The sequence below is a fragment of the Erwinia sp. E602 genome, from assembly GCF_018141005.1.
Taxonomy (GTDB): domain Bacteria; phylum Pseudomonadota; class Gammaproteobacteria; order Enterobacterales; family Enterobacteriaceae; genus Erwinia.
In genome coordinates this window covers 3434777-3491678 of sequence record NZ_CP046582.1, presented here as the reverse complement: position 1 = coordinate 3491678, position 56902 = coordinate 3434777, and the positions used below count along the sequence as shown (strand labels likewise).

The window sequence follows — 56902 nt, the reverse complement described above, 5'->3', positions numbered from 1 at the left end:
GCTTGGCACCGGGAACAGTTCTTCGAAGATTTCACGGTACAGGTAGCCTTCTTTTGACGTCGGCGTGTTGTACGCGAAACGGAAGTGGGCGGTATGCAACTGCTGGTCGCTGACCTGCGCCGCGGCCACTTCTTTCAGGGTATCGATCCAGCTGTAGCCTACGCCGTCAGAGAACTGCTCTTTCTGACGCCAGGCGACGCTGGCCGGCAGATAGGATTCGAAGCACTCGCGCAGGATGTGTTTTTCCATTTTGCCGTTGCTGCCGCACAGTTTATCAGCCGGGTTGATGCGCATCGCCACGTCGAGGAACTTCTTGTCCAGGAAGGGTACGCGGGCTTCCACGCCCCAGGCAGACATCGCCTTGTTGGCACGGGCGCAGTCGAACATATGCAGCGCCTGCAGCTTACGCACGTTCTCCTCGTGGAATTCACGGGCGTTCGGCGCTTTATGGAAGTACAGGTAGCCACCAAACACTTCATCGGCACCCTCACCGGACAGCACCATCTTGATGCCCATCGCCTTAATCTTGCGGGACATCAGGTACATCGGCGTTGACGCACGGATGGTGGTCACATCATAGGTTTCGATGTGGTAGATCACATCGCGGATCGCATCGAGGCCTTCCTGCACGGTGAAGTGAATTTCATGGTGCACGGTGCCCAGGTGCTCTGCCACGGCTTTTGCCGCTTTAAGGTCCGGGGAACCTTCCAGGCCCACCGCGAAGGAGTGCAGCTGTGGCCACCAGGCCTCGCTCTTGTCATGGTCTTCTACGCGCTTCGCCGCATACTTTTTAGTGATGGCGGAGATGATCGAAGAGTCGAGACCGCCGGACAGCAGCACGCCGTAAGGCACGTCTGACATCAGGTGGCTTTTCACCGACTCTTCCAGCGCGGCTTTCAGGCCTGCTGCATCGGTGGTGTTGTTCTCTACCGCCGCATAGTCAAACCAGTCACGCTGCCAGTACTGGCGGATTTCGCCGTCGGTGCTGGAAAGGTAGCTGCCCGCCGGGAACTCTTTAATGGTACGGCAAACCGGCACCAGCGCTTTCATTTCAGAGGCGACAAACAGGTTGCCGTGCTCGTCGTTACCGGTGTACAGCGGGATAATACCGATATGGTCGCGGCCAATAAGGTACGTCTGCTTTTCAGTGTCATACAGGATAAAGGCGAACATGCCCTGCAGCTCGTCCAGGAAGTCGACGCCTTTTTCCTGGTACAGCGCCAGGATCACTTCACAGTCAGAGTCGGTCTGGAACTCATAACGATCGCTCAGCTCTGCACGCAGCGCCTGATGGTTGTAGATCTCACCGTTTACCGCCAGGACATGGGTACGGGCTGCGTTGTACAGCGGCTGTGCACCGTTGTTGACGTCGACGATCGACAGACGCTCGTGGGCGAGGATCGCGTGGTCATCGGCGTAGACGCCGGACCAGTCCGGGCCACGGTGGCGCATCAGACGGGAAAGCTCCAGCGCTTTCTTACGCAGTTCAGTGGGGTCAGTTTTCAGATCCAGTACACCAAAAATAGAACACATATACAGCTCCCTAACGACATACCTTGCGGTGGTGATGTTGTAAACATTATTGGTTTGCAGCGACGTGTATCGCCTGATGTATAAGAAAATGCGCTAACAGAGCAGGGGATGCAAGTGATTTAAGGTTTAGCTGGGAAATTGCAGGCTGGTGCGGTGGATTTATTGATGAATTGACATTTTTACAGGGTTTTTATTGTTGATTCACTAATAAACCAATAAAACGGGACAAAAACCGACCACCCGGCGATAAAAAATGCCCGCAAGGGGCGGGCATTCGAAAGGCCATGAGGGGCTAACGCGGGATTAACGCGGTTCCGCTTCCAGCAGGCGCTGCAGCAGAATGCCGTTAAGCATTGCCCGTTTAACCAGCGCAAATGCGCCAATGGCCGAACGGTGGTCGATCTCGGATCGGACGATCGGCAGATTTTTGCGGAAGTCTTTCAGCGCCTGGGTATTGATACAGCCTTCGATCGCCGGCAGCAGCACCTTCTGCGCTTCGGTTATCTCACCGGCTACCACCACCTTCTGCGGGTTAAACAGGTTAATGGCGATGGCGATAGCTTTGCCGAGGTGACGGCCGACGTGCTCGATCACTTCGGTGGCCAGCGCGTCACCCTGGCTGGCTGCCCGACAGATCGGCTGGATCTGGCAGTCATCCAGCGTCAGGCTGCTGGGATAGCCCTGGGTCAGGAGGTGGCGCACGCGATTTTCAATCGCGCCGTTGGCGGCGATGGTCTCCAGACAGCCGAAGTTACCGCAGTGACAGCGTTCGCCCAGCGGGTCAACCTGGATATGTCCCAGTTCGCCAACGTTACCGTTGCTGCCGAGAAAAATATGGCCGTTGGCAATAATGCCGGCACCCGTTCCGCGATGCACGCGCACCAGGATGGAGTCGGCGCAATCGCGGGATGCGCCAAAATAGTGCTCTGCCAGCGCCAGGCTGCGAATATCGTGGCCGACAAAGCTGGTGACGTTAAAGCGTTTTTCCAGGCTGGCCACCAGCGGCCACGGGCCGACGTTGATGTGCGGCATATAGCGAATGATGCCGTTGTTCGGGTCGACGAGGCCGGGCAGGGTGACGGAGATGGCGATCAGCTCGCGCAGCTTGCGCTGATGCTGCTCGCAGAAGTCGGCGATGGCGGTAAACAGGGCGTTTTCCAGCGTCTCCTGGGTGCGCTGCGGCAGCGGGTGGTGCGCCTCTGCCAGGCTTTTACCGCTGAGGTCAAACAGGGTCAGGGTGGCGTCGTTACGGCCGAGGCGCACGCCGATGGTGTTAAAGCCGCGCGGTTCGGTGACGATGGAGATGGCGCGGCGACCGCCGGTGGAGGCCTGCTGATCCACCTCTTTAATCAGCCCGCGCTCGATCAGCTGACGGGTGATTTTGGTGACGCTGGCGGGCGCGAGCTGGCTGATTTCGGCAATCTGAATCCGTGAGATTGGCCCCTGCTGATCGATAAGCCGATAGACGGCCGCACTGTTTAATTGTTTAACAAGGTCAACATTTCCTATCTGTGCCAGGCCGCCAGTGCTCATTAACGCTCTACTCGCTATAGACCTCGTGACCATTCACGATGGTACGGGTGATTTTATAATCGCGGGTGAACACGGTCAGGTTGGCCACTTTTCCGGCCTCAATTGAACCCAACTGTGCATCCACCCCCATTGCCCGGGCCGGGTAGAGTGACGCCATACGCAGCGACTCATCCAGTGAGATGCCGACGTGTTCAACGCTGTTCGCCACGGCTTCAATCATAGTTAAGGCCGACCCGCTCAGCGTGCCATTTTCATCCACGCACAACCCGTCGCGATAGTATATTGTTTTACCGGCAAAAATGAACCGATCAATACAGGCACCCGCCGGCGCGGTGGCATCGGTCACCAGCACCAGCTTGTCGCCTTTGATGCGTTTGGCGTTGCGGATGTTGGCATAATTGACGTGCAGGCCGTCGGCGATAATGCCGCACCAGACATCAGGTGAGTCGAACAGCGCGCCGATCAGCCCCGGCTCCCGGCCGGTGGTGGCGGGCATGGCGTTATACAGATGGGTAGCAAAGCTCACCCCGGCGCGAATACCTTCTCGCGCCTCGTCACAGGTGGCGTGCGAGTGCCCGGCGGAGATGACGATGCCAGCGTCACGCAGACGGCGGATCACTGCCGGTGCCACCTTCTCCGGTGCCAGGGTAATTTTGCTAATCACATCCGCGTTATCGCAGAGGAAATCCACCAGCTGCGGGGAGGGGGCGCGGATCAGCGCCGGATCGTGGGTGCCCTTTTTCAGCGGGTTTAACCACGGTCCCTCAAGATGCAGGCCCAGCGCCTGGCCGTGATTCTGCGCCAGATACGCCCGCATCACTTCAACGGCGCGGATCATCAGCTCATCGCTGCTGGTAATCAGGGTCGGCAGAAAGCTGGTGCAGCCGGATTTTTCATTGGCCCGCTGCATAATGTTCAGTGTTTCAACGCTGATAGCCGCCAGGTCATCATTAAACTGTACGCCACCGCAGCCGTTCAGCTGTAGGTCGATGAAACCCGGCGCAATCAGCGCGCCGCCAACGTCACGGGTTTCGATCCCTTCAGGCAGGGCATCCACGGCGCAGACGCGTTCAATCAGGCCGTCAGCGATCACTACCGCGTGGTTGTCGAGAATTTCGTGGCCGGTATAAATGCGGCCGTGGGTTAAAGCGTACATGATGTTCTCCTGGCTTAGCATAATCGACTGCGCCGGGCCGGTAGTGGCCCGGCGCAGTCCGCGCTGTGAGCGGGCGTTACGCCCTGATTCTCACAGGTCGGTAATATTGGCCGCTTCCATTTCGCGGAAATATTTAACCGTTTTGACTTTTAATTCCATGGTGGCGGGTTCATCACACACCACCACGGCCTTAGGATGCAGCTGCAGGCAGCTGATGGTCCACATATGGTTGACGTTACCCTCAACGGCGGCCTGCAGCGCCTGCGCCTTCACATGGCCGGTCACCAGAATCATCACCTCTTCCGCATCCAGCAACGTACCGACGCCAACGGTCAGCGCATATTTCGGCACCTGATCGACATCGCCGCTGAAGAAGCGTGAGTTGGCGATACGCGTATCCTGGGTCAGCGTTTTGATGCGCGTGCGTGAAGCCAGTGAAGAGGCCGGTTCGTTGAAGGCGATATGTCCGTCGTTGCCGACGCCGCCCATAAACAGGTTGATTTTACCGTAAGCGCGGATTTTCTCCTCATACTGGCGGCATTCTGCGTCAATATCCGCGGCATTGCCATTGAGGAGGTTGATGTTTTCAGTTGAAATATCAACATGATCGAAAAAGTTCCGGTACATAAAGCTGTGGTAACTCTCCGGGTGTTCCTTCGGCAGGCCGACGTATTCGTCCATGTTGAAGGTTACCACATGTTTAAAACTAACCTGGCCCGCTTTGTGCATCTCAATCAGGTGCTTGTAGGCTTCCAGCGGAGTACCGCCGGTCGGCAGGCCCAGAACAAACGGGCGGTCGGCGGTCGGGTTGAAGGCGTTGATCCGGCTAACGATATGGCGCGCCGCCCACTTACCGGTCTGTGATGACGTTGCCAGGGGAATCAGTCTCATGAGGAACCTCGTAATAAGCGTAATTGAAAACAGGGTAAACGAAGCTTTGTCCAGCTTAGCCTAAGCCCGCGCTGCCTGGGAGAGCGGCCGGTAAAAGAGGCATTTTCACGTTTAGATTTTTTTAATCATAAAATAAGTTGGCTTCACTGACCAGATAAAAGCGCTGTTTATGATTATTTTTGGTGATTTTAGTCACAATATAGTGCATATAATTTGCGGAGCGAATTAATTTTTTTTTACACTTCGTCATACGGTGTTTGATGTCATAATGACGACGAATAGCCAATAAAAACGGTACATCTGACGCCTGAACGGCTCATCAAGGGGGTAGCAGGGTGAATATTTTAGGGTTCTTTCAACGCTTAGGGCGCTCATTGCAGCTGCCAATAGCCGTACTGCCGGTCGCGGCGCTGATGCTGCGCTTCGGTCAGCCCGACTTGCTTAACATGGCGTTTATTGCCCAGGCGGGCGGGGCGATTTTTGATAACCTCGCGCTGATCTTCGCAATCGGGGTGGCGTCGACCTGGTCGAAAGACAACGCCGGTGCCGCGGCACTCGCCGGTGCGGTGGGCTACTTTATTCTGACCAAGGCGATGGTAACCATTAACCCGGCAATCAACATGGGCGTGCTGGCGGGGATCATCACCGGTCTGATCGCCGGTATGACCTACAACCGCTGGTCGGATATCAAGCTGCCTGACTTCCTGAGCTTCTTCGGCGGCAAGCGCTTTGTACCGATTGCCACCGGTTTCTTCTGTCTGGTGCTCTCTGCGGTGTTTGGTTACGTCTGGCCTCCGGTGCAGAACGCCATTCACGCCGGTGGTGAGTGGATCGTGGCGGAAGGCGCGCTGGGCGCCGGTATCTTCGGTTTCGTTAACCGTCTGCTGATCCCAACCGGCCTGCATCAGGTGCTGAACACCATTGCCTGGTTCCAGATCGGTGAGTTCACCAACGCCGCCGGCACCGTGTTCCACGGCGACATCAACCGCTTCTACGCCGGTGATGGCACGGCGGGGATGTTTATGGCGGGCTTCTTCCCGATCATGATGTTTGGTCTGCCGGGTGCGGCGCTGGCCATGTACCTGGCCGCGCCGAAAGCGCGCCGTCCGATGGTCGGCGGCATGCTGATCTCCGTGGCGGTGACCGCGTTCCTGACCGGTGTTACTGAACCGCTGGAATTCCTGTTTATGTTCCTGGCTCCGGTGCTCTATCTGATTCACGCGCTGTTAACCGGGATCAGCCTGTTTGTGGCGACGCTGCTGGGCGTGCATGCCGGCTTCTCTTTCTCCGCAGGCGCCATTGACTATGTGCTGATGTACAAACTGCCTGCGGCCAGCCACAACGTCTGGGTGCTGCTGGTGATGGGCGCGATCGCTTTTGTGGTTTACTTCGTGCTGTTCAGCGCGGTCATCCGCCTGTTTAACCTGAAAACGCCGGGTCGTGAAGATCAGACAGACATTGTTGCTCCTGAAGCCAACAGCAATACCGAAGAGGGGCTGGATCAGCTTTCCCGTCAGTACATTGTGGCGGTCGGCGGTTCCGATAACCTGAACGTGATTGATGCATGTATTACCCGCCTGCGCCTGTCGGTGAAAGATTCAGCCCGCGTGGATGATGCGGCCTGTAAGCGTCTGGGCGCTTCAGGGATTGTGAAACTGAACAAACAGACCATTCAGGTGATCGTCGGCGCGAAAGCCGAATCGCTTGCCGAAGGGATGAAAAAACTGATCGCTAAGGGCCCGATCGCGGCGGCCAGCGCAGCGTCAGCGACAACAGCCCCTGTCGCCCCGGCGGCTCCGCTGCAGGCGGTGCCGAACCCGGCCAAAGGCGTTATCGCCACGCTGGTGGCCCCGGTCAGCGGTAGCGTGGTGGCTATCGAGCAGGTGCCGGACGAAGCCTTTGCCAGCAAAGCGGTGGGCGAAGGTCTGGCGATCAAACCGACCAGCAGCACCGTAGTCGCACCAGCTAACGGCACGCTGGTCAAAATCTTCAACACCAACCACGCTTTCTGCCTGGAAACCGAAAACGGAGCCGAAATCGTCGTGCACATGGGGCTGGATACCGTGGCGCTGGAAGGCAAAGGCTTCACCCGCCTGGCGGAAGAGGGCAGCGTGGTGACGGCCGGTCAGCCGGTATTGGAGATGGACCTGGTCTGGCTCGAGGCCAACGCCCGCTCGATGGTAAGCCCGGTGGTGGTCAGCAATAGTGAAGAGTACAGTGCGGTAACGCTGCTGGCCGGTGACAGCGTGGTGGCAGGCGAGACCCGTATCCTCGAGATTCGCGGCTAACCATAACGATTATCAGTGCGCAGGGCGGGAGCGATCCCGCCCTTTTTTATCTGCGTTTTTAGCCCGGCAATCCGCCGGTCTGCAGGCCTTATACACCGCTACGCCTCATTTTTACCCGCTTTACGCCGCTGCGCCCCTTTTTTATCCGTTTCCCGCAACTAACGGTTGTTTCAGCCGCTCGCTTTGTGGATCATACTCCGTTAATTCATAGTGGATTTATGCTAAGCATTAACTGAGGAAATTGAGATGAGTGAGGCTGAAGCCCGCCCAACTAACTTTATTCGTCAGATCATCGACGAAGATCTGGCGACAGGTAAGCACCACAGCGTGCAGACCCGCTTTCCGCCTGAGCCAAACGGCTACCTGCACATCGGTCACGCCAAGTCGATCTGCCTGAATTTTGGTATCGCGCAAGATTACCAGGGGCAGTGCAACCTGCGTTTCGACGATACCAACCCGGTGAAAGAAGATCTGGAGTTTGTTGAGTCGATCAAACGTGACGTGCAATGGCTGGGCTTTGCGTGGAGCGGTGAGGTGCGTTACTCATCTGACTATTTTGAACAGCTGCATAACTACGCCGTTGAACTGATTAATAAAGGCCTCGCCTACGTGGATGAGCTCACGCCTGAGCAGATCCGCGAATACCGTGGCAGCCTGACCGCACCGGGTAAAAACAGCCCGTACCGCGATCGCAGCGTGGAAGAGAACCTGGCGCTGTTTGCGAAGATGCGCAGCGGTGGTTTCGCCGAAGGTACCGCCTGCCTGCGAGCCAAAATCGATATGGCCTCCAGCTTTATCGTGCTGCGCGACCCGGTGCTGTACCGCATCAAGTTTGCCGAACATCACCAGACGGGCAACGCCTGGTGCATCTACCCGATGTACGACTTCACCCACTGCATCTCCGATGCGCTGGAGGGCATTACCCACTCGCTCTGTACGCTGGAGTTCCAGGACAACCGCCGCCTGTATGACTGGGTGCTGGACAACATCACCATTCCGGTGCATCCGCGTCAGTACGAATTCTCACGCCTGAACCTCGAATACGCCATCATGTCCAAGCGCAAGCTGAGCCTGCTGGTGAGCGAGAAGGTGGTGGAAGGCTGGGATGACCCGCGTATGCTGACCGTTTCCGGCCTGCGCCGCCGCGGCTACAGCGCCGAGTCGATCCGCGAGTTCTGCCGCCGCATCGGCGTGACCAAACAGGACAATATCGTCGAGATGGCCGCGCTGGAGTCCTGCATCCGCGACGACCTGAACGAAAACGCTCCGCGCGCGATGGCGGTGCTGGATCCGGTTAAGGTGGTCATTGAGAACCTGCCTGCGCATCACGATGAAACTATCGTCATGCCAAATCATCCTAACAAGCCGGAGATGGGCACGCGTGACGTGCCGTTCAGCCGCGAGATCTGGATCGACCGCGCCGACTTCCGCGAAGAGGCGAATAAGCAGTACAAGCGTCTGGTGCTGGGGAAAGAGGTGCGTCTGCGCAACGCCTACGTGATCCGTGCGGAGCGCGTGGCGAAAGACGAAGACGGCAATATCACCTGCCTGTTCTGTACCTGTGATGTGGATACTCTGAGCAAAGATCCTGCCGATGGCCGTAAGGTTAAAGGTGTGATCCACTGGGTGTCTGCGGTGCATGCGCTGCCGGCAGAATTCCGTCTGTACGATCGCCTGTTCAGCGTGCCTAACCCGGCCGCCGCCGACGACTTCCTGACCACTATCAATCCGGACTCGCTGATTATCCGTAACGGCTTTGTCGAACCGGGGCTGCAGCAGGCAGAGGCATCCGCGCCATATCAGTTCGAGCGTGAAGGCTACTTCTGCGCCGACAGCGTTTACTCCAGCGCCAGCCAGTTGGTGTTTAACCGCACCGTTGGCCTGCGTGATACCTGGGCGAAAAGCGGCGAATAACGTCGCTTTTACGCGGTAATGATAAAAGGAGCGAGCAATCGCTCCTTTTTTTTGCTTAGCGATCGCAGCCGTCAGAATAGCCTGACTGTCTGACTGTCTGACTGTCTGACTGTCTGACTGTCTGACTGTCTGACTGTCTGACTGTCTGACTGTCTGCCACCTGCCACCTGCCACCTGCCACCTGCCACCTGCCACCTCGATTTTCCACCTGCTCTCCGCCGCAGTGGTACGTCCGTCTGTCTCTTTACGTTTCTGTAAATAAGAGTTTCCGATCGGAAGCTCTGCCATTTGCAGCTTAGTGGGTTAGTGTACTAGTTCGTGAGTATTTAACTCTGTAGACTGTGCCGCTTTAGCGTCGTTGCGCCAGATGTTGTCAGGCCTTTCAACGGCGCGGATTGTTTATCAGGGAGTTATTATGGTTTCACCCGTTTCTGCCACGCCGCTGCCCGCCACGCTGTGGGGCACGCTGATCATTAGCGGCACCATTATCGGTGCCGGGATGTTCTCACTGCCGGTGGTGATGGCCGGTGCCTGGTTTAGCTGGTCGACCGCGCTGCTGCTGGTGAGCTGGTTGTGTATGCTGCTCTCCGGGCTGCTGTTTCTGGAGGCCAGCCAGCACTATCCGGCCGGGGCCAGCTTTGACACCATCACCCGCGATTTACTCGGCAGGGGCTGGAACCAGATTAACGGCCTGTCGGTGGCCTTCGTGCTGGGCATTCTTACCTACGCCTATATCTCTGCCAGCGGAGCGATTATCCAGCGCACGCTGGGGCTGCTGGATATCCCGCTCTCCGCGCGCAGCGCCGGGCTGCTGTTTACCCTGCTGGTGGCGCTGTTTATCTGGCTCGGCACCGGCGTGGTCAGCCGCATGACGCTGATTGTTCTCGGGGCTAAGCTTGTCACTTTCCTGACCATTTTTGGCGGCCTGCTGTGGCACGTACAGCCCGCCACGCTGCTGGATAGCGCGGCTGAAGGCGGCCACTATCTGCCTTACCTGTGGATGGTGGTGCCGTTTTGCCTCGCCTCGTTTGGCTATCATGGCAACATTGCCGGGCTGAACCGCTACTACGGCCACCATGCTCAGCGCGTCGGCCGCTGCCTGATTTACGGCACGCTGCTGGCGCTGGCGATCTACTTTATCTGGATCCTCGGCACCATGGGGAACATTCCCCGCCAGGATTTCCGTGCGATAGCCGCGCAGGGCGGCAATATTGATGTGCTGGTCGCGGCGCTGTCCGGCGTGCTGCACAGTCCTTACCTCAACCTGCTGCTGAATATCTTCTCCAACTTCGCGGTCGCCAGTTCGTTTCTCGGCGTCAGCCTCGGCTTTTTTGACTACCTGGCCGATCGGTTTAACATCGATGGCACGCACGGCGGGCGGCTGAAAACCGCACTGCTGACCTTCAGCCTGCCGCTGGCGGCGGCGATGCTGTGGCCGGACGGCTTCCTGGTGGCGATCGGCTACGCCGGTCTGGCCGCCACCATCTGGGCGGTCATCACTCCGGCCCTGCTGGCCTGGAAGGCGCGGCAGCGCTTTGCCACGCCTGCCTGGCGGGTAAGGGGCGGAGCCATTCCGCTTGCGCTGGTGCTGGCCTTCGGCGCGCTTAACGTGGTGGTCTCGCTGCTCTCCTACGGCAACTGGCTGCCGGTGTGGAGCGGCTAACACCCCGTTCATCTGCGGGGATGATGCATCTGGCGGCATTGAGCAGCGCCGATCGGCGGCAGCTCCACGGTGCATTACCGGTGGTGATGTTTCATCAGGGTGTCGGCAACGGGAATAGCTGGCAGCTGTGGCAGCCGCAGCATCCGCCGGCGGTGAGCGGCAGCGTGCAGATCCGTAGCGTCAGCGGAAAACGGTTCAGCCGGGTTGAGAGTCTGTAATCGGAGATGTGCAGTAGGGAAGAGAACCGGTGGCAGGCCACCGGTTTTACAACAGGGGGGATTACTTGTCGTGCAGAGTTTCGTCTTCGCGGCAGTCGCCGAGAGCGCAATGGCCGTACAGGTACAGGCTATGGTTGCTCAGTTTGATACCGTGACGCGTGGCGATATCACGCTGACGGGTTTCAATCGATTCATCACTAAACTCAATTACTTTGCCGCAGTCCAGGCAGATCAGGTGGTCATGATGCTGCTGCTGGGTCAGTTCGAAGACAGATTTACCGCCCTCGAAATTATGACGGGTCACGATGCCCGCATCGTCGAACTGGTTAAGTACGCGATATACGGTCGCCAGACCAATCTCTTCGCCCATATCAATCAGGCGCTTATACAAGTCTTCCGCACTGACGTGATGGCCCTCAGGTTCCTGAAGCACTTCCAGAATTTTCAGTCGTGGAAGCGTGACTTTCAGGCCGGCCTTCTTTAATGCGGTGTTGTTGTCAGTCATGCGGATATTGTCCTGTTACTTAGCTGGTCACTTAGAGGCTGAAAGCCCTGAACATCGGTTGACGCTAAAGTTAGATGCGTCCCAGTATAGAACTGATACTTTAAAATGAAAACCGTCAGGGGGAAGTAAGCCACTACCGGATGTAAGGGATTGTACCATGACATCCGGTGTAGCCCGAACCCAAAATTAATTCGTTAACATTTCGGCCTTCCTCTGCCTGAGGCGCTGATTGCGACAATCGTCACAGCAAGGCGGCAGGGGGAGGAGAAAGCAGGTAACCGATGGGGTTATTGTACAGTTTTGGTGGTTAAAATTTCAAATATCTATCGATTACTTCTATAGGAAAAACCACTGGCCGGGTGTGAGGCAGCCCTCACTCCGGCCGACTGGCTTAAGCTTCGATGATCTCTTTTAACTGAAGTTCATCAAAAATTTGTTTTACCCACTTCTCAACGCGATCGTTGGTCAGCTCAGGCTGGCGATCTTCATCAATGGCGAGGCCGAGGAAGTGGTTATCATCGGCGAGACCTTTAGAGGCTTCAAAATGGTAGCCTTCGGTTGGCCAGAAGCCTACCAGCACCGCGCCGTTTGGCTCGATAATGTCGCGCAGGGTACCCATCGCGTCACAGAAGTACTCTGAGTAGTCTTCCTGATCGCCACAGCCAAACAGGGCAACCAGTTTACCATTGAAATCAACCTCTTCCAGCGTCGGGAAGAAGTCGTCCCAGTCACACTGGGCTTCACCATAATACCAGGTCGGAATGCCCAGCAGCAGAATATCGAAGGCTTCCAGGTCTTCTTTGCTGCTTTTGGCAATATCACGAACCTCTGCAACGTCTTTACCCAGTTGCTTCTGGATCATCTTTGCAATGTTTTCCGTATTGCCCGTATCGCTGCCAAAGAAAATGCCTACGATTGCCATGAGTTTGATAACCTCTTGAATCTTAATGGTATGGTGACTGCAAAATGGTTTGCATATAGCGCTAATAATAGCAGACTGCACTCAACGGATAAATGCGAAATGCCGCTGGTTTTGTCGCTTTGTGCGTAGCACTGCGGCCAGCGGCTCAGGATGGCAGGTGCTGTAACTGAGCCAGCAGCATCTCTTCAATCAGCTCGCTGCGGCTCATATTGCGCGCTTCCGCCAGCTGATTCAGCGCGTCAACCGCCTCGCTGTTCATTTTCAACTCAACGCGCTTAAGTCCGCGAACCTTGTCGCGCTTGAGCTGGTTGCGTTTGTTGATCCGCAGTTGCTCATCACGCGTAAGCGGATTGGTTTTCGGTCGTCCCGGGCGACGTTCGTCTGCAAACAGATCGATCGTGGTGCGGTCCGTGTTTTCTTTTGCCATAGGTCGGTGATTACTGAAAAGGCTGGGTTCTGATGAATTGGGCCGTCATGCCGCCTGAAAAACCATCAGCGGCAAAATTTTTGCGCGCCATCATACCCCACGCAAACTCATGACGACAATGATTTAACAACCCGGCTGAAGCATTTGTTTTTACAGCGCAAAAAAACGACGAATTGTGCGTAAAACCGCATCAGGCTTCTCGGCATGCACCCAGTGACCGGCCCCGGCCACCACGTGTGCCCGCGCCTGCGGGAACTGCGCCAGGATGGCTCCCCGGTAGTCATCACGGATATACGGCGACAGCTCACCGCGAATAAACAGTGCCGGGTGGGGCCACGCTGGCTGCGGCTGCCAGCCGATAATTTGCCCGTAGCAGGCTTCGATCGCCGGCACGTTAAAACGCCACTCACCGTTGTGAAACGATTTTAGCAGGAACTGAATCACGCCCTCTTCCGCCAGCCGTTCCCGCATCAGGGTAGCCGCTTCCGTGCGCGAGGTGATGCCAGCGGCAGTCACCGCCTTTAGCGCGGCAATGATCTCGTCGTGGTGGCGGGTCGGGTAAGCCACCGGCGCGATATCGATCACCACAATTTCTGCGACCCGCTCAGGTGCCAGTGCGGTCAGCGCCATGGTGATTTTTCCGCCCATCGAGTGGCCAATGGCGCTGAAACGGTCGATGCCCAGATCGTCCAGTGAATCGAGAACATCCTGCGCCATCTGCCGATAGTCCATCTCGCTGGCGCGCGGCGACAGGCCGTGGTTGCGTACGTCAAACTGAACGATCTGGCGGTGGCTCTTCAGCTCACGTGCCAGGATCCCGAGATTATCCAGGCTGCCAAACAGGCCGTGGATCAGCACCAGCGGGCAGTCACCGCTGGCGGATTGTTCAGATTGCAGGCGGACATTCAAATTCATGGCAAAGTTCTTACAGGTGGACGGAAGGCTTAGGGTATCATGGATCCCACAATTTCTGTCGCGTGCGGCACAGACTGCAAAGAGCATTTTTTGCGGTAAAGTCTGAGTTTTACCGCGAAGTGGCGTTGTGGCTACACCCTGGCAGAATTTAACTTTATAATCCTGATGTTAGAACGGCAAAAAATGGGCATTCCCGCCACCGCGCTGGCAATAGCCGCTACATTGATTGTGTTCTGATACAAGCCATTACCGTACTGGATAAAGATGAAAACGATCGAAGTCGACGAAGAGCTGTACCGCTATATCGCCAGCCACACTCAGCATATTGGTGAAAGCGCATCGGACATTTTACGCCGCATGCTGAAGTTTACCGCCGGTCAGAGCGCCCCCGCGGCGGCTGCCCCGGCACGGATTTCAGCCGTCGCTACTCAGCCTGCTGTCGCTGTCGCTGAGGCACGGCCACAGGATCGCGTGCGCGCGGTGCGTGAACTGCTGCTGTCCGATGAGTACGCCGAGCAGAAGAAAGCGGTAAACCGTTTTATGCTGATTCTGTCGACGTTATACGGTCTGGATGCTCAGGCATTCGGCGCAGCAACGGAGTCGCTGCACGGCCGCACGCGCGTCTATTTCGCCGGCAATCAGCAAACCCTGGTTCAGAACGGCACCCATACCAAGCCGCAGCACATTCCCGGCACGCCGTACTGGGTGATCACCAATACCAATACCGAGCGCAAACGCAGCATGGTGGAACACATCATGCAGTCCATGCAGTTCCCTGCGGAACTGACCGACAAAGTTTGCGGAACCCTCTAACTGAAGCGTCAGGGAGAAGCGCCAATGGCCAGACACCCCCGTGCCGGACAACCCGCCCGGCAGAGCGATTTGATAAACGTTGCACAATTAACCTCACAGTATTATGTGCTGCAGCCTGAAGCAGGCAATGCAGAGCACGCGGTGAAGTTTGGTACTTCCGGCCACCGCGGCAGCGCGGGGCGTCACAGCTTTAACGAGACGCATATCCTGGCGATTGCCCAGGCGATTGCCGAAGAGCGTAAAAAAAATGGCATCACGGGGCCGTGCTATGTGGGGAAAGATACCCATGCGCTGTCTGAACCGGCGCTGATCTCGGTACTGGAAGTGCTGACGGCCAACGGCGTGGATGTAATAGTGCAGCTGGATAACGGCTATACGCCTACGCCCGCCATCTCCAATGCGATTCTCGAACACAATAAAACGGCGACCGCGCAGGCCGACGGCATTGTAATTACCCCGTCGCACAACCCACCGGAAGATGGCGGCATCAAGTACAACCCGCCAAACGGCGGTCCGGCCGATACCAACGTCACCAAAGTGGTTGAAGACAGGGCTAACGCGCTGATCAAAGCCGGACTGAAAGAGGTGCGCCGCATCAGCCTCGATCAGGCGTGGGCCAGCGGCCATCTGCAGGAGAAAGATCTGATCCAACCGTACGTTGAAGGTCTGGCACAGATCGTTGATATCGCGGCGATTCAGAAGGCCGGCCTGAAGATCGGCGTCGACCCGCTTGGCGGTTCCGGTATCGCTTACTGGCAGCGCATTGCGGAGCATTACAATCTGGATCTGACCATCGTTAACGATGCCGTCGACCAGACTTTCCGCTTTATGCACCTCGATCATGACGGCATTATCCGCATGGACTGCTCGTCCGAGTCGGCGATGGCCGGCCTGCTGGCGCTGCGTGATAAGTTCGATCTGGCCTTCGCCAACGATCCGGATTACGACCGTCACGGCATTGTGACCCCGGCCGGCCTGATGAACCCGAACCACTACCTGGCGGTAGCGATTCAGTACCTGTTCCAGCATCGCCCGCAGTGGGGCAAAGAGGTAGCGGTTGGCAAAACGCTGGTCTCCAGCGCGATGATTGACCGGGTGGTGGCGGACATTGGCCGTAAGCTGGTGGAAGTGCCGGTGGGCTTTAAATGGTTTGTTGATGGCCTGTTCGACGGCAGCTTCGGTTTCGGCGGTGAAGAGAGCGCGGGGGCCTCGTTCCTGCGCTTCGACGGCACACCGTGGTCCACCGATAAAGACGGCATCATCATGTGCCTGCTGGCTGCAGAGATCACTGCGGTAACCGGTAAGAATCCACAGCAGCACTACGATGAGCTGGCGGCCCGCTTCGGCGCACCAAGCTATAACCGTATCCAGGCACCGGCAACGTCCGCGCAGAAAGCCGCGCTGTCTAAGCTCTCGCCGGAAATGGTCAGCGCCGCGACGCTGGCCGGTGATCCGATCACCGCCCGCCTGACCGCCGCGCCGGGCAACGGTGCCTCGATCGGTGGTCTGAAGGTGATGACGGAAAACGGCTGGTTTGCCGCGCGTCCGTCCGGTACCGAAGACGCCTATAAGATCTACTGCGAAAGTTTCCTCGGCGCTGAGCATCGTGAGCAGATCGAGAAAGAAGCGGTTGAGATCGTCAGTGCGGTGCTGAAAAACGCCTGATCGTCGGCACTCTGAACAGGCAGCTCAGCGATGAGCTGCCTTTTTTTTGCCAGAATCAGGGCAGGAACCGGTAGCCAACGCCGGTTTCGGTCAGCAGATGCGCGGGGCGCGCCGGATCCTGCTCCAGCTTTTGCCGCAGGTGGCCCATATAGATGCGCAGGTAGTGGCTGTGCTCAACGGCGTTTGGTCCCCAGACCTGCACCAGCAGCTGGCGCTGGGTCATCACCTTGCCGGGATGGTTCAGCAGGCTGACCAGCAGACGAAACTCAATCGGGGTCAGGTGCAGTTCGCTGCCGGCGCGGGTCACGCGGCGTGCGGCAATATCCACCGTGATATCGGCGAAGGTCACCACCGGCGTTACGCTGTTTTCTCCTGCCGGGCGGTGGCGCAGCGCCACCCGCACCCGGGCCAGCAGTTCACCGACGCTGAAGGGTTTGGTCAGGAAATCATCGGCACCGGCATCCAGCGCGGCGATCTTATCCTGCTCATCGCTGCGGGCGGAGAGCACGATCACCGGCAGGCTGCTCCACTGGCGGACCTCACGAATAAATTCCCCGCCGTCGCCGTCCGGCAGTCCCAGGTCGAGGATCGCCAGCGCCGGTTTACGGGTGGCGGCCTCAATCAGCCCGCGGCTCAGCGTGTCGGCATCCACCACGTGGAAGCCTTCTCCCTCCAGCGCTTTGCGTAAAAAGCGGCGGATCTCTTTTTCATCTTCGACGATCAGGATAGTGGTCACAGCACCTCACGACAGGCTGAAAGGCGATATATACCGCCCGTATTGCGCTTAATCTAGCAAAAAGAGCGGATGGCGTCTGTGTTGCCAGGCAGTAGTCGCCAGCAGATGAGGTCTGCACGCCTGAAAATCCATCGGCGCGATCTAACGCCCGCTTTCACCAAAAGGCACCGCGGCACAGCAGCGTTACCACTGAACCTGACCGTTGCTGCAGCGGGGGGCAGTCTTGAGTCGAAAATGCGAAACTTAAATTTAACCTTGGTGTAACAAAATTACGGCCACAACGGTTAAATTCCGTTCTTTACACGTTAAAGTGGTCGGATCAGTAGTAAAATTACACCAGACGCGATACACTTTTGCTCAGATAACCATCAATCTTAAATTCCCTTAACGGAGGACGTATGAGTCACTATCATCACTATTCATCAACGCGGGTCTGTGTACGTCGCTGCGCCGCACTGCTTATTGGCGTGCTGGCGCTGCCGGTGATGCTGTTCCGCTCCGACCGCGCGCGTTTCTACAGCTATCTGCACCGTTTCTGGCTGAAGACCAGCGATCAGCCGGTCTGGCTGAGCCAGGCAGAAGCGGCAGGCATCGATTTCTATTAAGCCTGCCGTTTCCTGTCATACCGATCCCGCCGCCGGCGGGATTTTTTTTACCCGTAGTCCGGTGAGGCGGTAAGAAACAGGTGAGCGCACGGCAATTCTGCGCTACACTTAAATCTGTACAAGAATTTTGAGGTTGTATAACTATGAGCGAAAAAATTCCTGTTGGCATCAGCGCCTGCCTGCTGGGTGAAAAAGTCCGTTTTGATGGCGGCCACAAGCGCAACGAATTTGCCACCGAGCAGCTGGCACCCTTTCTGCGCTTTGAACCAGTGTGCCCGGAGATGGCTATCGGCCTGCCCACCCCTCGCCCGGCGTTGCGCCTGACCGAGGAGCCGGGCGGCGAAACGGCGCTAAGCTTCAGCAACGGCCAGGCTGCGCCGGTGACGCAGCAGATGCAGCATTTTTCAGCTGAGAAAGTCAGCCAGCTGCAGCACCTCTGCGGCTATATCGTCTGCGCAAAATCCCCCAGCTGCGGCATGGAGCGGGTGCGCGTCTATCAGCCTGATAACAACAACAACCGTAAAGCCGGTACCGGCATCTTCACCCGCGAACTGATGGCGCAGATGCCGTGGCTGCCGGTGGAGGAGGACGGCCGCCTGCACGATCCGTTGCTGCGCGAGAATTTCGTGACGCGCGTCTATGCGTTACATGAATTTAATCAGCTGTGGCAGAGCGGTCTGACCCGCGCCGGGCTGATGGCGTTCCATACCCGCTACAAACTGCTGTTGCTGGCGCATTCGCAGCCGCTGTACCGGGAAATTGGGCCGTTTGTGGCGGCGATGGGCCAGTGGGACTCGCTGGACGCCTTTGCCGTGGCCTATCGTCAGCGGCTGATGGATCTGCTGAAAACCGAAGCCACGCGCAGCAACCATACCAACGTGCTGATGCACGTTCAGGGCTACTTCCGCCGCCAGCTGAAGTCATCCCAGCGTCAGGAGCTGGCCGGGCTGATCGACTGTTACCGCCGCGGGGTGCAGCCGCTGCTGGCGCCGATTACCCTGCTTAAACACTACATGAATGAGTATCCGCACCCGTGGCTGACCGAACAGCGCTACTTCGCGCCTTACCCTGACCAGCTGTGCCTGCGCTACGGACACTAAATTAAGGATGTTTTATGCTGACCCATCTGGTCTGGCTGCGTAACGACCTGCGCATTCACGACAACTCTGCCCTTTATGCTGCCTGCCGCTCAGAGGGCGCGCGGGTGCTGGCGCTGTTTATCGCCACGCCTGGCCAGTGGCAGTCCCATGATATGGCCCCGAAACAGGCGGAATACATCTGGCAGAACCTGCAGTCCTTGCAGCAATCGCTGGCGGAGAAGGGCATCCCGCTGTTTCTGCAGCAGTGCGACGATTTCGACGCTTCCGTGACGCTACTGCAGGATTTCTGCCGCGAACACCGTGTGGACCGCCTGTTCTATAACTATCAGTACGAGGTAAATGAGCGTCAGCGCGATGCCGCCGTCGAACGCACGCTGTTTGACGACGAAGTGATGGTGCAGGGCTTTGACGACAGCCTGCTGCTGCCGCCGGGCAGCGTGCTGACCGGCAGCCGCGAGATGTATAAGGTGTTTACCCCGTTCAGCAAAGCCTTCGTTAAACGCCTGAAAGAGGGCCTGCCGGAGTGCGTGCCCGCGCCCGCCGTGCGCCCGGATGGACCGCTGTCCACGCCTGATGCGCTGCAGCCGTTTGATTACCCGCGTGAGGCGTTCGACGATCGATTGTTCCCGGTGGGGGAGAAAGCGGCGATTGCCCGGCTGCGGGAGTTCTGCCAGCAGCCGGTCACCGAGTACCCGGATAAACGCGATCTGCCGGCGCTGGACGGCACCAGCCGCCTGTCCGCGTGCCTGGCGACGGGGGTGCTGTCGCCGCGTCAGTGTCTGCATCGTCTGCTGAAGCAGCATCCGCACGGGCTGGACGATACCCGGGTGTTTGTCTGGCTGAATGAGCTGATCTGGCGCGAGTTTTACCGCCACCTGATGGTGGCCTTCCCGGCGCTATGCCGTCATCAGCCGTTCATTAAATGGACGCGCAACGTGCGCTGGCGCGAGGATGCCGCACTGCTGCAGGCCTGGCAGCAGGGAAAAACAGGCTACCCGATCGTTGACGCCGCCATGCGTCAGCTTAATGCGCTGGGCTGGATGCACAACCGGCTGCGGATGATCACCGCCAGTTTCCTGGTCAAAGACCTGCTGATCGACTGGCGCCAGGGTGAGCGCTACTTTATCTCGCAGCTGATCGATGGCGACCTCGCGGCCAACAACGGCGGCTGGCAGTGGGCGGCGTCCACCGGGACCGACTCGGCCCCCTATTTCCGCATCTTTAACCCGACCACCCAGGGCGAACGCTTTGACCTTAGCGGTGAGTTTATCCGCCGCTGGGTGCCGGAGCTGAGCCGGGTGCCGGAAAAATATATCCATCAGCCTCACGAGTGGGCAAAGAAAAATCAGCAAAAACTCGATTATCCTGCGCCGATCGTGGAACATAAACAGGCACGCCAGCAGACGCTGGACGCCTTTGAGGCCGCACGCAAACAGATGGATTGATTATGCTGAATACTGAACTCGAAACGCTGGTAAACCAGTTCCTGAACGCTTCCGCTTTTGACGACTACGGCCCGAACGGCCTGCAGGTGGAAGGGCGCGGTGAGATTAAAAAGGTGGTGACCGGCGTGACCGCCTGCCAGGCGCTGCTCGATGAAGCGGTGCGGCTGCAGGCCGATGCGGTGCTGGTGCACCACGGTTATTTCTGGAAAAACGAGCCGTCGGTGATCAAGGGCATGAAGCGCCGCCGGCTGAAAACCCTGCTGGCTAACGACATCAATATGTTTGGCTGGCACCTGCCGCTGGATGCGCATCCGCAGCTTGGCAATAACGCGCTGCTGGCAAAGATGTTTGGCATTGAGGTGAAGGGAGAAGTGAAGCTGCTGTTACCCTGGGGCGAGCTGACCACACCGCTGAGCGGCGAACAGCTCGGGCAGCGCATCGCTGAGGTGCTGGGCAGAACGCCGCTGCACTGCGGCGATAATGCACCGGCGCTGATCAGACGCGTGGCCTGGTGCAGCGGCGGCGGTCAGGGCTTTATCGATGCGGCGGCCGCCTTTGGTGTTGATGCCTTTATCAGCGGTGAAGCTTCTGAGCAGACCATCCACAGCGCCCGCGAGCAGGGCATCCACTTCTTTGCCGCCGGACACCACGCCACCGAACGCTGCGGCATTCAGGCACTCGGTGAGTGGCTGGCCGGGCAGCACGGGCTGGACGTGACCTTTATAGATATTGATAACCCGGTCTGATCGGTTCCCGGTTCGCTTTGTCTGCCGGGCGTCCCTCGATCCTGCCCGGCAGATCGACACCAGCGCGAAGTCTTCGCCACGCTCGCTCACTGCCTGAAAAACCTTTTTTGCGGAGGTTGCCTGTGCAACACGCGCGATATTATCTGTTAGGAGAACGTACGGCGGTGCTGGAGCTGGAGCCGCCGTTTTCACTCACCGCGCAGCAGCGGGTCTGGAGCCTGGCGCAGCAGCTGCAGCCGCTCCCGCAGGTGCTGGACGTGGTGCCGGGCATGAATAACCTTAGCGTGATCCTGCGCGAAGCGCCGCATAACGCCGCGGAAGTGCTGGCGTGGCTGCAGCAGGCGTGGCAGCAGAGCGGGTCGCAGGAGGCGGAATTCCGCCGCGTCGACATCCCGGTGATTTACGGCGGCAGCGGCGGAGCCGATCTGCAGCACGTGGCGCGCCATCACGGCCTGAACGCTCGCCAGGTGGTGGAGATGCATGCCGCCGCTGAGTACGTAGTGTGCTTTATCGGCTTCCAGCCGGGGTTTCCCTACCTGGCCGGGCTGGACCCGCGCCTGCACACCCCACGCCGCGACACCCCAAGGGTGCGGGTGCCCGCCGGGTCGGTCGCCATCGGCGGCAGCCAGACCGGCATCTATCCCCTTGAATCCCCTGGCGGCTGGCAGCTGATTGGCCACACCGCTACCGCGCTGTTTCTGCCCGATCGCCAGCCGCCGGTGCTGCTGCGCCCGGGCGATCGGCTGCGTTTTGTACCGCAAAAGGAGGGCGTATGTTAACCCTGATCCGCGCCGGTCTGAGCAGCTCGCTGCAGGATGCCGGCCGTCCCGGCTGGCGACAGTACGGCATCAGCCTCGGTGGGGCGCTGGATCGGCCAGCGATGCACACCGCCAATCTGCTGGTGGGCAACGCGCCCGACAGCGCGGTGGTGGAAATCACCCTGGGCCAGTTCTGCGTTGAGTTTGGTCGCGACGGCTGGTTTGCCTTAACCGGGGCAGGGTGCCATGCGCGGCTTGACGGGCGTGAGGTGTGGACCGGCTGGCGCACCGCGGTCAGAAAGGGCCAGCGGCTGACGCTGGGTCTGCCCAGCCGCGGCATGCGCAGCTATCTGGCCGTTGACGGCGGCTTTGCGCTGGAGCCGGTGCTGGGCTCTTCCGGCACCGATCTGCAGGCCGGTTTCGGCGGTTTTTCCGGGCGCAGGCTGGCCGACGGTGACCGTCTGCCGCTGCAGCCTGCGCGGCGCTTCAAACGCCCGGTCGGCGTGCGTCAGCTGCTGTGGGGCAACCGGGTGCGGGCGCTGCCCGGACCGGAGTATCAGGAGTTCAGCGAGGAGAGTCAGCATGCGTTCTGGCGCTCCGCCTGGCGGCTCGATCCGCAAAGCAACCGCATGGGTTACCGGCTGCAGGGGAACCGCCTGGAGCGGGAGAATAGCCGCGATCTGCTCTCCCACGGGCTGGTTCCCGGCGTGGTGCAGGTGCCGCCGGCCGGGCAACCGATCGTGCTGCTGGGCGATGCGCAAACCACCGGTGGTTACCCGCGTATCGCCTGCGTGATCGAAGCCGATCTTTACCATCTGGCCCAGCTGCGGCTGGGGGAACCGCTGCACTTTGTGCACTGTACGCTGGAAGAGGCGCAGCGGGCCAGAGCTGAACAGCAGCGCGCGCTGCAACGCATGATCTGGGGGCTGAACCATGAAGATTGATCTTAACGCGGATCTCGGTGAAGGGGCGGGAAGCGACGCTGAGCTGCTGCAGCTGGTCTCATCGGCCAATATTGCCTGCGGCTTTCACGCCGGTGATGCCGGCACCATGCTGCAGTCGGTGCGGCTGGCGCTGGCGGCGGGAGTCGCGATTGGCGCACATCCTTCGTTCCCCGATCGTGAGAACTTTGGCCGCAGTGCTATGCAGCTGCCGCCGGAGACGGTGTATGCCCAGCTGCTCTATCAGGTCGGGGCGCTGCAAACAATCGTCCGCAGCGAAGGCGGGCGGCTGGTTCACGTGAAGCCGCACGGCATGCTCTACAACCAGGCGGCGGGCGATGCCGCGCTGGCTGACGCCATTGCCCTCGCGGTGCGGGCGGTCGATCCGGCGCTGATGCTGGTGGGGCTGGCCAACAGCGAACTGATCCGCGCCGGCCAGCGCCACGGCCTGGTAACGCGTCAGGAGGTGTTTGCCGATCGTGGCTATCGGGCAGACGGCACGCTGGTGCCGCGCGGCCAGCCGGGGGCGCTGGTGGAGAGTGATGCCCAGGCGATTACGCAGACGCTGAGCATGGTGCAGCAGGGGCGGGTACAGTCTCTCAGCGGCGAGTGGGTTAACGTGCGGGCAGAGACGGTTTGCCTGCACGGCGACGGGGCGCATGCGCTTGAGTTTGCCCACCGGCTGCGTGGGGCATTCCGTCAGCAGCAGATCCGCGTCAGCGCAGCAGATTAACTTACGGAGGCAGGACGATGCCTGAAGGACCGGAGATCCGCCGCGCGGCGGACCAGCTGGAAAAAGCGGTGCGCGGCAAAGAGCTGACCGACGTCTGGTTCGCCTTTCCCGCGCTGCAGACCTATCAACAGGCGCTGATCGGCGAGCGGGTGACCGCGCTGGAAACCCGTGGCAAAGCGCTGCTCACCCACTTCTCTAACGGCCTGACGCTCTACAGCCATAACCAGTTGTACGGCGTCTGGCGGGTAGTCGCTACCGGTAGTGAACCGCAGACTCAACGCCAGCTGCGGGTGCGGCTGGCGACGGCGGACAAAACGCTGCTGCTCTACAGCGCCTCGGATATCCAGCTGCTGAACGCCGACGGGCTGGCCAGCCATCCGTTTCTGCAGCGGGTGGGGCCGGACGTGCTGGATATGACGCTGACCGAGGCGCAGGTGCGCGAGCGGCTGCTGTCCAAACGCTTTCGCGGGCGGCAGTTCAGCGGACTGTTGTTGGATCAGGCGTTTCTTGCCGGGCTGGGAAACTATCTGCGCGCCGAGATCCTCTGGCAGGCGAGGCTGGCGCCGCAGCATAAGGCACAAACGCTGAACGATGCGCAGCTGACGGACCTGTGCCACGCGCTGCTGGCGATACCCAGGCTCTCTTACCACACGCGCGGGCAGGCCGACGAGCGGCACCATCACGGCGCGCTGTTCCGCTTTAACGTATTTCACCGGGCCGGTAAGCCCTGCCCGCGCTGTGGCATCATGATTGAGAAAAGCACGCTGGCATCGCGGCCGTTCTACCGTTGCCCTGTTTGTCAGCCATAAAAAAATGGCCGGAGGATCTCCGGCCATTTCGTTGACGTTGCTCAGCCAGAGCGGGGGAGGCCCCGCTCTGCGATTACTTCTTCAGCTGTGAGGTAAAATCACGCTGTTCGTAACCGGTGTAGAGCTGACGCGGACGGGCGATCTTGACGCCTTCGTCATGCATCTCTTTCCAGTGGGCGATCCAGCCAACGGTACGCGCCATGGCGAAGATCACCGTAAACATGGATGACGGGATGCCCATCGCCTTAAGGATGATGCCGGAGTAGAAGTCGACGTTTGGATACAGCTTACGCTCGATGAAGTACGGGTCATTAAGCGCAATGTGTTCCAGCTCCATCGCCACTTCCAGCAGGTCATCTTTCATGCCCAGCTCGTTGAGCACTTCATGGCAGGTCTCACGCATTACGGTGGCACGCGGGTCGTAGTTTTTGTAAACGCGGTGACCGAAGCCCATCAGACGGAACGAATCGTTTTTGTCTTTGGCGCGGCGCAGGAACTCAGGAATGTGCTCAACGGTGCTGATCTCTTCCAGCATACGCAGGCAGGCTTCGTTGGCACCGCCGTGTGCAGGCCCCCACAGTGACGCGATACCGGCCGCGATGCAGGCAAACGGGTTAGCACCGGATGAACCGGCGGTACGCACGGTGGAGGTCGACGCGTTCTGCTCGTGATCGGCGTGCAGGATTAAGATCCGGTCCATCGCACGTTCCAGCACCGGGTTCACCACGTAGTCTTCGCACGGTGTGGAGAACATCATATGCAGGAAGTTGCCGGCATAGGAGAGATCGTTACGCGGATAAGCAAACGGCTGGCCGATTGAATATTTGTAACACATCGCTGCCATGGTCGGCATTTTCGACAGCAGGCGGAACGCGGCGATTTCGCGGTGACGCTCAATGTTTACGTCCATCGCATCGTGATAGAACGCCGCCAGTGCGCCGGTCACGCCGCACATCACCGCCATCGGGTGCGAGTCACGGCGGAAGCCGCGGAACAGATGGTGGATCTGCTCATGCAACATGGTGTGGCGGGTCACGGTGACTTTGAATTCGTTGAACTGTTCCGGGGTAGGAGCTTCACCGTTCAGCAGGATGTAGCATACTTCCAGATAGTTGGAGTGCAGGGCCAGCTGGTCGATCGGGAAACCACGGTGCAGCAGAATGCCTTCATCACCGTCGATAAAGGTGATTTTGGATTCGCACGACGCGGTAGAGGTGAAGCCAGGGTCAAAAGTGAAATACCCTTTAGAGCCCAGAGCTCGTACGTCGATCTCTTCCGGGCCCAGCGTACCTTTCAGTACGTTCAGCTCAATAGGGGCTTCGCCGTCGAGGGTTAGCGTCGCTTTTTTATCAGCCATTTATAGTCTCCTTAGCGCCTTATACAGGGATCATTTACCACCGGGAAAACCACAACCTCCCAGCCTTATTGCCAGGCGCTATAAGGATATCAACTCTGTGGCATCTTATAATGTGCAGGGTACAGAGTGACGGGCGCGTTGGCCTGGGTGGCACATTCCTGATGCGTATCATGGTTTAAGACCCGGTTTGGCCATATCCTACATCATAACCAAAACCCGATACTTTATAGATAATCATCATCAATGTTACATAACTTGTGCTTAGGGGAAAGTGTATCCCCATAACTTTTGTGCATCATAGTCCTTTTGAGGCATCGTTTGTAACAAAGTTGTTTAAGTATTGTCAAATCAGATAATTAAATTTGTGTAGAATGTAAAATCCGTGAGGGTGATCACTGTTCCACTTTAAATTCCCCAAAGTGTTTGTAGGGGAATTGTAATAAGAATGTGATCCCCCTATACTGCGGCCAGGTCTCCGGAAAACCCTGCTGTAGGAGCCACCCAGCGTTTCATGCGCGCTATTATCTGACACTGGACGTTTGTAGTTTTAGTGCCTGCGCAAAGTTTCACGTGTGACGCTGTCTGAGCCCCCCTTCAGGACCGGAGGAAGCAAAATAAGAAAGGCTGTGTGGGCAAAACCGTGAAAAAACAAAGACCTGTCAACTTGGATCTCTCTACGATCCGGTTTCCCGTAACTGCAATAGCGTCCATTCTCCACCGCGTATCCGGGGTGATCACCTTTGTGTCGATCGGGATATTGCTCTGGTTACTGGGTCTCTCGCTCTCTTCTCCCGAAGGTTTCGATCAGGCATCCGCCGTGATGACCAGCTTCTTCGCCAAATTCATTATGTGGGGCATTCTCACTGCGCTCGCTTATCACATTGTGGTCGGTATTCGCCACATGCTGATGGATTTCGGCTACCTGGAAGAAACCTTAGAGGCGGGTAAACGTTCCGCGCATATTGCTTTCGCTATCACTGTCGTGCTGTCTGTTCTTGCAGGAGTCCTCGTATGGTAAGTAACGCTTCTGCACTGGGTCGCAACGGAATCCATGACTGGCTGCTGCTGCGAGCTGCCGCCATGGTAATGACCCTTTATGTGCTTTATATCCTCGGCTTCCTGATCATGTCAGGGCCACTGACTTATGACATCTGGCATGGCTTCTTTGCCTCCCCGGTAACCAAAGTTTTCACGTTGCTGACGCTGTTGTGCATTCTGGTTCATGGCTGGATTGGCATGTGGCAGGTACTGACCGACTACATTAAACCGCTGGCGCTGCGTATGGTGCTGCAGCTGGTGATTGTGGTCGCGCTGTTCGTCTATGCAATTTACGGAACTGTTGTCGTGTGGGGTGCGTAATGAAGTTGCCAGTAAGAGAATTTGATGCCGTGGTGATCGGCGCGGGTGGTGCAGGTATGCGCGCCGCCTTACAGATCTCCCAGTCGGGCCAGAGCTGTGCCCTGCTGTCTAAAGTATTTCCAACCCGTTCCCATACCGTGTCTGCGCAGGGCGGTATCACCGTTGCGCTGGGTAACACCCATGAAGATGACTGGGAATGGCACATGTACGACACCGTTAAAGGCTCCGACTATATCGGTGACCAGGACGCGATTGAATATATGTGTAAAACCGGTCCGGAAGCGATTCTGGAACTGGAACATATGGGCCTGCCGTTCTCCCGCCTGGACGATGGCCGTATCTATCAGCGCCCGTTTGGTGGCCAGTCGAAAAACTTCGGCGGCGAGCAGGCGGCACGCACCGCGGCGGCGGCAGACCGTACCGGTCACGCCCTGCTGCACACCCTCTACCAGCAAAACCTGAAAAACCACACCACTATCTTCTCTGAATGGTATGCGCTGGATCTGGTGAAGAATGCTGACGGTGCGGTGGTCGGTTGCACCGCGATGAATATCGAAGACGGTGAAGTGGTTTACTTCAAGGCCAAGGCAACGGTGCTGGCCACCGGCGGTGCCGGACGCATCTACCAGTCCACCACCAACGCCCATATCTGTACCGGTGACGGCGTCGGCATGGCGCTGCGCGCCGGCGTGCCGTTGCAGGATATGGAAATGTGGCAGTTCCACCCGACCGGCATCGCCGGCGCGGGCGTGCTGGTGACCGAAGGCTGCCGTGGGGAAGGCGGTTACCTGCTGAACAAACACGGCGAGCGCTTTATGGAGCGTTACGCACCGAATGCCAAAGATCTCGCCGGTCGTGACGTGGTCGCGCGTTCCATCATGATCGAAATCCGCGAAGGCCGCGGCTGCGATGGCCCGTGGGGCCCGCACGCCAAGCTGAAACTGGACCACCTCGGTAAGGATGTGCTGGAAGCTCGCCTGCCGGGCATCCTTGAACTGTCGCGCACCTTTGCCCACGTCGACCCTGTCAAAGAGCCGATTCCGGTGATCCCAACCTGCCACTATATGATGGGCGGTATTCCTACCCGCGTCAGCGGCCAGGCACTGACGGTCAACGAGCAGGGTGAAGACGTGCTGATCCCGGGCCTGTTTGCGGTCGGTGAGATCGCCTGCGTTTCGGTGCACGGTGCTAACCGTCTTGGCGGCAACTCGCTGCTGGACCTGGTGGTATTTGGCCGCGCGGCAGGCCTGCATCTGGCGGAATCGATCGCCGAGCAGGGAACCCTGCGTGACGCCACCGAAGATGAAGTTAACGCTGCGATGGCGCGCTACAACCGCTGGGACAACAACACCACCGGTGAAGACCCGGCCGAGCTGCGTAAAGCGCTGCAGTCCTGCATGCAGAACAACTTCTCGGTGTTCCGTGAAGGTGATGCGATGGCGAAAGGGCTGGAGGAGCTGAAAGTGCTGCGTGAACGTCTGCACAACGCCCGCCTGGACGATCGTTCCAGTGACTTCAACACCCAGCGTGTGGAGTGCCTGGAGCTGGATAACCTGATGGAAACGGCTTATGCCACCGCGCTGTCGGCCAACTTCCGCACCGAAAGCCGTGGCGCGCACAGCCGCTTCGATTACCCTGAGCGTGACGATGCGAACTGGTTATGCCATACCCTGTATCTGCCGCAAAACGACAGCATGACGCGCCGTGAAGTGAACATGCAACCGAAACTGCGTGCGGCCTTCCCGCCGAAAGCGCGTACCTACTAGTTTGCGGAGAGAGACATGAAACTCGAATTTTCCATCTATCGCTACAACCCGGATGTCGATGATGCGCCGCGCATGCAGGATTATACGCTGGAGTCGGAAGACGGCCGTGACATGATGCTGCTGGACGCGCTGATGCGTCTGAAAGAGCAGGATCCGACGCTGGCCTTCCGTCGCTCCTGCCGTGAAGGCGTCTGTGGCTCAGACGGCATCAACATGAATGGTAAAAATGGCCTCGCCTGCATTACCCCGGTGTCCGCGCTGGGGAACGGCAAGCAGAAAATTGTTATCCGCCCGCTGCCCGGCCTGCCGGTGATCCGCGATTTGGTGGTGGACATGGGGCAATTCTATGCTCAGTATGAGAAGATTAAGCCTTACCTGTTGAATAATGGGAAAAATCCACCGTCCAGGGAGCATTTACAGGCCCCTGAGCAGCGTGAAAAACTGGATGGCCTGTACGAGTGTATACTTTGTGCCTGTTGTTCAACTTCGTGCCCGTCGTTCTGGTGGAACCCCGACAAGTTCGTCGGTCCGGCTGGCCTGCTGGCGGCGTACCGTTTCCTGATTGACAGCCGTGATACCGAAACGGATGCCCGTCTGGATAATCTGAACGATGCTTTCAGCGTATTCCGCTGTCACAGCATCATGAACTGTGTGAGCGTGTGTCCGAAAGGGCTCAACCCGACCAAAGCCATCGGCCATATCAAGTCGATGCTGCTGCAACGGGGCGCATAACGACAAAAATATGCACAAAATCATTCAGGGTGCATCAAGGCGGCAAACGAGTGAATCCCCGGGAGCATAGGCCGCTATGTGACTGGGGTTAATGAGAGCAGCCAACGCAGAGGCAGCGTGAAGGATGACGTGCATATCCGGGAACCTCAGGTTCCCGGTCTTTTAACAGGCGATCTTTGGAAGGTGTTTTGGGCTGATTTGCCGCCTGAGACGTCTCGCAAAGGTTCCCTTACGGGCCGCTGCTCGTATCGAAGAACCGTATATGGTAAGCCGTTAACGCGGCACGGGACTTGCAAAGGTTCCTTCAATAACCACGGCGAAAAAAAGCATAATGCTTAAGGGATCACAATGCAGAACAGCGCGATGAAACCCTGGCTGGACTCATCCTGGCTGGCCGGCGCGAACCAGTCCTACATAGAGCAGCTCTATGAGGACTTCCTGACCGATCCTGACTCTGTTGACGATGCCTGGAAATCGCTTTTCCAGCAGCTTCCGGGGACGGGAGTTAAACCAGAGCAGTTTCATTCCACCACGCGTGAATACTTCCGCCGTCTGGCGAAAGATGCTACGCGCTACACGGCCTCCGTCAGCGATCCGGAAACCAATGCCAAACAGGTAAAGGTCCTGCAGCTGATAAATGCCTTCCGTTTCCGCGGCCATCAGCAGGCCAATCTCGATCCGTTAGGCCTGTGGAAGCAGGATACGGTGCCGGATCTCGATCCGGCCTGGCACGGCCTGACCGATGCCGACCTGCAGGAAAGCTTCAACGTAGGCTCGTTTGCGATCGGCAAAGAGACGCTGAAGCTGGCCGATCTGTACGCCGCGCTGAAACAGACCTACTGCGGCTCGATCGGGGCCGAGTACATGCATATGACCAACACGGAAGAGAAACGCTGGATCCAGCAGCGTATCGAATCGGTGGTGGGGCAGGCTTCCTTCTCCTCTGAAGAGAAGAAGGGCTTCCTGCAACAGCTGACGGCAGCTGAAGGCCTGGAGCGCTATCTGGGCGCGAAATTCCCCGGGGCGAAGCGTTTCTCCCTGGAAGGCGGCGATGCGCTGGTGCCGATGCTCAACGACATGATCCATCATGCCGGCAAGAGCGGTACGCGTGAAGTGGTGCTGGGTATGGCGCACCGCGGCCGTCTGAACGTGCTGATCAACGTGCTGGGCAAAAGGCCCCAGGATCTGTTCGACGAGTTCTCCGGCAAGCATAAAGAACACCTCGGCACCGGTGACGTGAAGTACCATATGGGCTTCTCGTCCGACGTGGAAACCCCCGGCGGCATGGTACACCTGGCGCTGGCGTTTAACCCGTCTCACCTTGAGATCGTCAGCCCGGTAGTGATGGGCTCGGTGCGTGCGCGTCTTGACCGCATGGATGAACCGGGTTCCAACAAAGTGCTGCCGATTACCATCCACGGTGATGCGGCGGTGATCGGCCAGGGCGTGGTGCAGGAAACGCTGAACATGTCGGCGGCCCGCGGTTATGAAGTTGGCGGTACCGTGCGTATCGTGATCAACAACCAGGTTGGTTTCACCACCTCTAACCCGAAAGACGCCCGTTCAAGTCAGTACTGTACCGACATCGGTAAAATGGTGCTGGCTCCGATCTTCCACGTTAACGCGGACGATCCGGAAGCGGTGGCCTTTGTCACCCGCCTGGCGTTGGATTTCCGTAACACCTTTAAACGCGACGTGTTTATCGATCTGGTGTGTTACCGCCGTCATGGTCACAACGAAGCGGATGAGCCTAGCGCCACCCAGCCGGTGATGTACCAGAAGATCAAGAAACACCCGACTCCGCGTAAGATTTACGCGGACAAGCTGGAATCTGAACAGGTTGCCAGCCTGGAAGATGCCACGGAAATGGTCAACCTGTACCGTGACGCGCTGGATGCCGGCGAATGTGTGGTGCCGGCATGGCGTCCGATGAGCCTGCACTCCTTTACCTGGTCACCGTATCTGAATCACGACTGGGATGAAGGCTATCCGGAGAAACTGGACCCGCAGCGTCTGCAGTCGCTGGCGAAACGCATCAGTACGGTGCCGGACGCGGTTGAGATGCAGTCCCGCGTGGCGAAGATCTACAACGATCGCGCTGAAATGGCCGCCGGCAACAAGCCGTTCGACTGGGGCGCAGCAGAAAACCTGGCCTACGCCACGCTGGTTGATGAAGGTATTCCGTGCCGCCTCTCAGGTGAAGACATGGGCCGTGGCACCTTCTTCCACCGTCATGCGGTGATCCATAACCAGTCCAACGGCTCGACTTACACCCCGCTGCAGCACGTGCACAACGGCCAGGGCGTGTTTAAGGTCTGGGACTCCGTGCTGTCGGAAGAAGCGGTACTGGCGTTCGAGTACGGCTATGCAACGGCAGAGCCGCGTACCCTGACCATCTGGGAAGCGCAGTTCGGTGACTTCGCCAACGGTGCGCAGGTGGTGATCGACCAGTTCATCAGCTCCGGCGAGCAGAAGTGGGGCCGTATGTGTGGCCTGGTGATGCTGCTGCCGCACGGCTACGAAGGCCAGGGCCCTGAGCACTCCTCCGCGCGTCTGGAACGCTATCTGCAACTCTGCGCCGAGCAGAATATGCAGGTGTGCGTGCCGTCCACGCCGGCGCAGGTTTACCATATGCTGCGTCGCCAGGCGTTGCGTGGTATGCGCCGTCCGCTGGTGGTGATGTCGCCGAAGTCGCTGCTGCGCCATCCGCTGGCGGTCTCGTCGCTGGAAGAGCTGGCCGACGGAGCCTTCCGTCCGGCGATTGGCGAGATCGACGATCTCGACCCGCAGGGCGTGAAGCGCGTAGTGCTCTGTTCCGGTAAAGTCTATTACGATCTGCTGGAAAAACGCCGTAAAAATGAGCAAAGCAATGTGGCGATTGTGCGTATCGAACAGCTCTATCCGTTCCCGCACAAAGCCGTACAGGAAGCGTTGCAGCCGTATGCCCACGTTCATGATTTTGTCTGGTGTCAGGAAGAGCCGCTGAATCAGGGCGCATGGTACTGCAGCCAGCACCATTTCCGCGAAATCGTGCCATTTGGGGCTTCATTACGTTATGCCGGTCGTCCTGCATCCGCATCGCCGGCCGTGGGTTACATGTCCGTTCACCAGCAGCAGCAGCAAGATCTGGTTAATGACGCGCTGAACGTAGATTAATTAAAGGAAAGAAAATGAGTAGCGTAGATATTCTTGTTCCCGACCTGCCTGAATCCGTTGCTGATGCAACCGTCGCCACCTGGCATAAAAAGCCGGGTGATGCGGTGACCCGTGATGAAGTGCTGGTGGAAATTGAAACTGACAAAGTGATCCTGGAAGTGCCTGCTGCTGCGGACGGCGTGCTGGAAGCCATCCTTGAAGACGAAGGTGCCACCGTCACCTCTCGCCAGTTGCTGGGGCGCCTGAAAGAAGGCAACAGCGGCGGCAAAGAGACCTCGGTTAAAACCGAAAGCAAAGACTCTACGCCAGCCCAGCGTCAGACTGCCTCGCTGGATGAAGAAAGCAACGACGCGCTCAGCCCGGCCATTCGCCGCCTGATCGCCGAGCACAACCTCGATGCGTCTGCCATTAAAGGCACCGGCGTCGGTGGCCGTCTGACCCGTGAAGATGTGGAAAAACATCTGGCACAGGCTCAGGCGAAAGCCCCTGCTGCCAAAGCACCTGAGGCTGCACCGGTGGTGCAGGCAGGCCGCAGCGAGAAGCGTGTACCGATGACCCGCCTGCGTAAGCGCGTGGCCGAACGTCTGCTGCAGGCGAAAAACAGCACCGCGATGCTGACCACCTTCAACGAAGTCAACATGCAGCCGATCATGGCACTGCGTAAGCAGTACGGTGATGCCTTCGAGAAGCGCCACGGCGTGCGCCTGGGCTTTATGTCCTTCTACATCAAAGCGGTGGTAGAAGCGCTGAAGCGTTATCCGGAAGTGAACGCCTCGATCGACGGTGAAGATGTGGTCTACCACAACTACTTCGACGTCAGCATCGCCGTCTCCACGCCGCGTGGCCTGGTGACGCCGGTACTGAAAGACGTTGATGCGCTGAGCATGTCGGACATCGAGAAGAAAATCAAAGAGCTGGCGATTAAAGGCCGTGACGGCAAGCTGACCGTTGAGGAGCTGACCGGCGGTAACTTCACCATCACCAACGGCGGCGTGTTCGGTTCGCTGATGTCGACGCCGATCATCAACCCACCGCAGAGTGCGATCCTTGGTATGCACGCGATCAAAGATCGTCCGATGGCGGTGAATGGTCAGGTGGTGATCCAGCCGATGATGTATCTGGCGCTCTCTTACGACCACCGCCTGATCGACGGACGTGAGTCCGTGGGTTACCTGGTGGCGATTAAAGAGCTGCTGGAAGATCCGGCGCGTCTGCTGCTGGACGTTTAAACCTTGCAGAGCACGGCCAGCGCCGTGCTCTGTTCTATGTGTAGCCACAACGGTGGCTAAGTCTTTTCAGACCTGAATGGATAGAACATCATGAACTTACACGAATATCAGGCAAAACAGTTGTTTGCACGGTATGGCTTACCGGCACCAACCGGCTACGCCTGCACCACGCCACGTGAAGCTGAAGAAGCCGCCTCTAAAATTGGCGCCGGCCCGTGGGTTGTGAAATGTCAGGTTCATGCCGGTGGCCGCGGTAAAGCGGGCGGCGTGAAGGTTGTTAACAGCAAAGAAGACATTCGTGCGTTCGCCGAAAACTGGCTGGGCAAAAACCTGGTGACCTATCAGACTGACGCAGGCGGTCAGCCGGTTAATCAGATCCTGGTTGAAGCAGCGACCGATATCGACAAAGAGCTGTATCTGGGTGCCGTAGTGGACCGTGCGACCCGTCGCGTGGTGTTTATGGCCTCTACCGAAGGCGGCGTGGAAATCGAGAAAGTGGCGGAAGAGACTCCGCATCTGATCCACAAAATGGCGCTGGACCCGCTGACCGGTCCACAGCCTTACCAGGGCCGTGAGCTGGCGTTCAAGCTGGGCCTGACCGGTAAGCAGGTTGGCCAGTTCACCAAGATCTTTATGGGTCTGGCGACGCTGTTCCTGGAGCGCGACCTGGCGCTGGTTGAGATCAACCCGCTGGTGATCACTAAGCAGGGCGACCTGGTGTGTCTCGACGGTAAACTGACCGCCGACAGCAACGCCATGTTCCGTCAGCCTGAGCTGCGCGAAATGCGTGACCCAAGCCAGGAAGATGCCCGTGAAGCCCACGCAACGCAGTGGGAACTGAACTACGTGGCGCTGGAAGGCAACATCGGCTGCATGGTTAACGGAGCCGGTCTGGCGATGGGCACCATGGACATCGTGAAGCTGAGCGGTGGCCAGCCGGCCAACTTCCTGGACGTTGGCGGCGGCGCGACCAAAGAGCGCGTGACCGAAGCCTTTAAAATCATCCTGTCTGACGATGCGGTGAAAGCGGTCTTCGTTAACATCTTCGGCGGCATCGTCCGCTGTGACCTGATTGCTGACGGTATCATCGGTGCCGTGGAAGAAGTCGGCGTCAACGTACCGGTTGTGGTCCGTCTGGAAGGTAACAATGCTGAGCTGGGCGCGAAAAAACTGGCAGACAGCGGATTGAATATTATTGCAGCAACCAGCCTGAGTGACGCGGCACAGCGCGTTGTTGCCGCAGCGGAGGGTAAATAATGTCCATTTTGATCGATAAAAACACCAAAGTGATCTGCCAGGGTTTCACCGGCGGTCAGGGTACCTTCCACTCTGAGCAGGCGCTGGCCTACGGTACGCAGCTGGTTGGCGGCGTCACTCCGGGTAAAGGCGGCACTGAGCACCTTGGCCTGCCGGTGTTTAACACCGTGCGCGAAGCGGTAGAAGCCACCGGCGCCACCGCCTCGGTGATCTACGTTCCGGCTCCGTTCTGCAAAGACGGTATCCTGGAAGCGATTGAAGCGGGCATCAAACTGATCATCACCATCACCGAAGGCATCCCGACGCTGGATATGCTGACCGTGAAGGTGAAGCTGGATGAAGCCGGCGTGCGCATGATTGGCCCGAACTGCCCGGGTGTCATCACTCCAGGCGAATGTAAAATCGGCATCATGCCTGGCCACATTCACCAGCCGGGCCGTATCGGCATCGTTTCCCGTTCCGGTACCCTGACCTATGAAGCAGTCAAGCAGACCACCGACATCGGCTACGGCCAGTCGACCTGCGTCGGTATCGGCGGTGACCCGATCCCAGGTTCAAACTTCATCGACATCCTGAAACTGTTCCAGGATGACCCGCAGACCGAAGCGATCGTGATGATCGGTGAGATTGGCGGCAGCGCGGAAGAAGAAGCCGCAGCGTTTATCAAAGAGTACGTGACCAAGCCGGTCGTCGGCTATATCGCCGGCGTTACCGCGCCGAAAGGCAAGCGTATGGGCCACGCCGGTGCGATTATCGCCGGTGGCAAAGGCACCGCAGACGAGAAGTTTGCTGCGCTGGAAGCGGCCGGTGTGAAAACCGTGCGTAGCCTGGCGGACATCGGCGACGCGGTGAAAGCCGTACTGCCACAGTAAGCTAAACTCTTGCGATATCAGGGCTGCCTTCGGGCGGCCCTTTTTGTTTCTTCCGGCGGCAGGTAGCGCAAAGCCACGGGCTGGCTGGCCTGGTTAATAAAATTTTAAATTACGGGAATTATCATTTACCGTAACAGGTGGCATAAGTGGATGGTGCATTCACCTTTTACTTTATAAAGTTATACAATAGTTTCACAACTCTCCTCTCCGGCACAGTTGCCTCGTCAGATTATTATTCTGGATCAATAAATGCCGATTTATACCTGGGTATTTATCTGGAATTGCCGTCTCCGATAGGGTTAAATTGCGCCACATCAATGATGGATAGATCGTTGATTCATCGAAATTTGATGTAAGACAAGAAAAGAATATTGTCATCGAAAACCACTTTAATCCTGTGGGGAGAAAGGCGTATCATCACTGCGCAATCTCACCACCAGAAATTTTAAATCCGTCTTTGCCCTGGGGCTCAGCTGCGCTGAGGCGTGCTGCATTGCGCCTGTAGCCAGGGTTCAGGAACGCGGTTTTCGTTATTACCGGGGGCACGAATAAGTAAATGCGTTTCTGACTCATTTATTTAAGGCTGCTCCCTTTAGCGGAGCAAGGAGTTATCATGTTTGATATTGTCGAACTGTCACGTTTACAGTTTGCATTGACGGCGATGTATCATTTCCTGTTTGTGCCACTGACGCTGGGTATGGCGTTTTTACTGGCCATCATGGAGACGATCTACGTCCTGTCAGGTAAACAAATCTATAAAGATATGACCAAATTCTGGGGCAAGTTATTTGGCATCAACTTTGCGCTGGGCGTGGCCACCGGGCTGACTATGGAGTTCCAGTTCGGCACCAACTGGTCCTATTACTCGCACTACGTTGGCGATATCTTCGGTGCGCCGCTGGCCATCGAAGGCCTGATGGCGTTCTTCCTTGAATCCACTTTTGTTGGCCTGTTCTTCTTCGGCTGGGACCGGCTGGGTAAAGTGCAGCATATGGCGGTCACCTGGCTGGTGGCGCTGGGCTCAAACCTGTCGGCGCTGTGGATCCTGGTGGCAAACGGCTGGATGCAGAACCCGGTGGCCTCTGAGTTCAACTGGGAAACCATGCGTATGGAGATGGTCAGCTTCTCCGAGCTGGTGCTCAACCCGGTCGCACAGGTGAAATTCGTCCACACCGTGGCGGCAGGTTACACCTGCGGCGCGATGTTTATTCTCGGGGTTAGCGCTTACTATCTGCTGCGCGGCCGCGACGTCGCCTTCGCCAAACGCTCGTTTGCGGTGGCCGCCAGCTTCGGTATGGCCGCCATCCTGTCAGTGATCGTGCTGGGTGACGAATCCGGTTACGAAATCGGTGACGTGCAGAAAACCAAACTGGCCGCGATCGAAGCCGAGTGGGAAACCCAGCCTGCGCCGGCCGCCTTTACCCTGTTTGGCATTCCCGACCAGGATAAGCAGGAGAACCGCTACGCCATCCAGATCCCGTGGGCGCTGGGGCTGATTGCCACCCGCTCGGTGGACAAGCAGGTCACCGGTCTGAAAGAGCTGATGGGCCAGCATGAAGTGCGCATCCGTAACGGTATGAAAGCCTACGCGCTACTGCAGGAGCTGCGCGGCGGCAATCAGGACCCGGCGGTGCGTACTGCCTTTAACGCGGCGAAGAATGACCTTGGCTACGGCCTGCTGCTGAAGCGCTATACTCCGGCCGTCTCTGACGCCAGCGAAGCGCAGATTAAACAGGCGGTACAGGACTCCATCCCTCGCGTGGCGCCACTCTACTTCTCCTTCCGCATCATGGTCGCCAGCGGCATGCTGATGCTGCTGATCATCGGACTGTCGTTCTGGACGGTGATTCGTAACCGCATTGGTCAGTGGCCGCTGCTGCTGAAGTGCGCGCTGTACGGTATCCCGCTGCCGTGGATCGCTATCGAATCCGGCTGGTTTGTTGCCGAGTATGGTCGTCAGCCGTGGGCAATTGGTGAGGTGCTACCTACGGCGGTCGCTAACTCGTCGCTCACTGCCGGGGATCTGCTGTTCTCAATGGGACTCATCTGCGGGCTCTACACGCTGTTTATCGTGGCCGAGATGTACCTGATGTTCAGGTTTGCCCGGCTGGGGCCGAGTAGCCTGAAGACCGGCCGCTATCACTACGAGCAGCCTGAGCCACGTCTGCAGACGGTCCGCTAAGGGAGACACTGAGCGATGTTAACTTATGAATTGATGCGTTTTATCTGGTGGCTGCTGATCGGCATCCTGTTTATCGGCTTCGCGGTCGCCGACGGCTTCGACATGGGGGTCGGCATGCTGACCCGCATTCTCGGCCGCACCGATACCGAGCGTCGGGTGATGATCAACAGTATTGCCCCGCACTGGGACGGCAACCAGGTGTGGTTAATCACCGCCGGCGGCGCGCTGTTTGCCGCCTGGCCGATGGTCTACGCCGCAGCGTTCTCCGGATTCTACGTGGCGATGATCCTGGTACTGGCTTCGCTGTTCTTCCGTCCGGTCGGTTTCGATTACCGGTCGAAGATTGAGGATATGCGCTGGCGCGGCATGTGGGACTGGGGCATTTTCATCGGCAGCTTCGTGCCGCCGCTGGTGATCGGCGTGGCGTTCGGCAACCTGCTGCAGGGCGTGCCGTTCCATATCGACAACGATCTGCGTCTGTTCTATACCGGCAATTTCTTCCAGCTGCTGAATCCGTTTGGCCTGCTGGCCGGCATCGTCAGCCTGACCATGATTCTGGCACAGGGAGCGACCTACCTGCAGATGCGCACCGTTGGCGTACTGCATCAGCGTGCCCGCTGCGCGGCGCAAATTTCCGCGCTGGTGATGATGGTCTGTTTCGCGCTGGCCGGCGTCTGGGTAGTTTATGGTATCGATGGCTACGTGGTGACCTCGGCGCTGGATCACAACGGCGTCTCCAATCCGCTGCTGAAAACGGTGGGCCGCGAGGCCGGTGCCTGGCTGGTTAATTTCAATCACACGCCGGTACTGTGGCTGATTCCGCTACTGGGCGTGGTGCTGCCGCTGCTGACCGTCCTGTTTTCACGGCTGGAGAAGGGCGCCTGGGCGTTCCTGTTCTCCTCACTGACGCTGGCCTGTGTGATCCTGACGGCCGGCGTAGCGATGTTCCCGTTCGTGATGCCCTCCAGCACCGTGCCGGGTGCCAGCCTGACGATGTGGGATGCGACCTCGACGCTGCTGACGCTGAAGGTGATGACCGTGGCCGCGATTATCTTCGTGCCGCTGATCCTCATCTATACCAGCTGGTGTTACTGGAAGATGTTCGGCCGGGTGACCAATGAACAGATTGAAAACAACACCCACTCACTCTACTGAATAGGAGCGATATCATGTGGTACTTTGCCTGGATCCTTGGCACGCTGCTGGCCTGTGCCTTCGGAATTATCACCGCGCTGGCGCTGGAACATGTTGAGGCCAGCAACGCAGAAGGCGACCAGTAATGGGGCAGGGGGTAAGCCGTCTGTATCAACTGATGGACAGATGCCCCCTGCGGGCGCTGTCGCTGGCCGCCGCGCTGCTGCTGGCGGGCTGTATCTTCTGGGACCCGGCGCGCTTTGCCGCCAACAGCGGCCATCTGGCTATCTGGCAGGGGCCGTTGCTGATCTGGGCGGTATGCAGTGGAGTGATCCACGGCGTCGGCTTCCGCCCGCGACGCCTGCGCTGGCAGGGGGTATTTTCGCCGCTGCCGGCGTTAATCCTGCTGGTCTGCGGCATCGTTTTCTTCTACCGCTAACACGGTTACCGTCCGCCAATGCCTGGCTGCCCGATCGGCCAGGTATACTGTCGACAATCTAACGGATTTTCGTCTGTTTTTATCTCTGTAATTGTCAATCTTTGTTTGCCAAACGTACTGACTTCCCATAAGTTGTTACCGTTCAATAATTATTTTCGTTCCCCTCTGGCAACCCATTCCCAAGCCCTGTGCTCTTGCGTATAGTAGCAACGTTTTCGGGGTACCAACGTTTAATGCATTACCGGGATGTAGAGTGAGTACAACGCTGTTTCGATGGCCGGTGCGCGTCTATTATGAAGACACAGATGCCGGCGGCGTGGTTTACCACGCCAGCTACGTTGCTTTTTATGAACGGGCACGTACTGAGATGCTGCGTCAGCGCCATTTCAATCAACAGGCACTGCTGGAACAGCAGGTGTCCTTTGTCGTGCGTCGAATGACGGTTGATTACCTTGCTGCCGCACGTCTGGACGATCTGCTCAGCGTGGAGTGCCGGGTGGTTGCCATGAGCCGCACGACCATGACGTTCGCTCAGCGCATTCTGAATGCTGATGGGCGTGTACTCAATGAAGCAGAAGTCCTTATTGCCTGCATCAATCCACATCTAATGAAGCCGATAGCGCTTCCCAAGTCTATTGTCGCGGAGTTCAAGCAGTGGCTGACATGAATGTTCTTGATTTGTTCCTGAAGGCGAGCCTTCTGGTAAAACTGATCATGTTAATTTTAATCGGATTCTCCATCGCCTCCTGGGCGGTGATCATTCAGCGCACCCGTATTCTGAATGCGGCGACACGGGATGCAGACGCTTTCGAAGATAAGTTCTGGTCGGGTATCGAACTCTCGCGCCTGTACCAGGAGAGCCAGGCGCGCCGCGATGAGCTCGGGGGCTCGGAGCAGATTTTCTATGCCGGCTTCAAAGAGTTTGCCCGGCTGCACCGCGCGAATAACCACGCGCCGGAAGCAGTAGTGGAAGGGGCGACCCGTGCCATGCGCATCTCAATGAACCGCGAGCTGGAAGCGCTGGAAAACCATATTCCATTCCTTGGTACCGTCGGTTCAATCAGCCCGTATATCGGCCTGTTTGGTACGGTATGGGGGATCATGCACGCCTTTATCGCCCTCGGTGCGGTAAAACAGGCCACCCTGCAGATGGTGGCACCGGGTATTGCCGAAGCGCTGATCGCTACCGCGATCGGTCTGTTTGCGGCGATCCCGGCCGTGATGGCCTTCAACCGTCTGACCCTGCGCGTGAATAAGCTGGAGCAGAACTACGACAACTTTATGGAAGAGTTCACGGCTATCCTGCACCGTCAGGCTTTCACCAGCGACGCCAGCAAGTAAGTCGGAGGTTTCACATGGCCAGAACGCGTGGTCGCGGTCGACGCGACATGAAGTCCGAGATCAACATCGTTCCGCTGCTGGACGTACTGCTGGTGCTGCTGCTGATCTTCATGGCAACCGCACCGATCATTACCCAGAGCGTTGAGGTCGATCTCCCGGACGCAACAGATTCTAAAACCGTCTCCACTAATGATAATCCGCCGGTGATTGTTGAAGTTTCCGGCGTCGGGCAGTACAGCCTGGTGGTCGATCACGACCGCATGGAGCAGTTACCGTCTGAGCAGGTCGTCGCCGAAGCACAGCGTCGTATCACTGCCGATCCGAAGACCGTGTTCCTGATCGGCGGTGCGAAAGAGGTGCCCTACGAAGAGATCATCAAGGCGCTTAACTTGCTGCATCAGGCAGGCGTGAAGTCTGTCGGATTAATGACGCAGCCGATTTAATTCATTCGAACCGTTTTTGGGAATCGAGAGTGTCGAAGGCAACCGAGCAAAACGATAAGTTAAAACGTGCGATAACCCTCTCAGTGATCCTGCATGTTGTGCTGATCGCTCTGCTGGTATGGAGCTCGTTTGACGAAAATCTCGACGCCAGCGGCGGCGGTGGCGGCGGTAGTGATATCAGTGCCGTCATGGTCGATCCTGGTGCGGTGGTAGAACAGTATAATCGCCAGCAGAATCAACAGAGTGACAGCAAACGCGCCGAGCAACAGCGCCAGAAGCAGGCGAAACAGCAGGCGGAAGAGCTGCAGCAGAAACAGGCGGCAGAACAGCAGCGGCTGAAACAGCTGGAGAAAGAGCGTCTGCAGGCGGCTGAACAGGCCAAAGCGGAAGCGGCCGAGCAGGCAGCCGAGCAGAAACAGGCGCAGGAAGCCGCGAAGCAGGCCCAGCAGGAGCAGAAGCAGGCCGAAGCCGCCGCCGCGAAAGCGAAGGCTGAAGCCAAAGCCGAAGCCGATGCCCAGGCGAAAGCGTCAGCAGACGCCGCTGCAAAAGCCAAAGCCGATGCGAAAGCGCAGGCGGATGCCCAGGCGAAAGCCGCCGCTGATGCACAGAAAAAAGCGCAGGAAGACGCCAAAGCGGCGGCTGCCGATGCGAAGAAAAAAGCGGAAGAACAGGCTAAGCAGGCTGCCGCAGAAGCAGCTAAAGTAAAAGCTGCTGCCGATGCTAAAGCCAAAGCGGCTGCGGATGCGAAAGCGGCGCAGGAAGCGAAAGCCCAGGCGGCGGCGGAAGCCAAGGCACAGGCCGCTGCGGAAGCGAAAGCCGCAGCAGCAGAAGCCAAAGCACAGGCTGCCGCAGAAGCGAAAGAACAAGCTGCGGCAGAGGCTAAAGAGAAGGCTGCCGCCGAGGCGAAAGCGAAAGCCGATGCTGCTGCGAAAGCCAAGGCCGATGCGGCAGCCAAAGCCAAAGCCGATGCCGCCGCGAAGAAGAAAGCGGCAGCTGAGGCGGCGAAAGAGGCCGGTGACGTGGGCGATCTGCTCGGCGACCTGACTTCAGGTAAGAATGCGCCGAAATCAGGTAAAGCGGGCGGGGGTGCCGGTGCCGCACCGGGTGAAGGTAACCAGAAGAAAGCGGGCGCTTCAGGTGCCGCGATCGACAGCTACCTGGGCCAGGTGAAAGGCGCGATTCAGAGCAAGTTTTACGATGCTGATACCTTTGCGGGCAAAACCTGCGACGTGCGTATCAGTCTGGGAGCGGATGGTCTGTTGATTTCTGCTAAATCCGCAGGTGGCGACCCGGCACTCTGCCAGGCAGCCATCAATGCGGCTAATTCGGCAAGAATTCCGAAGCCACCGAGTCCGGAAGTGTGGCAGGCGGTTAAAAACGCTACGCTGGAATTCAAACCGTAAACGTGCGTTTACCAGCGGCGTGTTGAACTCTGAGCAACATGCCGTACTCTTAGGTTTGTTGATACAAGGCTAATTATCGTGGGTGTGATACCCGGATAAGGGAGAAATAATGAAGCAGGCATTTCGTGTAGCGCTGAGTTTTTTACTGCTGTTTGTCGCGGTTGCGCATGCAGAAGTACGTATTGAGATTACTCAGGGTGTGAATACCGCACGTCCGATCGGCGTGGTGCCGTTCAAATGGGATGGTCCGGGTGCAGCTCCTGAAGACATTGGTGGCATCGTTGCCGCCGACCTGCGCAACAGCGGCAAATTCAATCCGCTGGATCGTTCACGTCTGCCACAGCAGCCGACCTCGGCCGCTGAGGTCCAGCCAGCGGCCTGGACCGCACTGGGTATTGACGCGGTAGTCGTCGGTCAGGTTCAGCCTGGCGCCGACGGTAGCTACCTCGTCTCTTACCAGCTGGTAGATACCGCCGGTAATCCGGGCACGGTGCTGGCACAGAACCAGTTTAAGGTGACCAAACAGTGGTTACGTTATGCTGCGCACACCGCCAGTGACGAAAGCTTTGAGAAGCTGACCGGTATCAAAGGCGCGTTCCGTACCCGTATCGCTTACGTGGTGCAGACTAACGGCGGCCAGTTCCCGTATGAGCTGCGCGTGTCCGACTACGACGGCTACAACACCTTTGTGGTGCACCGTTCACCAGAGCCGCTGATGTCACCGGCCTGGTCTCCGGACGGCAGCAAAGTCGCCTACGTAACCTTTGAGAGCGGTAAATCAGCGCTGGTGATCCAGACGCTGGCCAACGGTGCTATCCGTCAGGTAGCGTCGTTCCCACGCCACAACGGCGCGCCGGCCTTCTCACCGGACGGCAGCAAGCTGGCGTTTGCGCTCTCCAAGACCGGCAGCCTGAACATCTATGTGATGGATATCGGCTCCGGCCAGATCCGTCAGGTCACCGACGGCCGCTACAACAGCACCGAACCGACCTGGTACCCGGACAGCCAGAACCTGGCCTATACCTCTGACCAGGCCGGCCGTCCTCAAATCTATAAAGTCAGCGCAGGCGGCGGCACGCCTCAGCGTATTACCTGGGAAGGTTCGCAAAACCAGGACGCAGACGTCAGCTCTGATGGTAAATCTTTGGTGATGATCAGCACCAACGGCGGCGCTCAACACGTCGCACGACAGGATCTGGTAACGGGAGCCGTTCAACAATTAACGGACACGTTCCTGGATGAAACGCCAAGTCTGGCACCGAACGGCACCATGGTAATCTACAGCTCCACTCAGGGCATGGGTTCAATTCTGCAGTTAGTGTCAACCGACGGGCGTTTCAAAGCGCGTCTTCCGGCAACCGATGGACAGGTCAAATTTCCTGCCTGGTCGCCGTATCTGTGATGCATAAATAATTATGTATGGCAAACTATAATAGGAATTATGAAATGCAACTGAACAAAGTGCTGAAAGGCCTAATGCTGGCACTGCCAGTAATCGCAGTGGCTGCATGTAGCTCACACAAGAACAACAACAACGACCAGACTAACGGTCTTGGTGACGGTTCTAACAGCGGCATGAACAGCGGCAACATGTCTTCTGACGAGCAGGCTCGCCTGCAGATGCAGGAACTGCAGAAAAACAACATCGTGTACTTCGGCCTGGACAAATATGAAATCCAGTCTGAATTCGCACAGATGCTGGACGCGCACGCAAACTTCCTGCGTAGCAACCCGTCTTACAAAGTCACTGTTGAAGGTCACGCGGATGAGCGCGGTACCCCTGAGTACAACATCGCCCTGGGCGAACGTCGTGCCAGCGCAGTGAAAATGTACCTGCAGGGTAAAGGCGTTTCTGCTGACCAGATCTCTATCGTTTCTTACGGTAAAGAGAAACCAGCCGTACTGGGCCACGACGAATCAGCGTATGCTAAAAACCGTCGTGCAGTACTGGTTTACTAAGAGAATCACATGATTAGTAGCTGCAGAACTCATCTCCTGAGTCTGTCGTTACTGATTGGCGTAGCGGCCCCCTGGGCCGCTAATGCCCAGGCAACAATCAGTAGCGTTGGCTCCGGCTCGGTCGAAGACCGCGTCACTACCCTTGAGCGTATCTCTAATGCTCAGGCTCAACTCCTCCAGCAGCTTCAGCAGCAGCTTTCCGAAACTCAGACCGATATCGACTCACTGCGCGGTCAGATCCAGGAAAATAACTACCAGCTGAACCAGGTGGTGGAGCGTCAGAAAAGTATCCTTCAGCAGATCGACGGTCTGAGCAGCGGCGGTGCCGCGGCCGGGGCGCAGTCGGGAAACGCTGATGCCGCAGCAGCCGGTGCGGGTGCCGCAGCAGGGGACAGCAGCGCGTCTGGCAGCCAGCCTGCCGCCGCCGCTACGCCTACCCAGAGCGGCGATGCCAACACCGACTACAACGCAGCGGTTGCGCTGGTGCTGGAGAAAAAACAGTACGATCAGGCAATCTCGGCTTTTCAGGCCTTTGTGAAGAAATACCCGGATTCAACCTACCAGGCCAATGCCAACTACTGGCTGGGGCAGTTGAATTACAACAAAGGTAAAAAAGACGATGCGGCATTTTATTTTGCCACCGTAGTCAAAAATTACCCTAAATCGCCGAAGAGCCCGGAAGCACTGCTCAAGGTTGGGGTGATCATGCAGGAAAAAGGTGACAAGGCGAAAGCCAAAGCGGTCTACCAGCAGGTGGTAAAACTGTATCCAACCAGTGAAGCCGCAAAACAGGCGCAGAAACGCGCTGCCGGTCTGTAATCGCCGTTGTTTGACCAGTTTTCGTCTGAATTCTGGTCTTACCGCCTGAAAGTCAGGCAGTTGAACGATTTAACCTGAAATAGTGGTTGCGCTGAAAATTCAAATCAGTAATATATGCCGCCGTTGCAGGGGGATAAGTTCAACGCCAAAAGCAACAAAATAGTGGGTCGTTAGCTCAGTTGGTAGAGCAGTTGACTTTTAATCAATTGGTCGCAGGTTCGAATCCTGCACGACCCACCAATTACAAGCAGTACACGGTGTTTAATCGTGAAGGATGAGAACCGTAAAGGTTCGGGTCGAGCGAAAGCGAGACAACGTTGCCAGTGGCAACGGCCCGAAGGGCGAGGCGTCAGCCGAGTCATCCTGCACGACCCACCACTAAAGCAGTTGAAGTTGTTTGAAGTACGATATGGGTGATTAGCTCAGTTGGTAGAGCATCTCCTTTACACGGAGGGGGTCGGCGGTTCGAGCCCGTCATCACCCACCATATCGGGTCGTTAGCTCAGTTGGTAGAGCAGTTGACTTTTAATCAATTGGTCGCAGGTTCGAATCCTGCACGACCCACCAATTATGGAATAGTACACGGTGTTTAACCGTGAAGGATGAGAACTGTAAAGGTTCGGGTCGAGCGAAAGCGAGACAACGTTGCCAGCGGCAACGGCCCGAAGGGCGAGGCGTCAGCCGAGTCATCCTGCACGACCCACCACTTCAGACAGCGTAGTAAAGGCAGTACCGCATTGCGGGTCGTTAGCTCAGTTGGTAGAGCAGTTGACTTTTAATCAATTGGTCGCAGGTTCGAATCCTGCACGACCCACCACTTCCGCTCAGGAAGTCCGCAATACGCAGCAGTAACGATATGGGTGATTAGCTCAGTTGGTAGAGCATCTCCTTTACACGGAGGGGGTCGGCGGTTCGAGCCCGTCATCACCCACCATATCGGGTCGTTAGCTCAGTTGGTAGAGCAGTTGACTTTTAATCAATTGGTCGCAGGTTCGAATCCTGCACGACCCACCAAATTCAGAAAAAAAGCGCCTGTAAGGCGCTTTTTTCGTTTCCGGATACAACCACTAAAATCGGCCAGGGTGTTGTGTCACCCTTTCCCCAGACTCTTCCAGATATGCATCACCGCATAGCTGCGCCATGGACGCCATGTCTGAGAGCGCGCCTCCGCCTGTTTGGTCGTCAGGCCACCCAGATTATTCCGTACCACGATATCCCCCGCAGGAAAGGCGTCAGGCCAGCGTAGCGCGCGCATAGCAAGATACTGTGCCGTCCAGTCACCTACGCCCGGCAACTGCAGCAGCAGAGCCGTGGTGTGGTCTGGCTGGCTGCCGGTATCCAGCTGCAACTCGCCGGTGTCACAGGCCACAGCCAGCGCCAGGATGGTACGGCTGCGTGCGCTGATAATGCCGAGGCTGGCAATCTGATCGAGAGTACAACCGGCCACGGTAGCGGCCAGCGGTGAGAGCCGGGTCAGCTGCGGCAGCGGCGTGTCGATCGCTTCGCCAAACGCGCCGACAAAACGCCCACCGAGCGTGGTGGCCGCCTTCACGGTAATCTGCTGTCCGAGTATTGCCCGAACCGCCATCTCAAAGCCGTCAAAGGCCCCCGGCACCCGTAAGCCCGGGTGCGCCTGCACCACCGCCGCCAGCAGCGGATCCTGGCTCAGATGATCGGTAATCAGATCCGGGCGGGCGCTGAGGTCGAACAGATTGCGCAACCGCCGCAGCAGCGTCGGCAGCACCGGCGTCAGTGAGTGGCTGAACTCTACGTTAAGCGCGTGCGTTTTCGCGGCGGCGGTCACCCTGATCCAGCCGCGACAGGCCCCCAGACGCACCGTACGGGCGTAACTGTCGGCATCCACATACTCCACGCCCGCCAGCGCACGCAGCCGCAGGAAGTCGAGCATGGCCGTCCAGTCGTAAGGCGGGCGGTAACTTAGCAACAGCGTGGAGCTGTCGCCCGGCTGACCGCTGTGCGGCTTTGCGCTCAGCGACCGGCGCAGACGGCTGGGCGGCATGCGATACTGGCTGCTGAACGCGGCGTTAAAGCGGCGCAGGCTGCTGAACCCGCTGGCGAAGGCGATCTCGGTGATCGGCAGCGACGTCTCGCTTAACAATTGCTTGGCTAGCAGCAGGCGGCGGGTCTGGCGCAGCTCCTGCGGGGAAACGCCGAGCTGCTGCTGGACGATGCGCCGCAGCTGGCGCAGGCTGAGCTCAAACTGGGCGGCAATCGCCTCCAGCGAGTCGACCTGCTCGGCCAGCCCTTCGTCGATGCGCTGCATCAGCCGCTCCGCAATCAGCGAACCGCGATCGACCGGGGCGTTACCCGGTGCCAGCTCGGGGCGGCAGCGCAGGCAGGGACGGAAATGGGCCTTCTCGGCCGCTTCCGCGCTGGCAAAAAAGCGGCAGTTCTGCGCGTGCGGTGGTTTTACCGGGCAGACCGGGCGACAGTAGATGCCGGTGGAGGTCACGCCGACATAGAACACGCCATCAAAACGTGCGTCGCGCGAGGTGAGCGCCAGATAGGCGCTGGCCGGATCGATCATAGAAGGTGCCCCGTTAAGCTAAGGTGATCCACGTTAATCCGTTTGCGGTGCTGACACTGGCCGTTTGCGGACATCGAACTTATTTTATTATGCTGTCCGCAAACGGCCAGTGATGGCCGGGTAAAAGCGCATAATCACTGCGCAGGCAGGTAAACCAGGAGAACCACGATGACCTACTCTTTCAACCTGATCGACTCCCCGGTCGGCGAACTCAAACTGGTGGCGACAGAGCGCGCGCTGGTGGCGGTGCTGTGGGAAAATGATGACCCTAAACGTACCCGTTTTTTGCCGCAGGCTGAAGACCGGCAGCATGCCATTCTGCTGGAGACCGAACGCCAGCTGCGGGAATACTTTGCCGGTGAACGGCAGGACTTTAGTCTGGCGCTGGACTTTGTCGGCACCGACTTTCAGAAACAGGTGTGGGCCGCGCTGCTCACCATCCCCTACGGCGAAACCCGCAGCTATGCGCAGATCGCACAGCAGATTGGCAACCCGAGCGCCGTGCGGGCGGTGGGAGCGGCGAATGGCCGCAATCCAATCTCGATCATCACTCCCTGCCACCGGGTGATCGGTGCTAACGGTAAACTGACCGGTTTCGCCGGTGGCCTTGATACCAAAGCCTTCCTGCTGCGCAGAGAAAGCGCCCAGCTGTGGGCGGAAGAACCGCTTCAGCTGACGCTCACAAAATCATAACATTCTGACGAGAAATCCAGCGACACTGGTCTCTTTTTCAGCTATCGTGTTTAGCATATAAAACAAACCAGCCGAATGAGTCGCGCAACACGGCTTTTACGGCGAATTCGGTTAAGTTGAAGAAACGAGAGTTGTGATATGAGCCTGATGTTTAGCCCTGATGATGCCATTTATCCTTTCCCGCCGAAACCCGCCCGGCTCACCGCCGATGAAAAGGTGTTTTACCGTGAGAAAATCAAACGCCTGCTGAAAGAACGCAATGCGGTGCTGGTGGCACATTACTACACCGACCCGGAGATTCAGGCGCTGGCAGAAGAGACCGGTGGCTGCGTTTCGGACTCGCTGGAGATGGCACGCTTTGGCAGCCAGCATTCGGCGTCAACGTTGCTGGTGGCCGGGGTGCGTTTTATGGGGGAAACCGCCAAAATCCTCAGCCCGGAAAAAACCATCCTGATGCCGACGCTACAGGCGGAGTGTTCGCTGGATCTCGGCTGCCCGATTGAAGAATTCAGCGCCTTCTGTGATGCCCATCCGGACCGCACGGTGGTGGTCTACGCCAACACCTCGGCGGCGGTAAAAGCGCGCGCTGACTGGGTGGTCACCTCCAGTATCGCGGTGGAGCTGATCGAGCACCTCGACGGCCTCGGCGAGAAGATCATCTGGGCACCGGACCGCCACCTTGGCCAGTACGTCACCCGCAAAAGCGGCGCGGACGTGCTGTGCTGGCAGGGGGCCTGTATCGTCCACGACGAGTTTAAAACCCAGGCGCTGCGGCAGATGAAGCAGCTTTATCCCGAGGCGGCGGTGCTGGTCCACCCGGAGTCGCCGCAGGCGATTGTCGACCTGGCCGACGCGGTGGGATCGACCAGCCAGCTGATCCAGGCCGCACAGCGGCTGCCGCAGCGGCAGATGATCGTCGCCACCGATCGCGGCATCTTCTACAAAATGCAGCAGGCCTGCCCGGACAAAGAGCTGCTGGAAGCGCCGACCGCCGGGGAAGGGGCCACCTGTCGCAGCTGTGCCCACTGCCCGTGGATGGCGATGAACGGCCTGAAGGCGATTGCCGATGGGCTGGAACAGGGGGGCGCAGAGCATGAGATCCACGTTGAGGAGGCGCTGCGCCAGGCGGCATTGATCCCGCTGGATCGTATGCTAACCTTTGCAGCACAACTAAAACTCCGGGTAAAAGGCAACGCCTGACTGCCACCGCCCGCTACACAGGTGCCCAAATGGACTTTTTCAGCACGTCAAATATTCTGGTTCACATCCCTCTTGGTGCCGGTGGTTACGATCTGTCGTGGATCGAAGCCATCGGTACGCTTGCCGGCCTGCTCTGCATCTGGCTGGCCAGCCGGGAGAAGATTGCCAACTACGCCTTCGGGCTGCTTAACGTCACCCTGTTTGCGGTGATCTTCTTCCAGATCCAGCTCTATGCCAGCCTGCTGCTGCAGCTGTTCTTCTTCGTCGCCAACATTTACGGCTGGTACGCGTGGAGCCGCCAGACCAGCGATAATCAGCTGGCGCTGAAAATCCGCTGGCTGCCGCTGCCGAAAGCGCTGGGCTGGGGCGCTGCCTGTATTGTGGCCATCGCGCTGATGACGCGCTTTATCGATCCGGTATTTAGTTTCCTTACTCACACGGCGGTGATGCTGATGCAGGGGATGGGCCTGAATGTCGTGATGCCGCAGCTCCAGCCGGATGCGTCCCCGTTCTGGGATTCGTGCATGATGGTGCTGTCGATTGTGGCGATGATCCTGATGACGCGTAAATACGTTGAAAACTGGCTGCTGTGGCTGGTGGTAAACCTGATTAGCGTGGTGATTTTCGCCCGTCAGGGCGTCTACGCGATGGCGGTTGAATACGCGATCCTCACCCTGATCGCGCTGAACGGTGCCTGGCTCTGGATTAAGAGCGCACGCACCGCGCGTTAAACCGACGGCGACCTCACCCTCCTCACGGTGAACCGGGGCACCTATCCCGGGCATTGCCGCGAGGGGGGTGAAGGCGGCTCTGCCCCTGCAGTGAAGCCGTTATCTGCCGCAGAGCTGGCCGGCGGTAAAGGGCGCCATTCGGCAGAGGGCGATGCGGTGCATCAGTGATGATGCCCGTGTCCGCCACCACCGCCGGCAATCCACTGCATATCACAGCGTTCGCCCTCGCAGCGCTGATACTCCATCTGCACCGTGGCGTGCTCAATCTGGTAGTGCTGCTGCAGATGGCGGTGAATACGCGCCAGCAGCGCATCGTGGTCGTGCGGTGGGATCACCTGCACGTGCAGGGTAATCACCGGCTTCTCGCCTACCTGCCACAGGTGCACGTGGTGTACGTTACGCACCTCCTGTATATGAAGCGTCAGCGTGCGCTGCAGTTTCTCCACGTCGATCTCCTGCGGCGCGCCTTCCAGCAGCTCGTGGCTGCTCTCACGGATTAAGCGCCAGCCGCTGCGCAGCACCAGCAGAGAGACCAGCACCGACAGGATCGGGTCGGCGGGGGTCCAGCCGGTAAACAGAATTATCAGCGCAGCGGCAATCGCCCCGACCGATCCCAGCAGATCGCCCATTACGTGCAGCGCCGCCGCCCGCACGTTGAGGTTTTTCTCCGCGCTGCCGCGGTGCAGCAGCCAGAATGACAGCAGGTTAGCCAGCAGGCCGCCTGCGGCAATCACCAGCATCGCGCCGCCTGCCACCGGCTGTGGATGAGCAAATCGCTGCACGGCTTCCCAGACGATCAGTACGGTAATCACCAGCAGCGCCAGCGCATTCACAAAGGCGGCCAGCGTAGTCAGACGCAGCAGGCCGAAGGTATGGCGGCTGTTGGGCTTTCGTCGCGCCAGCTGCAGGGCCAGCAGCGCCATTAGCAGGGCCGCAGCGTCGGTAAGCATATGGCCGGCGTCGGCCAGCAGCGCCAGCGAGCCGGAGAGCACGCCGCCGATGATTTCGGCCAGCATATACACGGCGGTAACGATAAAGGCGGCCAGCAGGCGCGAGCGGTTGCCCTCCTCTGCCTGATGTTGATGAGGCGCGCTGTGGTCAGAATGCGAGTGTGCCATGGGGGTCCGGTGGGGTTATCGGGCGATAGCCTAATGATATCAATAAATCTGCACCACCGAGGGTAGAAATGATCGCGTAATGGCTGGCCGTAATATCTGCGAGGAGTTCGGACAGAGCTTGCCAGGTGATGCTCTGCTCACAGGGATGCTGAAGAACGGAAGAACGGAAGAACGGAAGAACGGAAGAACGGAAGAACGGAAGAACGGAAGAATATAGAAAATAGCGGGGTTTAAAGATAAAAAGCGTTGTCTGCCCGGGGAAGCGGCTGCTTCCCCGAACGTTCACTGACGGCTTAGTGAGTCGTACCGTCGGTTTTGTGGTTGGCGTCGTCACCCACTTTATTATTGATGTCCGGACACTTACCGTCTTTACACTCGGTATTTTTGTGAACTTCAGTGGCGCTCATGTCGCTGCCGCTGGTGGTGCCGGTAGCCGGCGTGCCGCTTTCACCGGTGTTAATCTTACTGTTATCCACGCCGTTAGGCTGCAGATGGCTTTTAGCACCCGGAGCAACCGCGCCGGCATCGGCCGCCGCGTTGGCAGAGCCATTATTACTGCCGGAATCGGCGGCCATCGCCGCGCCGCTGCCCAGGGTCATTGCTGCGGTAAGAAATACGATTGCGAACTTATTCATCGTTAAACTCCATTAGTATTGAAGGTGGCCCGATTAAATCTGATAAAAAGATTCGGAAAGGATTTCTGCTGCTGACAAATAAAAACTCTAAAAAATAGACGAATGCCAATCATAAATGATGCAAATGCGTTCATTTAAAGTGCTAACGATTAAAAGTGTAGTAGAGGGATACAGAAAATCAACGTCACCCAGGCAATGTCGGGGGAAAGACGATTTACAGCCCCCGGCACTCACGATAAATTGGCGGTGATATGCCCGACGTGCAGGAGGGCGATAAAATGAACTGGAATGATTATGACTTATCAGAACGATGACTTAAGAATCAAAGAGATAAAAGAACTTTTACCCCCGGTCGCGCTGCTGGAGAAATTCCCCGCAACGGACAACGCGGCGCAGACGGTCTCCCTCGCCCGCCAGGCAATTTCCAATATTCTTAAAAAACAGGATGACCGCCTGCTGGTGGTGATTGGCCCGTGTTCGATTCACGACACCGTGGCGGCAAAAGAGTACGCGCAGCGTCTGCTGAGCCTGCGTCAGGAATTACAGGGTGACCTGGAAGTGGTAATGCGCGTCTACTTTGAAAAACCGCGTACCACCGTCGGCTGGAAAGGCCTGATTAACGATCCGCATATGGACGGCAGCTTCCGGATTAATGATGGGCTGCGCATCGCGCGTAAACTGCTGCTGGATATCAACGACAGCGGCCTGCCGGCGGCGGGCGAGTTCCTCGATATGATCACCCCGCAGTACGTGGCCGATCTGATGAGCTGGGGCGCAATTGGCGCGCGCACCACCGAGTCGCAGGTGCACCGCGAACTCTCTTCCGGCCTCTCCTGCCCGGTGGGCTTTAAGAACGGCACCGACGGTACCATTAAGGTAGCGATCGACGCCATCGGTGCCGCCAGCGCGCCGCACTGCTTCCTGTCGGTCACCAAGTGGGGCCACTCGGCGATTGTTGAAACCAGCGGCAACGGCGACTGCCACATCATTCTGCGCGGCGGCAAAGAGCCGAACTACAGCGCCCATCACGTCAGCGCGGTGAAGACCGGGCTGGAGAAGGCCGGTTTGCCGACTCAGGTGATGATCGACTTCAGCCACGCTAACAGCAGCAAGCAGTTCAAAAAGCAGCTGGACGTCTCAACCGACGTGGCACAGCAGATCGCGGCGGGTGATGATGCGATTATCGGCGTGATGATCGAAAGCCATCTGGTGGAAGGCAACCAGAACCTGGAGAGCGGCGAACCGCTGGTCTACGGCAAAAGCGTCACCGACGGCTGCATCGGCTGGGAAGACACTGAAACCGTACTGCGCCAGCTGGCGGCGGCGGTACGTGCGCGCCGCGGCTGACGGCGTCGGTTACCGGTGTTGCAGGCAATAAAAAACCCGCCATATGGCGGGTTTTTTTTGCAGTAAAGCTTTCAGCCTGCACCCTGCCTTGAGGCGGGTTTTTCCAGCTTACTTCGCTTTACCCTGGTTCGCTACGGCTGCGGCTTTTGCAGCGATCGCCTCAGCATCACCCAGATAGTAACGTTTAATCGGCTTGAAGTTCTCGTCGAACTCATACACCAGCGGTGACGCAGTCGGGATATTCAGCTCGAGGATCTCGTCTTCGCTCAGGTTATCCAGGTATTTCACCAGCGCGCGCAGGGAGTTACCGTGAGCAGCGATCAGCACTTTCTCACCGTTCTTCATGCGTGGCAGGATCGACTCGTTCCAGTAAGGCAGCACGCGGTCGATAGTCAGCGCCAGGCTTTCGGTGGTTGGCAGCTGCTCTGCGGTCAGCGCCGCGTAGCGCGGATCGTGGCCAGGGAAACGCTCATCGGCACGATCCAGCTCTGGTGGGGTTACCGCAAAGCCGCGACGCCACAGTTTTACCTGCTCGTCACCGTACTTCGCCGCGGTTTCCGCTTTATCCAGACCCTGCAGCGCACCGTAGTGACGCTCGTTCAGGCGCCAGGACTTCTCAACCGGCAGCCACGCCTGGTCAACTTCGTCGAGGATATTCCACAGAGTATGGATGGCACGCTTAAGCACCGAGGTGTAAGCGAAATCGAAGGTGAAACCTTCGTCTTTCAGCAACTGACCCGCGGCTTTCGCTTCCTGACGGCCTGCGTCTGACAGCTCCACATCGTACCAACCGGTGAAACGGTTTTCATTGTTCCACTGGCTTTCGCCGTGACGCACCAGAACCAGCTTAGTTACTGCCATAGCTTAACTCCTTAATAACACTTACGTTTCAATGATAATGGTAATCGGTAAACTGCCGGGCCGGGCCAGAGGCAATTAACAATGTGCATTACCATAGCGGAAATCCGCCCGGCGCGTAAGCCCGTCACGCGCGCGTTGCACGATTTTCCTGCGTTTTATCAAACTGGCGTCAACCGGTAGCGCGTCTCGGACTGATACGTTTCAGCAGGCTGCAGCCAGCAGTCGGGCTGCGGCCACTCCGGATGGTTCGGCGAATCCGGTAAAAACTCGCTCTCCAGCGCGATGCCCTGGTGTGCGGCATAGACGTCGTGCTCGCGCGCCGGCGTACCGGCCAGGTAGTTGCCGCTGTACAGCTGCAGCGCCGGGGCGGTGGTAAACACCTCCAGCTGCAGCCTGCCGTCGGCAGACCACAGGGTGGCGGCGGGGCGGGCATCGTCCTGGTTGAGCAGGAAGGCGTGATCGTAGCCTTTTACCGCCTGCTGATCCGCATCCTGCAGGAAATCTTCTGCCAGGGTTTTGGCGGCGCGGAAATCAAAAGAGGTTCCCGCGACCGCTTTCAGCGCCGCGTTAGGGATGCCTTCACTGTCCACCGGCAGATAGCGATCGGCGTTGAGCTGCAGCCGGTGCTGGCGGGCATCGCCGTGATCGGCATCGAGGTTAAAGTAGGCGTGGTTGGTCAGACTGACCGGGCAGGCGCGATCGACGGTAGCCTGATAAGCGATCGACAGCGTATTGTCCTCCTCCAGCCGGTAGCGCAGCGACACCAGCAGCGTGCCGGGGAAGCCCTGGTCGCCGTCCGGCGAGTCCAGCCGGTACTCCACTTCGCTGTCGCTCTGGCAGACGATCTGCCAGCGGCGGTTGTGGAAGCCGTCCGGGCCACCGTGCAGCTGGTGCGGCCCCTGATTGGCGCTCAGCGCAATCGCCTCACCGTTCAGCTCAAGGCGTGCGTTAGCGATGCGGTTGGCGTAACGGCCCACCGTGGCACCCAGGTAGGCCGACTGCTGCAGATAGTCGGACGGCGTGGCGCAGCCAAGCAGCGCCTCACGCACCGTGCCGTCGCCCATCGGCACGCGGGCGGAGAGCCAGGTGGCACCCCAGTCCATAAAGGTCGCCACCATACCGTTGCCGTTGCGCAGCACGGTGATGCGCCAGGCGGCCCCGTCCGGGGCGTGTGAATCAGGTTTTAGCATAGTCCGGCTCCTGGAGAGGCTTTGCAGACGTAGAAGGTCTCTTTGATGCCGGTCTGCGCTTCATACTGCGCGGCGACGGCGGCCTTCACGTCGTCCACCAGCGCCAGCGGCATCAGCGCCACGATGCAGCCGCCGAAGCCGCCGCCGGTCATCCGCACGCCGCCACGTTCGCCCACCGTCGCTTTCACGATCTCCACCAGCTGGTCGATGGCCGGGACGGTGATTTCAAAATCATCGCGCATCGACGCATGGGATTCCGCCATCAGCACCGCCATCCGTGCCAGGTCGCCACGCGCCAGCACGTCGGCTGCTTCCAGGGTGCGGGCGTTTTCGGTCAGCACGTGGCGCACGCGTTTGGCGACCAGCGGATCCAGCTGCTGCCCGCGTTCGGTGAACTCGCTCAGCGTTACGTCGCGCAGCGAGGTTTTACCAAAGAACGCCGCACCGGCTTCGCACTGTTCGCGGCGGGTGTTGTACTCGCTGCCTACCAGGCTGCGGCGGAAGTTGGAGTTAATAATCACCACCGCGATATCTTCCGGCACCGGCACCGCACGCGTGCCGAGGGTGCGGCAGTCGAGCAGCATGGCGTGGTCTTTCTCGCCCAGCGCTGAAATCAGCTGATCCATAATGCCGCAGTTACAGCCGACGAACTGGTTCTCCGCTTCCTGACCGTTAACCGCGATCGCCGCGCCGTCTACCGGCAGCTGATAGAGTTCGCGGAACACGGTGCCCACCGCCACCTCCAGCGAGGCGGACGAGCTCAGGCCCGCGCCCTGCGGCACGTTGCCGCTAATCACCAGATCGGCACCGCCAAA

General features: G+C 58.3%; 53 protein-coding genes, 6 tRNA genes and 2 other RNA genes (2 of these 61 cut by a window edge). 45 read left to right on the top strand and 16 right to left on the bottom strand.

All coding sequences use genetic code 11. The annotated features are described in order from the left end of the window. The 4 genes from asnB to nagB all read right to left on the bottom strand — a co-directional run. A protein-coding gene (gene asnB, locus GKQ23_RS17520) for an asparagine synthase B (protein WP_212409015.1) crosses the window boundary here: on the bottom strand, positions 1-1533 show its 5' portion. The gene continues 132 nt to the left of window position 1, outside the view; 1533 of the gene's 1665 nt are visible here — the first part of the coding sequence; it begins with the start codon at positions 1531-1533; the stop codon falls past the left edge of the window. A gap of 303 nt (positions 1534-1836) precedes the next feature. Further along, positions 1837-3066, bottom strand: coding sequence for an N-acetylglucosamine repressor (locus GKQ23_RS17515; RefSeq protein ID WP_056239951.1), 1230 nt, complete (start codon positions 3064-3066; stop codon positions 1837-1839). 7 nt (positions 3067-3073) lie between these two features. After that, positions 3074-4222 carry an N-acetylglucosamine-6-phosphate deacetylase gene (gene nagA, locus GKQ23_RS17510; RefSeq protein ID WP_212409014.1) on the bottom strand — a complete coding sequence of 383 codons (1149 nt, stop codon included), beginning with the start codon at positions 4220-4222 and terminating at the stop codon, positions 3074-3076. Between the two features lie 90 nt (positions 4223-4312). Then, a complete protein-coding gene (gene nagB / locus GKQ23_RS17505; RefSeq protein WP_212409013.1) occupies positions 4313-5113 on the bottom strand; it encodes a glucosamine-6-phosphate deaminase in 801 nt (266 codons plus the stop codon). Between the two features lie 335 nt (positions 5114-5448). Here nagB and nagE point away from each other — a divergent pair, with 335 nt between their 5' ends. From nagE to GKQ23_RS17485, 4 genes are all read left to right on the top strand, one after another. Beyond that, on the top strand, positions 5449-7401 hold the full coding sequence (nagE, locus tag GKQ23_RS17500; RefSeq protein ID WP_212409012.1) for a PTS N-acetyl glucosamine transporter subunit IIABC: 1953 nt from the start codon (positions 5449-5451) through the stop codon (positions 7399-7401). Between the two features lie 246 nt (positions 7402-7647). Next, a complete protein-coding gene (glnS, locus tag GKQ23_RS17495; RefSeq protein ID WP_212409011.1) occupies positions 7648-9315 on the top strand; it encodes a glutamine--tRNA ligase in 1668 nt (555 codons plus the stop codon). A 415-nt stretch (positions 9316-9730) separates the two neighbouring features. Then, positions 9731-10978 carry a tryptophan permease gene (gene mtr, locus GKQ23_RS17490; RefSeq protein WP_212409010.1) on the top strand — a complete coding sequence of 416 codons (1248 nt, stop codon included), beginning with the start codon at positions 9731-9733 and terminating at the stop codon, positions 10976-10978. A 20-nt stretch (positions 10979-10998) separates the two neighbouring features. Next, a complete protein-coding gene (locus tag GKQ23_RS17485) occupies positions 10999-11196 on the top strand; it encodes a hypothetical protein (protein ID WP_212411974.1) in 198 nt (65 codons plus the stop codon). Between the two features lie 61 nt (positions 11197-11257). Here GKQ23_RS17485 and fur read toward each other — a convergent pair whose 3' ends face one another. The 4 genes from fur to ybfF all read right to left on the bottom strand — a co-directional run bounded on the left by fur (position 11258) and on the right by ybfF (position 13965). Further along, positions 11258-11701, bottom strand: coding sequence for a ferric iron uptake transcriptional regulator (gene fur / locus GKQ23_RS17480; RefSeq protein ID WP_056239931.1), 444 nt, complete (start codon positions 11699-11701; stop codon positions 11258-11260). A 391-nt stretch (positions 11702-12092) separates the two neighbouring features. Continuing rightward, positions 12093-12623 carry a flavodoxin FldA gene (gene fldA, locus GKQ23_RS17475; RefSeq protein ID WP_056239928.1) on the bottom strand — a complete coding sequence of 177 codons (531 nt, stop codon included), beginning with the start codon at positions 12621-12623 and terminating at the stop codon, positions 12093-12095. Positions 12624-12768: 145 nt separating this feature from the next. Beyond that, a complete protein-coding gene (gene ybfE, locus GKQ23_RS17470) occupies positions 12769-13050 on the bottom strand; it encodes a LexA regulated protein (RefSeq protein WP_056239927.1) in 282 nt (93 codons plus the stop codon). Between the two features lie 150 nt (positions 13051-13200). Continuing rightward, positions 13201-13965 carry an esterase gene (gene ybfF / locus GKQ23_RS17465; protein WP_212409009.1) on the bottom strand — a complete coding sequence of 255 codons (765 nt, stop codon included), beginning with the start codon at positions 13963-13965 and terminating at the stop codon, positions 13201-13203. Between the two features lie 264 nt (positions 13966-14229). On the opposite strand from ybfF, the gene seqA reads away from it, so the two are divergent. Next, positions 14230-14778 (top strand): replication initiation negative regulator SeqA, encoded by a 549-nt coding sequence (gene seqA / locus GKQ23_RS17460; protein WP_212409008.1) that lies wholly within the window; start codon positions 14230-14232, stop codon positions 14776-14778. Between the two features lie 24 nt (positions 14779-14802). Beyond that, positions 14803-16443 (top strand): phosphoglucomutase (alpha-D-glucose-1,6-bisphosphate-dependent), encoded by a 1641-nt coding sequence (gene pgm, locus GKQ23_RS17455; RefSeq protein ID WP_212409007.1) that lies wholly within the window; start codon positions 14803-14805, stop codon positions 16441-16443. A 55-nt stretch (positions 16444-16498) separates the two neighbouring features. Here the strand turns inward: pgm and kdpE are convergent, their stop codons facing one another. After that, on the bottom strand, positions 16499-17179 hold the full coding sequence (gene kdpE, locus GKQ23_RS17450) for a two-component system response regulator KdpE (RefSeq protein ID WP_212409006.1): 681 nt from the start codon (positions 17177-17179) through the stop codon (positions 16499-16501). 398 nt (positions 17180-17577) lie between these two features. Between kdpE and GKQ23_RS17445 the strand changes: the two genes are divergently transcribed. The 8 genes from GKQ23_RS17445 to nei all read left to right on the top strand — a co-directional run bounded on the left by GKQ23_RS17445 (position 17578) and on the right by nei (position 24316). Next, complete coding sequence (locus GKQ23_RS17445; protein ID WP_056239910.1) at positions 17578-17784, top strand: YbfA family protein; 207 nt, start codon at positions 17578-17580, stop codon at positions 17782-17784. Positions 17785-17927: 143 nt separating this feature from the next. After that, positions 17928-18884, top strand: a complete 957-nt coding sequence (locus GKQ23_RS17440) for a 2-thiouracil desulfurase family protein (protein WP_212409005.1) — start codon at positions 17928-17930, stop codon at positions 18882-18884. A 14-nt stretch (positions 18885-18898) separates the two neighbouring features. Next, positions 18899-20329: a deoxyribodipyrimidine photo-lyase gene (gene phrB, locus GKQ23_RS17435; protein ID WP_212409004.1), complete on the top strand. Its 1431-nt coding sequence runs from the start codon at positions 18899-18901 to the stop codon at positions 20327-20329. 2 nt (positions 20330-20331) lie between these two features. After that, complete coding sequence (locus GKQ23_RS17430) at positions 20332-21075, top strand: type 2 GTP cyclohydrolase I (RefSeq protein ID WP_212409003.1); 744 nt, start codon at positions 20332-20334, stop codon at positions 21073-21075. A gap of 122 nt (positions 21076-21197) precedes the next feature. After that, a complete protein-coding gene (gene pxpB / locus GKQ23_RS17425) occupies positions 21198-21854 on the top strand; it encodes a 5-oxoprolinase subunit PxpB (protein WP_056239897.1) in 657 nt (218 codons plus the stop codon). Further along, positions 21848-22777, top strand: a complete 930-nt coding sequence (pxpC, locus tag GKQ23_RS17420; protein WP_212409002.1) for a 5-oxoprolinase subunit PxpC — start codon at positions 21848-21850, stop codon at positions 22775-22777. The genes pxpB and pxpC overlap by 7 nt, the downstream gene beginning before the upstream one ends. After that, on the top strand, positions 22767-23507 hold the full coding sequence (pxpA, locus tag GKQ23_RS17415; RefSeq protein ID WP_212409001.1) for a 5-oxoprolinase subunit PxpA: 741 nt from the start codon (positions 22767-22769) through the stop codon (positions 23505-23507). The genes pxpC and pxpA overlap by 11 nt, the downstream gene beginning before the upstream one ends. A gap of 17 nt (positions 23508-23524) precedes the next feature. Then, complete coding sequence (gene nei, locus GKQ23_RS17410) at positions 23525-24316, top strand: endonuclease VIII (protein ID WP_212409000.1); 792 nt, start codon at positions 23525-23527, stop codon at positions 24314-24316. A gap of 73 nt (positions 24317-24389) precedes the next feature. Here the strand turns inward: nei and GKQ23_RS17405 are convergent, their stop codons facing one another. Beyond that, a complete protein-coding gene (locus GKQ23_RS17405; protein ID WP_056239885.1) occupies positions 24390-25673 on the bottom strand; it encodes a citrate synthase in 1284 nt (427 codons plus the stop codon). Between the two features lie 628 nt (positions 25674-26301). Here GKQ23_RS17405 and sdhC point away from each other — a divergent pair. The 27 genes from sdhC to GKQ23_RS17270 all read left to right on the top strand — a co-directional run bounded on the left by sdhC (position 26302) and on the right by GKQ23_RS17270 (position 46778). Next, entirely contained in the window at positions 26302-26691 is a 390-nt protein-coding gene (sdhC, locus tag GKQ23_RS17400) for a succinate dehydrogenase cytochrome b556 subunit (protein ID WP_056239882.1), read from the top strand. After that, positions 26685-27032, top strand: a complete 348-nt coding sequence (sdhD, locus tag GKQ23_RS17395; protein ID WP_056239877.1) for a succinate dehydrogenase membrane anchor subunit — start codon at positions 26685-26687, stop codon at positions 27030-27032. The genes sdhC and sdhD overlap by 7 nt, the downstream gene beginning before the upstream one ends. Further along, positions 27032-28798, top strand: a complete 1767-nt coding sequence (sdhA, locus tag GKQ23_RS17390) for a succinate dehydrogenase flavoprotein subunit (protein WP_056239875.1) — start codon at positions 27032-27034, stop codon at positions 28796-28798. Before sdhD ends, sdhA begins: the two co-directional genes overlap by 1 nt. A gap of 15 nt (positions 28799-28813) precedes the next feature. Continuing rightward, on the top strand, positions 28814-29530 hold the full coding sequence (locus tag GKQ23_RS17385) for a succinate dehydrogenase iron-sulfur subunit (protein WP_056239872.1): 717 nt from the start codon (positions 28814-28816) through the stop codon (positions 29528-29530). 348 nt (positions 29531-29878) lie between these two features. Then, the gene (gene sucA / locus GKQ23_RS17380; protein WP_056239868.1) at positions 29879-32686 is read left to right on the top strand and encodes a 2-oxoglutarate dehydrogenase E1 component; all 2808 of its coding nucleotides are present in this window, start codon (positions 29879-29881) and stop codon (positions 32684-32686) included. A gap of 14 nt (positions 32687-32700) precedes the next feature. Continuing rightward, positions 32701-33915, top strand: a complete 1215-nt coding sequence (odhB, locus tag GKQ23_RS17375) for a 2-oxoglutarate dehydrogenase complex dihydrolipoyllysine-residue succinyltransferase (protein ID WP_212408999.1) — start codon at positions 32701-32703, stop codon at positions 33913-33915. Between the two features lie 90 nt (positions 33916-34005). Beyond that, positions 34006-35172 carry an ADP-forming succinate--CoA ligase subunit beta gene (gene sucC / locus GKQ23_RS17370; RefSeq protein WP_056239861.1) on the top strand — a complete coding sequence of 389 codons (1167 nt, stop codon included), beginning with the start codon at positions 34006-34008 and terminating at the stop codon, positions 35170-35172. Beyond that, the gene (gene sucD / locus GKQ23_RS17365; protein ID WP_056239857.1) at positions 35172-36044 is read left to right on the top strand and encodes a succinate--CoA ligase subunit alpha; all 873 of its coding nucleotides are present in this window, start codon (positions 35172-35174) and stop codon (positions 36042-36044) included. Before sucC ends, sucD begins: the two co-directional genes overlap by 1 nt. Before the next feature lie 613 nt (positions 36045-36657). Beyond that, on the top strand, positions 36658-38226 hold the full coding sequence (cydA, locus tag GKQ23_RS17360) for a cytochrome ubiquinol oxidase subunit I (protein WP_212408998.1): 1569 nt from the start codon (positions 36658-36660) through the stop codon (positions 38224-38226). A 15-nt stretch (positions 38227-38241) separates the two neighbouring features. Beyond that, the gene (cydB, locus tag GKQ23_RS17355) at positions 38242-39381 is read left to right on the top strand and encodes a cytochrome d ubiquinol oxidase subunit II (protein WP_212408997.1); all 1140 of its coding nucleotides are present in this window, start codon (positions 38242-38244) and stop codon (positions 39379-39381) included. A 14-nt stretch (positions 39382-39395) separates the two neighbouring features. Continuing rightward, complete coding sequence (gene cydX / locus GKQ23_RS17350) at positions 39396-39506, top strand: cytochrome bd-I oxidase subunit CydX (protein WP_056239847.1); 111 nt, start codon at positions 39396-39398, stop codon at positions 39504-39506. Beyond that, the gene (gene ybgE, locus GKQ23_RS17345; RefSeq protein ID WP_212408996.1) at positions 39506-39799 is read left to right on the top strand and encodes a cyd operon protein YbgE; all 294 of its coding nucleotides are present in this window, start codon (positions 39506-39508) and stop codon (positions 39797-39799) included. Before cydX ends, ybgE begins: the two co-directional genes overlap by 1 nt. 253 nt (positions 39800-40052) lie before the next feature. Next, positions 40053-40466 (top strand): tol-pal system-associated acyl-CoA thioesterase, encoded by a 414-nt coding sequence (gene ybgC, locus GKQ23_RS17340; RefSeq protein WP_056239842.1) that lies wholly within the window; start codon positions 40053-40055, stop codon positions 40464-40466. Continuing rightward, the gene (gene tolQ / locus GKQ23_RS17335) at positions 40463-41140 is read left to right on the top strand and encodes a Tol-Pal system protein TolQ (RefSeq protein WP_212408995.1); all 678 of its coding nucleotides are present in this window, start codon (positions 40463-40465) and stop codon (positions 41138-41140) included. Before ybgC ends, tolQ begins: the two co-directional genes overlap by 4 nt. Positions 41141-41154: 14 nt before the next feature. Then, positions 41155-41583, top strand: a complete 429-nt coding sequence (gene tolR / locus GKQ23_RS17330) for a colicin uptake protein TolR (protein WP_056239837.1) — start codon at positions 41155-41157, stop codon at positions 41581-41583. A gap of 29 nt (positions 41584-41612) precedes the next feature. Then, positions 41613-42986 (top strand): cell envelope integrity protein TolA, encoded by a 1374-nt coding sequence (tolA, locus tag GKQ23_RS17325; RefSeq protein WP_212408994.1) that lies wholly within the window; start codon positions 41613-41615, stop codon positions 42984-42986. Between the two features lie 109 nt (positions 42987-43095). Next, on the top strand, positions 43096-44388 hold the full coding sequence (gene tolB, locus GKQ23_RS17320; RefSeq protein ID WP_212408993.1) for a Tol-Pal system beta propeller repeat protein TolB: 1293 nt from the start codon (positions 43096-43098) through the stop codon (positions 44386-44388). A 44-nt stretch (positions 44389-44432) separates the two neighbouring features. Further along, positions 44433-44945: a peptidoglycan-associated lipoprotein Pal gene (pal, locus tag GKQ23_RS17315; RefSeq protein ID WP_212408992.1), complete on the top strand. Its 513-nt coding sequence runs from the start codon at positions 44433-44435 to the stop codon at positions 44943-44945. 9 nt (positions 44946-44954) lie between these two features. After that, on the top strand, positions 44955-45764 hold the full coding sequence (cpoB, locus tag GKQ23_RS17310) for a cell division protein CpoB (protein ID WP_212408991.1): 810 nt from the start codon (positions 44955-44957) through the stop codon (positions 45762-45764). A gap of 164 nt (positions 45765-45928) precedes the next feature. Further along, positions 45929-46004: transfer RNA gene (locus tag GKQ23_RS17305), tRNA-Lys, on the top strand. Positions 46005-46017: 13 nt separating this feature from the next. Further along, a non-coding RNA gene (locus tag GKQ23_RS17300) (RtT sRNA) lies at positions 46018-46142 on the top strand. Between the two features lie 33 nt (positions 46143-46175). Beyond that, positions 46176-46251 (top strand) — tRNA-Val (locus GKQ23_RS17295). Between the two features lie 4 nt (positions 46252-46255). Continuing rightward, positions 46256-46331: transfer RNA gene (locus GKQ23_RS17290), tRNA-Lys, on the top strand. Between the two features lie 14 nt (positions 46332-46345). Then, positions 46346-46470, top strand: a non-coding RNA gene (locus GKQ23_RS17285) — RtT sRNA. 35 nt (positions 46471-46505) lie between these two features. Then, positions 46506-46581, top strand: a tRNA-Lys gene (locus GKQ23_RS17280). Positions 46582-46622: 41 nt separating this feature from the next. Continuing rightward, positions 46623-46698 (top strand) — tRNA-Val (locus tag GKQ23_RS17275). Positions 46699-46702: 4 nt separating this feature from the next. Beyond that, positions 46703-46778, top strand: a tRNA-Lys gene (locus GKQ23_RS17270). Positions 46779-46854: 76 nt separating this feature from the next. Here GKQ23_RS17270 and GKQ23_RS17265 read toward each other — a convergent pair. After that, a complete protein-coding gene (locus GKQ23_RS17265; RefSeq protein WP_212408990.1) occupies positions 46855-48312 on the bottom strand; it encodes a DNA-3-methyladenine glycosylase 2 in 1458 nt (485 codons plus the stop codon). A gap of 168 nt (positions 48313-48480) precedes the next feature. On the opposite strand from GKQ23_RS17265, the gene GKQ23_RS17260 reads away from it, so the two are divergent. The 3 genes from GKQ23_RS17260 (at position 48481) to pnuC (ending at position 50936) form a co-directional block, all read left to right on the top strand. After that, positions 48481-49005, top strand: coding sequence for a methylated-DNA--[protein]-cysteine S-methyltransferase (locus GKQ23_RS17260; protein WP_212408989.1), 525 nt, complete (start codon positions 48481-48483; stop codon positions 49003-49005). 138 nt (positions 49006-49143) lie between these two features. Continuing rightward, positions 49144-50205 carry a quinolinate synthase NadA gene (nadA, locus tag GKQ23_RS17255; RefSeq protein ID WP_212408988.1) on the top strand — a complete coding sequence of 354 codons (1062 nt, stop codon included), beginning with the start codon at positions 49144-49146 and terminating at the stop codon, positions 50203-50205. A gap of 29 nt (positions 50206-50234) precedes the next feature. Further along, a complete protein-coding gene (pnuC, locus tag GKQ23_RS17250) occupies positions 50235-50936 on the top strand; it encodes a nicotinamide riboside transporter PnuC (RefSeq protein ID WP_212408987.1) in 702 nt (233 codons plus the stop codon). A 161-nt stretch (positions 50937-51097) separates the two neighbouring features. Here the strand turns inward: pnuC and zitB are convergent, their stop codons facing one another. Together zitB and GKQ23_RS17240 are read right to left on the bottom strand one after the other, a co-directional pair. Then, a complete protein-coding gene (gene zitB, locus GKQ23_RS17245) occupies positions 51098-52054 on the bottom strand; it encodes a CDF family zinc transporter ZitB (RefSeq protein ID WP_212408986.1) in 957 nt (318 codons plus the stop codon). A 293-nt stretch (positions 52055-52347) separates the two neighbouring features. After that, on the bottom strand, positions 52348-52689 hold the full coding sequence (locus tag GKQ23_RS17240; protein ID WP_056239806.1) for a protein YbgS: 342 nt from the start codon (positions 52687-52689) through the stop codon (positions 52348-52350). Positions 52690-52983: 294 nt separating this feature from the next. Between GKQ23_RS17240 and aroG the strand changes: the two genes are divergently transcribed. Next, a complete protein-coding gene (gene aroG / locus GKQ23_RS17235) occupies positions 52984-54036 on the top strand; it encodes a 3-deoxy-7-phosphoheptulonate synthase AroG (RefSeq protein ID WP_212408985.1) in 1053 nt (350 codons plus the stop codon). A 108-nt stretch (positions 54037-54144) separates the two neighbouring features. Here the strand turns inward: aroG and gpmA are convergent, their stop codons facing one another. From gpmA to galK, 3 genes are all read right to left on the bottom strand, one after another. Beyond that, positions 54145-54897, bottom strand: a complete 753-nt coding sequence (gene gpmA / locus GKQ23_RS17230; protein ID WP_212408984.1) for a 2,3-diphosphoglycerate-dependent phosphoglycerate mutase — start codon at positions 54895-54897, stop codon at positions 54145-54147. A 158-nt stretch (positions 54898-55055) separates the two neighbouring features. Then, the gene (galM, locus tag GKQ23_RS17225) at positions 55056-56087 is read right to left on the bottom strand and encodes a galactose-1-epimerase (protein WP_212408983.1); all 1032 of its coding nucleotides are present in this window, start codon (positions 56085-56087) and stop codon (positions 55056-55058) included. Then, on the bottom strand, positions 56081-56902 hold the 3' portion of the coding sequence (galK, locus tag GKQ23_RS17220; RefSeq protein ID WP_212408982.1) for a galactokinase. The gene runs 324 nt beyond the window's last position; only the last 822 of its 1146 coding nucleotides appear in the window; its start codon lies beyond the right edge, outside the window; the stop codon is at positions 56081-56083. Before galK ends, galM begins: the two co-directional genes overlap by 7 nt.

Bases quoted from the DNA above. Each gene is read 5' to 3' on its own strand.
- pxpA (WP_212409001.1), top strand. From the start codon at position 22,767: ATGAAGATTGATCTTAACGCGGATCTCGGTGAAGGGGCGGGAAGCGAC.
- tolR (WP_056239837.1), top strand. From the start codon at position 41,155: ATGGCCAGAACGCGTGGTCGCGGTCGACGCGACATGAAGTCCGAGATC.
- sucA (WP_056239868.1), top strand. From the start codon at position 29,879: ATGCAGAACAGCGCGATGAAACCCTGGCTGGACTCATCCTGGCTGGCC.
- ybfF (WP_212409009.1), bottom strand. From the start codon at position 13,965: ATGAATTTGAATGTCCGCCTGCAATCTGAACAATCCGCCAGCGGTGAC.
- tolQ (WP_212408995.1), top strand. From the start codon at position 40,463: ATGAATGTTCTTGATTTGTTCCTGAAGGCGAGCCTTCTGGTAAAACTG.
- galM (WP_212408983.1), bottom strand. From the start codon at position 56,087: ATGCTAAAACCTGATTCACACGCCCCGGACGGGGCCGCCTGGCGCATC.
- GKQ23_RS17385 (WP_056239872.1), top strand. From the start codon at position 28,814: ATGAAACTCGAATTTTCCATCTATCGCTACAACCCGGATGTCGATGAT.
- GKQ23_RS17485 (WP_212411974.1), top strand. From the start codon at position 10,999: ATGATGCATCTGGCGGCATTGAGCAGCGCCGATCGGCGGCAGCTCCAC.
- GKQ23_RS17515 (WP_056239951.1), bottom strand. From the start codon at position 3,066: ATGAGCACTGGCGGCCTGGCACAGATAGGAAATGTTGACCTTGTTAAA.
- tolB (WP_212408993.1), top strand. From the start codon at position 43,096: ATGAAGCAGGCATTTCGTGTAGCGCTGAGTTTTTTACTGCTGTTTGTC.
- GKQ23_RS17445 (WP_056239910.1), top strand. From the start codon at position 17,578: ATGAGTCACTATCATCACTATTCATCAACGCGGGTCTGTGTACGTCGC.
- glnS (WP_212409011.1), top strand. From the start codon at position 7,648: ATGAGTGAGGCTGAAGCCCGCCCAACTAACTTTATTCGTCAGATCATC.
- sdhA (WP_056239875.1), top strand. From the start codon at position 27,032: ATGAAGTTGCCAGTAAGAGAATTTGATGCCGTGGTGATCGGCGCGGGT.
- pgm (WP_212409007.1), top strand. From the start codon at position 14,803: ATGGCCAGACACCCCCGTGCCGGACAACCCGCCCGGCAGAGCGATTTG.
- ybfE (WP_056239927.1), bottom strand. From the start codon at position 13,050: ATGGCAAAAGAAAACACGGACCGCACCACGATCGATCTGTTTGCAGAC.
- cpoB (WP_212408991.1), top strand. From the start codon at position 44,955: ATGATTAGTAGCTGCAGAACTCATCTCCTGAGTCTGTCGTTACTGATT.
- fur (WP_056239931.1), bottom strand. From the start codon at position 11,701: ATGACTGACAACAACACCGCATTAAAGAAGGCCGGCCTGAAAGTCACG.
- nagB (WP_212409013.1), bottom strand. From the start codon at position 5,113: ATGAGACTGATTCCCCTGGCAACGTCATCACAGACCGGTAAGTGGGCG.
- nagA (WP_212409014.1), bottom strand. From the start codon at position 4,222: ATGTACGCTTTAACCCACGGCCGCATTTATACCGGCCACGAAATTCTC.
- pal (WP_212408992.1), top strand. From the start codon at position 44,433: ATGCAACTGAACAAAGTGCTGAAAGGCCTAATGCTGGCACTGCCAGTA.
- seqA (WP_212409008.1), top strand. From the start codon at position 14,230: ATGAAAACGATCGAAGTCGACGAAGAGCTGTACCGCTATATCGCCAGC.
- pnuC (WP_212408987.1), top strand. From the start codon at position 50,235: ATGGACTTTTTCAGCACGTCAAATATTCTGGTTCACATCCCTCTTGGT.
- gpmA (WP_212408984.1), bottom strand. From the start codon at position 54,897: ATGGCAGTAACTAAGCTGGTTCTGGTGCGTCACGGCGAAAGCCAGTGG.
- sucD (WP_056239857.1), top strand. From the start codon at position 35,172: ATGTCCATTTTGATCGATAAAAACACCAAAGTGATCTGCCAGGGTTTC.
- GKQ23_RS17240 (WP_056239806.1), bottom strand. From the start codon at position 52,689: ATGAATAAGTTCGCAATCGTATTTCTTACCGCAGCAATGACCCTGGGC.
- GKQ23_RS17265 (WP_212408990.1), bottom strand. From the start codon at position 48,312: ATGATCGATCCGGCCAGCGCCTATCTGGCGCTCACCTCGCGCGACGCA.
- ybgE (WP_212408996.1), top strand. From the start codon at position 39,506: ATGGGGCAGGGGGTAAGCCGTCTGTATCAACTGATGGACAGATGCCCC.
- mtr (WP_212409010.1), top strand. From the start codon at position 9,731: ATGGTTTCACCCGTTTCTGCCACGCCGCTGCCCGCCACGCTGTGGGGC.
- cydB (WP_212408997.1), top strand. From the start codon at position 38,242: ATGTTAACTTATGAATTGATGCGTTTTATCTGGTGGCTGCTGATCGGC.
- sucC (WP_056239861.1), top strand. From the start codon at position 34,006: ATGAACTTACACGAATATCAGGCAAAACAGTTGTTTGCACGGTATGGC.
- nadA (WP_212408988.1), top strand. From the start codon at position 49,144: ATGAGCCTGATGTTTAGCCCTGATGATGCCATTTATCCTTTCCCGCCG.
- cydA (WP_212408998.1), top strand. From the start codon at position 36,658: ATGTTTGATATTGTCGAACTGTCACGTTTACAGTTTGCATTGACGGCG.
- zitB (WP_212408986.1), bottom strand. From the start codon at position 52,054: ATGGCACACTCGCATTCTGACCACAGCGCGCCTCATCAACATCAGGCA.
- sdhD (WP_056239877.1), top strand. From the start codon at position 26,685: ATGGTAAGTAACGCTTCTGCACTGGGTCGCAACGGAATCCATGACTGG.
- cydX (WP_056239847.1), top strand. From the start codon at position 39,396: ATGTGGTACTTTGCCTGGATCCTTGGCACGCTGCTGGCCTGTGCCTTC.
- pxpC (WP_212409002.1), top strand. From the start codon at position 21,848: ATGTTAACCCTGATCCGCGCCGGTCTGAGCAGCTCGCTGCAGGATGCC.
- phrB (WP_212409004.1), top strand. From the start codon at position 18,899: ATGCTGACCCATCTGGTCTGGCTGCGTAACGACCTGCGCATTCACGAC.
- GKQ23_RS17405 (WP_056239885.1), bottom strand. From the start codon at position 25,673: ATGGCTGATAAAAAAGCGACGCTAACCCTCGACGGCGAAGCCCCTATT.
- aroG (WP_212408985.1), top strand. From the start codon at position 52,984: ATGACTTATCAGAACGATGACTTAAGAATCAAAGAGATAAAAGAACTT.
- GKQ23_RS17440 (WP_212409005.1), top strand. From the start codon at position 17,928: ATGAGCGAAAAAATTCCTGTTGGCATCAGCGCCTGCCTGCTGGGTGAA.
- GKQ23_RS17260 (WP_212408989.1), top strand. From the start codon at position 48,481: ATGACCTACTCTTTCAACCTGATCGACTCCCCGGTCGGCGAACTCAAA.
- nei (WP_212409000.1), top strand. From the start codon at position 23,525: ATGCCTGAAGGACCGGAGATCCGCCGCGCGGCGGACCAGCTGGAAAAA.
- odhB (WP_212408999.1), top strand. From the start codon at position 32,701: ATGAGTAGCGTAGATATTCTTGTTCCCGACCTGCCTGAATCCGTTGCT.
- fldA (WP_056239928.1), bottom strand. From the start codon at position 12,623: ATGGCAATCGTAGGCATTTTCTTTGGCAGCGATACGGGCAATACGGAA.
- GKQ23_RS17430 (WP_212409003.1), top strand. From the start codon at position 20,332: ATGCTGAATACTGAACTCGAAACGCTGGTAAACCAGTTCCTGAACGCT.